The 56235-nt window shown below is 65.0% G+C and carries 49 protein-coding genes and 1 tRNA gene (1 of these 50 only partly in view); 26 read left to right on the forward strand and 24 right to left on the reverse strand.

Annotated elements, in window-relative coordinates; genetic code table 11:
- Positions 1–203: 203 nt before the first annotated feature.
- From ACMZ6R_RS01430 to ACMZ6R_RS01440, 3 genes are all read right to left on the reverse strand, one after another.
- Positions 204–602: a hypothetical protein gene (locus ACMZ6R_RS01430; RefSeq protein ID WP_416108941.1), complete on the reverse strand. Its 399-nt coding sequence runs from the start codon at positions 600–602 to the stop codon at positions 204–206.
- Positions 603–693: 91 nt separating this feature from the next.
- Positions 694–1428 (reverse strand): tetratricopeptide repeat protein, encoded by a 735-nt coding sequence (locus ACMZ6R_RS01435; protein WP_416108942.1) that lies wholly within the window; start codon positions 1426–1428, stop codon positions 694–696.
- Between the two features lie 19 nt (positions 1429–1447).
- Entirely contained in the window at positions 1448–2527 is a 1080-nt protein-coding gene (locus ACMZ6R_RS01440; protein WP_416108943.1) for a tetratricopeptide repeat protein, read from the reverse strand.
- An 808-nt stretch (positions 2528–3335) separates the two neighbouring features.
- On the opposite strand from ACMZ6R_RS01440, the gene ACMZ6R_RS01445 reads away from it, so the two are divergent.
- From ACMZ6R_RS01445 to ACMZ6R_RS01455, 3 genes are all read left to right on the forward strand, one after another.
- A complete protein-coding gene (locus ACMZ6R_RS01445) occupies positions 3336–5297 on the forward strand; it encodes a two-component system sensor histidine kinase NtrB (protein ID WP_416108945.1) in 1962 nt (653 codons plus the stop codon).
- A 90-nt stretch (positions 5298–5387) separates the two neighbouring features.
- Entirely contained in the window at positions 5388–7343 is a 1956-nt protein-coding gene (locus ACMZ6R_RS01450) for a molybdopterin-containing oxidoreductase family protein (protein WP_416108946.1), read from the forward strand.
- Positions 7343–7651, forward strand: a complete 309-nt coding sequence (locus tag ACMZ6R_RS01455; RefSeq protein ID WP_416109137.1) for an antibiotic biosynthesis monooxygenase family protein — start codon at positions 7343–7345, stop codon at positions 7649–7651. The genes ACMZ6R_RS01450 and ACMZ6R_RS01455 overlap by 1 nt, the downstream gene beginning before the upstream one ends.
- Before the next feature lie 104 nt (positions 7652–7755).
- On the opposite strand, the gene ACMZ6R_RS01460 is transcribed toward ACMZ6R_RS01455, so the two are convergent.
- The 8 genes from ACMZ6R_RS01460 to ACMZ6R_RS01495 all read right to left on the reverse strand — a co-directional run bounded on the left by ACMZ6R_RS01460 (position 7756) and on the right by ACMZ6R_RS01495 (position 14813).
- Positions 7756–8067 carry a (2Fe-2S) ferredoxin domain-containing protein gene (locus tag ACMZ6R_RS01460; protein WP_416108947.1) on the reverse strand — a complete coding sequence of 104 codons (312 nt, stop codon included), beginning with the start codon at positions 8065–8067 and terminating at the stop codon, positions 7756–7758.
- A gap of 36 nt (positions 8068–8103) precedes the next feature.
- On the reverse strand, positions 8104–9489 hold the full coding sequence (gene nifK, locus ACMZ6R_RS01465; RefSeq protein WP_416108948.1) for a nitrogenase molybdenum-iron protein subunit beta: 1386 nt from the start codon (positions 9487–9489) through the stop codon (positions 8104–8106).
- A gap of 31 nt (positions 9490–9520) precedes the next feature.
- A complete protein-coding gene (nifD, locus tag ACMZ6R_RS01470) occupies positions 9521–11146 on the reverse strand; it encodes a nitrogenase molybdenum-iron protein alpha chain (protein ID WP_416108950.1) in 1626 nt (541 codons plus the stop codon).
- Positions 11147–11200: 54 nt separating this feature from the next.
- Positions 11201–11575 carry a P-II family nitrogen regulator gene (locus tag ACMZ6R_RS01475; RefSeq protein WP_416108951.1) on the reverse strand — a complete coding sequence of 125 codons (375 nt, stop codon included), beginning with the start codon at positions 11573–11575 and terminating at the stop codon, positions 11201–11203.
- A gap of 11 nt (positions 11576–11586) precedes the next feature.
- Complete coding sequence (locus ACMZ6R_RS01480) at positions 11587–11916, reverse strand: P-II family nitrogen regulator (RefSeq protein ID WP_416108953.1); 330 nt, start codon at positions 11914–11916, stop codon at positions 11587–11589.
- 53 nt (positions 11917–11969) lie between these two features.
- Positions 11970–12794 (reverse strand): nitrogenase iron protein, encoded by an 825-nt coding sequence (nifH, locus tag ACMZ6R_RS01485; protein WP_416108954.1) that lies wholly within the window; start codon positions 12792–12794, stop codon positions 11970–11972.
- A 230-nt stretch (positions 12795–13024) separates the two neighbouring features.
- Positions 13025–14425, reverse strand: a complete 1401-nt coding sequence (locus ACMZ6R_RS01490) for an HD domain-containing phosphohydrolase (protein WP_416108955.1) — start codon at positions 14423–14425, stop codon at positions 13025–13027.
- Between the two features lie 22 nt (positions 14426–14447).
- Positions 14448–14813 carry a response regulator gene (locus tag ACMZ6R_RS01495; RefSeq protein ID WP_416108957.1) on the reverse strand — a complete coding sequence of 122 codons (366 nt, stop codon included), beginning with the start codon at positions 14811–14813 and terminating at the stop codon, positions 14448–14450.
- Between the two features lie 221 nt (positions 14814–15034).
- On the opposite strand from ACMZ6R_RS01495, the gene ftsH reads away from it, so the two are divergent.
- From ftsH to ACMZ6R_RS01535, 8 genes are all read left to right on the forward strand, one after another.
- The gene (gene ftsH / locus ACMZ6R_RS01500; RefSeq protein ID WP_416108959.1) at positions 15035–17125 is read left to right on the forward strand and encodes an ATP-dependent zinc metalloprotease FtsH; all 2091 of its coding nucleotides are present in this window, start codon (positions 15035–15037) and stop codon (positions 17123–17125) included.
- Positions 17109–17960 carry a dihydropteroate synthase gene (folP, locus tag ACMZ6R_RS01505; RefSeq protein ID WP_416108961.1) on the forward strand — a complete coding sequence of 284 codons (852 nt, stop codon included), beginning with the start codon at positions 17109–17111 and terminating at the stop codon, positions 17958–17960. The genes ftsH and folP overlap by 17 nt, the downstream gene beginning before the upstream one ends.
- Positions 17961–18004: 44 nt before the next feature.
- Complete coding sequence (cdaA, locus tag ACMZ6R_RS01510) at positions 18005–18775, forward strand: diadenylate cyclase CdaA (RefSeq protein WP_416108962.1); 771 nt, start codon at positions 18005–18007, stop codon at positions 18773–18775.
- The gene (locus ACMZ6R_RS01515) at positions 18772–19668 is read left to right on the forward strand and encodes a CdaR family protein (RefSeq protein WP_416108964.1); all 897 of its coding nucleotides are present in this window, start codon (positions 18772–18774) and stop codon (positions 19666–19668) included. Before cdaA ends, ACMZ6R_RS01515 begins: the two co-directional genes overlap by 4 nt.
- A 31-nt stretch (positions 19669–19699) precedes the next feature.
- Positions 19700–21052, forward strand: a complete 1353-nt coding sequence (glmM, locus tag ACMZ6R_RS01520) for a phosphoglucosamine mutase (protein WP_416108965.1) — start codon at positions 19700–19702, stop codon at positions 21050–21052.
- 199 nt (positions 21053–21251) lie between these two features.
- Positions 21252–22124 carry a UTP--glucose-1-phosphate uridylyltransferase GalU gene (galU, locus tag ACMZ6R_RS01525; RefSeq protein ID WP_416108966.1) on the forward strand — a complete coding sequence of 291 codons (873 nt, stop codon included), beginning with the start codon at positions 21252–21254 and terminating at the stop codon, positions 22122–22124.
- Between the two features lie 84 nt (positions 22125–22208).
- A complete protein-coding gene (gene priA, locus ACMZ6R_RS01530) occupies positions 22209–24608 on the forward strand; it encodes a replication restart helicase PriA (RefSeq protein WP_416108968.1) in 2400 nt (799 codons plus the stop codon).
- A 52-nt stretch (positions 24609–24660) separates the two neighbouring features.
- Entirely contained in the window at positions 24661–26703 is a 2043-nt protein-coding gene (locus ACMZ6R_RS01535) for a PAS domain S-box protein (protein ID WP_416108969.1), read from the forward strand.
- On the opposite strand, the gene ACMZ6R_RS01540 is transcribed toward ACMZ6R_RS01535, so the two are convergent.
- The 5 genes from ACMZ6R_RS01540 to ACMZ6R_RS01560 all read right to left on the reverse strand — a co-directional run bounded on the left by ACMZ6R_RS01540 (position 26700) and on the right by ACMZ6R_RS01560 (position 34736).
- Positions 26700–28361 (reverse strand): glycosyltransferase, encoded by a 1662-nt coding sequence (locus tag ACMZ6R_RS01540; RefSeq protein WP_416108971.1) that lies wholly within the window; start codon positions 28359–28361, stop codon positions 26700–26702. The genes ACMZ6R_RS01535 and ACMZ6R_RS01540 overlap by 4 nt on opposite strands.
- Positions 28358–29386, reverse strand: coding sequence for a glycosyltransferase family protein (locus ACMZ6R_RS01545; RefSeq protein WP_416108972.1), 1029 nt, complete (start codon positions 29384–29386; stop codon positions 28358–28360). Before ACMZ6R_RS01545 ends, ACMZ6R_RS01540 begins: the two co-directional genes overlap by 4 nt.
- Positions 29387–29509: 123 nt before the next feature.
- Positions 29510–31645, reverse strand: a complete 2136-nt coding sequence (locus ACMZ6R_RS01550; RefSeq protein ID WP_416108973.1) for a methyl-accepting chemotaxis protein — start codon at positions 31643–31645, stop codon at positions 29510–29512.
- 104 nt (positions 31646–31749) lie between these two features.
- On the reverse strand, positions 31750–33468 hold the full coding sequence (gene nagZ / locus ACMZ6R_RS01555) for a beta-N-acetylhexosaminidase (protein WP_416108975.1): 1719 nt from the start codon (positions 33466–33468) through the stop codon (positions 31750–31752).
- Positions 33469–33479: 11 nt separating this feature from the next.
- Positions 33480–34736, reverse strand: a complete 1257-nt coding sequence (locus tag ACMZ6R_RS01560) for a diguanylate cyclase domain-containing protein (protein ID WP_416108977.1) — start codon at positions 34734–34736, stop codon at positions 33480–33482.
- Positions 34737–34993: 257 nt separating this feature from the next.
- On the opposite strand from ACMZ6R_RS01560, the gene ACMZ6R_RS01565 reads away from it, so the two are divergent.
- The 7 genes from ACMZ6R_RS01565 to ACMZ6R_RS01595 all read left to right on the forward strand — a co-directional run bounded on the left by ACMZ6R_RS01565 (position 34994) and on the right by ACMZ6R_RS01595 (position 40172).
- A complete protein-coding gene (locus ACMZ6R_RS01565) occupies positions 34994–36553 on the forward strand; it encodes a glycosyltransferase family 9 protein (protein WP_416108978.1) in 1560 nt (519 codons plus the stop codon).
- Between the two features lie 83 nt (positions 36554–36636).
- Positions 36637–37242: a hypothetical protein gene (locus tag ACMZ6R_RS01570; protein WP_416108979.1), complete on the forward strand. Its 606-nt coding sequence runs from the start codon at positions 36637–36639 to the stop codon at positions 37240–37242.
- 4 nt (positions 37243–37246) lie between these two features.
- The gene (locus ACMZ6R_RS01575; protein WP_416108981.1) at positions 37247–37597 is read left to right on the forward strand and encodes a hypothetical protein; all 351 of its coding nucleotides are present in this window, start codon (positions 37247–37249) and stop codon (positions 37595–37597) included.
- A 209-nt stretch (positions 37598–37806) separates the two neighbouring features.
- A complete protein-coding gene (locus tag ACMZ6R_RS01580) occupies positions 37807–38196 on the forward strand; it encodes a hypothetical protein (protein WP_416108982.1) in 390 nt (129 codons plus the stop codon).
- A gap of 41 nt (positions 38197–38237) precedes the next feature.
- Positions 38238–38801: a hypothetical protein gene (locus tag ACMZ6R_RS01585; RefSeq protein ID WP_416108983.1), complete on the forward strand. Its 564-nt coding sequence runs from the start codon at positions 38238–38240 to the stop codon at positions 38799–38801.
- Between the two features lie 331 nt (positions 38802–39132).
- Complete coding sequence (locus ACMZ6R_RS01590) at positions 39133–39936, forward strand: glutaminyl-peptide cyclotransferase (RefSeq protein WP_416108985.1); 804 nt, start codon at positions 39133–39135, stop codon at positions 39934–39936.
- Positions 39933–40172, forward strand: a complete 240-nt coding sequence (locus tag ACMZ6R_RS01595) for a hypothetical protein (RefSeq protein WP_416108987.1) — start codon at positions 39933–39935, stop codon at positions 40170–40172. Before ACMZ6R_RS01590 ends, ACMZ6R_RS01595 begins: the two co-directional genes overlap by 4 nt.
- Before the next feature lie 186 nt (positions 40173–40358).
- Here ACMZ6R_RS01595 and lgt read toward each other — a convergent pair whose 3' ends face one another.
- The 3 genes from lgt to panB all read right to left on the reverse strand — a co-directional run bounded on the left by lgt (position 40359) and on the right by panB (position 43505).
- The gene (gene lgt, locus ACMZ6R_RS01600; protein ID WP_416109138.1) at positions 40359–41159 is read right to left on the reverse strand and encodes a prolipoprotein diacylglyceryl transferase; all 801 of its coding nucleotides are present in this window, start codon (positions 41157–41159) and stop codon (positions 40359–40361) included.
- A 68-nt stretch (positions 41160–41227) separates the two neighbouring features.
- Positions 41228–42571 (reverse strand): tetratricopeptide repeat protein, encoded by a 1344-nt coding sequence (locus ACMZ6R_RS01605; protein WP_416108989.1) that lies wholly within the window; start codon positions 42569–42571, stop codon positions 41228–41230.
- 34 nt (positions 42572–42605) lie between these two features.
- Positions 42606–43505 (reverse strand): 3-methyl-2-oxobutanoate hydroxymethyltransferase, encoded by a 900-nt coding sequence (gene panB / locus ACMZ6R_RS01610; protein ID WP_416108990.1) that lies wholly within the window; start codon positions 43503–43505, stop codon positions 42606–42608.
- 57 nt (positions 43506–43562) lie between these two features.
- Between panB and ACMZ6R_RS01615 the strand changes: the two genes are divergently transcribed.
- Entirely contained in the window at positions 43563–44153 is a 591-nt protein-coding gene (locus ACMZ6R_RS01615) for a TrmH family RNA methyltransferase (RefSeq protein WP_416108991.1), read from the forward strand.
- 51 nt (positions 44154–44204) lie between these two features.
- On the opposite strand, the gene ACMZ6R_RS01620 is transcribed toward ACMZ6R_RS01615, so the two are convergent.
- Positions 44205–45875, reverse strand: a complete 1671-nt coding sequence (locus ACMZ6R_RS01620) for a glycosyltransferase family 2 protein (protein WP_416108992.1) — start codon at positions 45873–45875, stop codon at positions 44205–44207.
- 111 nt (positions 45876–45986) lie between these two features.
- Between ACMZ6R_RS01620 and ACMZ6R_RS01625 the strand changes: the two genes are divergently transcribed.
- Entirely contained in the window at positions 45987–46625 is a 639-nt protein-coding gene (locus tag ACMZ6R_RS01625; RefSeq protein ID WP_416108994.1) for an L-threonylcarbamoyladenylate synthase, read from the forward strand.
- On the opposite strand, the gene ACMZ6R_RS01630 is transcribed toward ACMZ6R_RS01625, so the two are convergent.
- Positions 46590–47537, reverse strand: a complete 948-nt coding sequence (locus tag ACMZ6R_RS01630) for a glycosyltransferase family 9 protein (protein ID WP_416108996.1) — start codon at positions 47535–47537, stop codon at positions 46590–46592. The genes ACMZ6R_RS01625 and ACMZ6R_RS01630 overlap by 36 nt on opposite strands.
- A 111-nt stretch (positions 47538–47648) precedes the next feature.
- Here ACMZ6R_RS01630 and ACMZ6R_RS01635 point away from each other — a divergent pair, with 111 nt between their 5' ends.
- The 4 genes from ACMZ6R_RS01635 to pdxA all read left to right on the forward strand — a co-directional run bounded on the left by ACMZ6R_RS01635 (position 47649) and on the right by pdxA (position 53204).
- Positions 47649–48110 (forward strand): NUDIX domain-containing protein, encoded by a 462-nt coding sequence (locus tag ACMZ6R_RS01635; protein WP_416108998.1) that lies wholly within the window; start codon positions 47649–47651, stop codon positions 48108–48110.
- 181 nt (positions 48111–48291) lie between these two features.
- Positions 48292–49749, forward strand: a complete 1458-nt coding sequence (glgA, locus tag ACMZ6R_RS01640) for a glycogen synthase GlgA (RefSeq protein ID WP_416109000.1) — start codon at positions 48292–48294, stop codon at positions 49747–49749.
- A gap of 173 nt (positions 49750–49922) precedes the next feature.
- Entirely contained in the window at positions 49923–51854 is a 1932-nt protein-coding gene (glgB, locus tag ACMZ6R_RS01645) for a 1,4-alpha-glucan branching protein GlgB (RefSeq protein ID WP_416109001.1), read from the forward strand.
- 351 nt (positions 51855–52205) lie between these two features.
- Positions 52206–53204, forward strand: a complete 999-nt coding sequence (gene pdxA, locus ACMZ6R_RS01650) for a 4-hydroxythreonine-4-phosphate dehydrogenase PdxA (RefSeq protein ID WP_416109003.1) — start codon at positions 52206–52208, stop codon at positions 53202–53204.
- 187 nt (positions 53205–53391) lie between these two features.
- Here the strand turns inward: pdxA and ACMZ6R_RS01655 are convergent, their stop codons facing one another.
- The 3 genes from ACMZ6R_RS01655 to ACMZ6R_RS01665 form a co-directional block, all read right to left on the reverse strand.
- Entirely contained in the window at positions 53392–53880 is a 489-nt protein-coding gene (locus tag ACMZ6R_RS01655) for a universal stress protein (protein ID WP_416109004.1), read from the reverse strand.
- Between the two features lie 51 nt (positions 53881–53931).
- Positions 53932–54879, reverse strand: a complete 948-nt coding sequence (locus ACMZ6R_RS01660) for a serine/threonine protein kinase (RefSeq protein ID WP_416109005.1) — start codon at positions 54877–54879, stop codon at positions 53932–53934.
- 122 nt (positions 54880–55001) lie between these two features.
- Positions 55002–55077, reverse strand: a tRNA-Ala gene (locus ACMZ6R_RS01665).
- A 180-nt stretch (positions 55078–55257) separates the two neighbouring features.
- On the opposite strand from ACMZ6R_RS01665, the gene ACMZ6R_RS01670 reads away from it, so the two are divergent.
- Together ACMZ6R_RS01670 and ACMZ6R_RS01675 are read left to right on the forward strand one after the other, a co-directional pair.
- A complete protein-coding gene (locus ACMZ6R_RS01670; protein ID WP_416109007.1) occupies positions 55258–55704 on the forward strand; it encodes a 4Fe-4S dicluster domain-containing protein in 447 nt (148 codons plus the stop codon).
- Positions 55691–56235 carry the 5' portion of an aldehyde ferredoxin oxidoreductase N-terminal domain-containing protein gene (locus ACMZ6R_RS01675; RefSeq protein WP_416109009.1) on the forward strand. Its footprint extends 1225 nt past the window's final position, so the window shows 545 of its 1770 coding nt (coding positions 1–545); the start codon lies at positions 55691–55693; its stop codon lies beyond the right edge, outside the window. The genes ACMZ6R_RS01670 and ACMZ6R_RS01675 overlap by 14 nt, the downstream gene beginning before the upstream one ends.

A 56235-nucleotide genomic window follows, 5' to 3' on the forward strand; every position in this document is an offset into this window, starting at 1 on the left:
CCACAAACGCCTGAAGTTGGGATAACTCTTGTCTTGCCATGTTGGTCTCCTCGCCTCGTTTGTGCCCTTGGAGCACGTTCACTGGCACTATCAGCCAGTTTGAGGGTCGAGGCCAACATGGTATTTGGAAAGGGGGCCCGGGGGGATAACCTTTCTTCAGAAAGGTTTCCCCCCGGTCGCATTTTCCCAAGCTCTTACACTTCCTACCGCGCGGCGCGGCCGGTGCCGTGGTACATCTTGGCTTCGGTCTTTTCGGGTTTCTGGGCCAGATACTGGTAGCGCTTGACGCCCACGGCCGCGAATCGGGCCAGGATGGACGACAGGTCCGAGCCGGCGAGGTGCTCGGCCAGGGCTTCGTTTCCGGCCAGACGCGGCGAAAGGGCGTAGCCTGGCCCAGCCTCCTCGTCCGGGGTCAGCCAGATGTCCTCGTAGTGCAGCTCGAAGCCGCCGTCGGGTTCGGCCAGGACGCTATTGAGCAGATCCAGCATGCTGTAGACGAAAAACTTTTGCACGTCGGCCGTGGATTGCGCCCGGGACATGCTTTCCCGGAAACGGGGGACCAGGGTGTTTTCCAGTTTGGTAAACGATGCGATCTTGGTCATGGCGCCTCCTGTGTTCGCGGGTCGTCACTCGTATGTAACACAGGCCCGGCTGCGGCGGTAGGCCGGCACGACGCTTTTCACGGCCGGGCTTTCAAATATCCGGCAGGGGCTTTTCGCGCGGCGGGCCATCCCAGATGCGGTTGAGCAGCCGGCGGGCCTCGACGAGGTCGGGGTTTATGGCCAGGGCTTCGCGGGCGGCGGCTTCAGCCTCGGACAGGCGGTTTTGCTCGTAGTGGACGCGGGCGATGTTGAGCAGCAGATGGTCGTCGTTGGGGGAGAGTTCACGCGCCCTGAAGTAGTACTTGAGAGCTTCCTCGTGGAGGCCTTTCTTGCGCAGGCTGATGCCGAATTCGTTGAAGAGGTGCTTGTGTTTGGGTTCGAAGGCCTCCTCCAACCGCACCAGCCGGTCGAAGATGTAGGTGGCCTTGTCGGTCTTCTCGAGCGACAGATAGACCAGCCCCAGTCCGAAATTGGCCCGGATGTTGTCCTCGTCGATACGCTTGATTTTGAGGTATTCCTGCTCGGCGTTGCCGTATTTGGCCGTGGACCGGTAATGGTCGCCCACGAGCAGCGGCTGGCTGAGGAGCCGGTAGCTCAGGTCCGGTTCCAGATGGTAATCCTCGAAGAGTTTGTTCCGGGATATGGTGAAGGGCTGGCCCTGGGGCTTGAAGTCCATGTCCAGGCTTTGCACCTGGAACTGCCCGGACTCCAGTTCCTTGACGAACCAGTAGGTTTCCGAAAGGGCGGCATGCTTTGTCGTGCCGAAACCGACCTTGATGGTGGTTTTGCGGGAAAAGATGCCGTTTATGCGGTTTTCTTGCTCCATGTCGCGCCGCGGGAACCGGTCAGGAGTCCATGGCCAAGCCGTCCCGTCCGGAAGGGCCCCGGGCCGCGCCGTTTGATCCGCCGAGGGAATCGTATTGCTTGGCCCGAAGCTTGGCAAGCAGGCGCTTGGCTTCCTCGAAATTCTGGCGCAGGGCGGCCGCCTGTTCCAGATGTCCTATGGCCGCGTCGTAGTCCTTGGAGAAAATGCAGGCCTTGGCGATGTTGTAGTGCAGGTTCTCGTCGTTGGGCGTCAGCGTCAGGGCCTGGGTGTAGGCATGGAGCGCGCCCACGTAGTCACCCTTTTTGCGTAGGTCGATGCCCATGGTGTTGTAGGGATTGACCGCGTCGGGGTTGGCTTGGAGTATTTCGGCGAAAAGCTCCTTGAGTTCGTCGAGGCGGTCCTGCATGGCCAGTATGGCTGCCGATTTGTCCAGGCAGGCCCGAAAATCCGCCTCGTCGCCCTTGCCCTTGTAGGCGTAGGCCATGCCCTTGTAGGCTTCGGCGTACATGGAATTGAGGGCAACGGCCTTGTTGAAGGCCAGTATGGCTTTGCCGAATTTCTGGCGATGCAGGTAGTCCATACCCTTGTTGAAGTAGATCGTGGCTTCGTTTTCCTCTTCCACCAATTCGTTGTATTCGCTGATGGCCTCGTCGAAACGGCCTTGCGCGACCAGCTCGTTGGCTGTTTCGAGCTGGGCCGATTCGATGCTGTCGCCGTGCATGGAATCGAAGGCCATGCGCAGATGCCGCTCGAAGGTTTGCAGGGAATAGGGACGAATGACGTAGCCGTTGCAACCGGCGGCGATGGCGTCGATCACGCTTTGCAACTGGCTTTCGGGTGTGACCATGACCGCCGGCAAAAGCGTGGTGCGCGCCGCCTTGCGCAGGGTCCGCAGACAGGCGCTGCCGGTCATGCTCCTGACGGTCGCGTCGATGAGCAAAAGCTGCACGTCCTGCCGCCGTATCGACTCCAGAACGTCCTCCGGATCGTCGAACACCTGGATGCTTTTGACGTTGAGCTTGACCAGGCATTGCTTGTCCCGCGCCGCATGATGCTGGTTGTTGGTCAGTATGGCGACGGATATTTCGCTTTTATCCATGGTGGCTCACGGGGACAAGCTGGAAACGTTGCAACGTTTACGGGCAAGGCGGCGATCGGGGACGGTCATCAAACGCGCTTGCACCGGATGCAAACGGAACATGGCGGAAACGCAAAAGCCTGTCAGCGCGATGTCGCACGCACCGGGAACGGGACGGCATCCGGAAATATTGCCATGCAGGGCAGGGGATGCGGTCATGCGGTCCGGCTGCTTCAAGGGGAACGCCACACTGCGGCGCTTTCGCCTGGGAAAACAGGGCTGCCCGAAAAGCCTGCGGTTGCCTACCATGCCTCGGTCTTGAAACCAAGGGCCATGACGGGTTCATGGTTGCGGGACAGCGGTTTTTTTGCTTGGTTGCCGCGACCAGCCCCCGCCCCCGCCGCCACCCCCACCTCCGCCGTCGCCGGAGCTTCCCGAACGCGACCCCGGGGCCTTGGCCGCGTCGTTGTAATAGCGGCGGGCAAGCTGTATCTCGTTTCCAATGGCCCTCTCCAAAATGCCGCGTTCGTGGTCCAAAGAGCCTTGGACCGTGGAGACGAGATCGGGAATCGGGCCCGCGCGGCGTTGCAGCGGCGCGTCCATGCCGCTTTGGGCCCTGCGGCCAAGTTGCGGCCGTGCGCCGGGCCGTTGTAGAGGACGACGAGCCAGGCGCCGGCCAAATCGAGGATCGCTGCCGGAATGGCCCAATACGGTTCTCCTCGAAACGGGGCTGGCGAGCGGGGCGGTCTTTTATCGTATACAGGAATCACGTGGTGTTGGGCAACGGCCCAGGCACGCGGACAAGGGCGCACGCGCCGGCGAGGTGGAAATGAGCGTGATCGGCTTATGGCGTGACGGGAAGGCGGGCGGCGCTCTTGCCGCCGGTTTGGAGGCGGCGGGTTTTTCCGTGCGGTCGGTGACCAATGCGGCCTCCCTGCCCGGGGACTGCCAGGGATTGGTGGCCGATCTGGCGCTCCTTGACCGGCATGGCGACACCGTGAGGAGCCTTCGCGCCGCCGATTCGGACGGTTTTCCGGTCGTGGCCGTGCTGCCGGACGGGGGCGACGAGGCAACGGTCGTCCGGGCGCTTACCGTCGCCGACGAGGTCGTGCGCGAGCCGGTCGGGTCGGCCGAGCTGGCCGCACGGCTGCGCCTGCTTTCGGCCTTGCGCCGTTGCCGCGTCGAGGCGCGCGAGGAAAAGGCCGTGCTGGCCTGGAAGGTCAAGACGCTTGGCTGCCTGGCCGATGTCCATGCCGTGATCCAGCGCTTCGACCAACCTCGGGAAGCGCTTTTTCGCGGCATCGCGGCCTTGATCCCCCCGGCCATGACGCGGCCGCTGGCCGCCGGGGCGCGCGTTCTGGCCGATGGTCAGGCCTTTGCCTCCCCGGGATTTACGCCGGGGCCGTACAGACTGTCGTTTCCTCTGGCCCGGTCCGGGCAGCCGGACGCCGCCCTGGAAATCCATTACGCCGACGCCGCTTTTTCGCCCGAGGAGACGGCACTTGCGCGGGTTGTGGCCGAACGGCTTGAACGCACCCTGATGCGTCTTCGCAGCGACGAAGCCTTGCGCCGGGAGCGGGAATATTCCGCCCTGCTCGTGGATACGCTGCCGGGCGGAGTGGTCCGGCTGGACAGGAAGGGGGCCATTGTCTTTTGCAACCCCCGGGCCGAGGCTATCCTGGAGTTGACGGCGCGCGGTCCGGGCGCGCTGGCCTACGACGCGCCGGATTTCGCCCCCGAAACCCTCGATGGGCATATCCTGCCGCCGGGCGGGCATCCCTTTGACCGGGTCATGGCCACGGGAAAGCCCGTCTACGACATGGTGCTTTCCATCGCCCGCCCGACGGCCGGGCGGCTATTCGTGTCCGTCAGCGCCGCGCCCCTGACCGGCCCGGACGGGGGCCTCGACGGGGTGGTGGCGAGCGTGGTCGACGTCACCGCCCAAAAGGACATGGAACGCCAATTGGCCCATGCGCTCAAGATGGAATCCCTGGGGCAGCTTGCGGCCGGCATCGCCCACGAGATCAATACCCCGGTGCAGTATATCAGCGGCAATCTGGAATTTCTGGCCAAGGCCCTGAGCCGGCTCGTGGAATTGCTCGATGCGCAAAGCGCCCTGGTCCTGGCCTCCCGGGCCGGCGCGCAAGACCTGCCGGAGCGGCTTGCCGCCATGCTGGCCGACGAGGACCTGCGTTTCGTGCTCGAGGAAACGCCGGCGGCCATCCGTGAATCCCGCGAGGGCCTCGACCGGGTGGCGGCCATCGTCGGCTCCATGAAGCGTTTCGCCCACCCGGATATGGAGGGCGCACGGCCGCTCGATGTGGGCGAGGCCATCGACGACGCCCTGGCCGTTTCCCGCAGCGCCTGGAAATACGTGGCCGACGTGGAAACGGACATCGAGGAAGGCCTGCCCCTGGTGCCGTTCGTGCCTGGCGAATTCAACCAAGTGCTTTTGAACATTATCGTCAATGCGGCCCAGGCCCTCGAAGAAAAAAGCGCCGGTTCCGGGGACAAAGGCTCCATTCGCGTCAGTGCCGCCCGCCACGGCGACGCCGTGCGCATCGCCATCAGCGATACCGGGGGCGGCATCCCGGAAACGGCGCGCCCCCGCGTGTTCGACCCCTTTTTCACCACCAAGCCGGTGGGCAAGGGCACGGGCCAGGGGCTGGCCATCGTCCACGCCATCATGATGCGCAACAAGGCGTCTGTGGATTTCATCAGCCGCCCCGGCCAGGGCACGACCTTTTTCCTGACCCTGCCGCTGACCGGGACCGCGCCGATCCAGGCGTGACCCGATGCGGCTTGCACCGCCGGTCTTCTCCCGGTATTGACGCCGGTTGGCGGGGTGACGGCAACGGTCACGCTCGCATCCGGAGGAGACATGAAAGACGGCGCGAGAACCTTCGTCGCCACCTGCACCCGGGATTGCCCCAGCGCCTGCGGCCTGCTGGCCCATGTGGAAGGGGACCGGGTGGTGCGATTGACCGGCAACCCCGACCACCCCGTCAACCGCGGGACGCTCTGCCGCAAGGCCCCGGCCTTTTTGCGCCGGTTTTACAGCCCCGAACGCGTGCTGACGCCGCTTCGTCGGCGGGACGGCTCCTTTGCCCCTGTCACCTGGGACGAGGCCCTGGACGAGATGGCCGACCGGCTGAAGGCCTGCGTGGCCACGTACGGCCCGGAGTCCATCCTTTATTATATGGGCTTTGGCGAGCGCACGGCGCTCAAAATTGTCAATGCGCGTTTCTTTGCGCACCTCGGCGGCGTGACCACCCTGGCCGGCACCTTGTGCGGCGGCACGGGCTACGCCGCCCAAAGCCTCGATTACGGGCCGCGCGTTTCCCACGATCCCCTGGATATCCTAAACGCCCGCACCATTGTCCTTTGGGGCCGCAATCCCGTGGCCACCCAGCCCGGGATCATGGCGCATCTGCGCGAGGCCAAAAAACGCGGCGCGCGCATCCTGCTTATCGATCCGCGTCCGAGTGAATCGGTTTCCCTGGCCCACGAACATATCGCGCCCCGGCCCGGTCGCGACGCCTTTCTGGCCCTGGCCGTGGCCCGGCGCATCGTGGAGACCGGCCGGGAGGACCGGGAATTCCTTGCCCGCCATTGCGATCATCCGGACGCCTACCTGGCGCTTTTGCATCGCTATTCCCTGGAGCAGTTGTGCCGGGCCTGCGACGTGGACGAACGCGTCGTCGACGAGCTGGCCGAGGCCTACGTGGCCGGTCGGCCCACGGCCACGCTTTTAGGCTGGGGCCTGCACCGCTTCACGCTTGGCCACGAGTTGGTGCGGGCTGTCGATGCGCTGGGGGCCGTTTCCGGCAACATCGGCATCCCCGGCGGCGGGGTGTCCCAGGGCTTCGAGGAGTGGGGGCCGTACGACCAGGCAATGTGGGGGGAGGAGCTGCATCCGCCGCGCCGCAAACTCCTTATGCCGCAGATCGGCCGGGAGATTCTGGCGGCCAAGGACCCGCCCATCGAAATGGCGGTCATAAGCGCCGCCAATCCGGTGTGCATGGCCCCCAATTCCAAGCTGGTGGCCAAGGCGCTCGACGCCGTGCCCTTTGTCGTGGACATGAATCTTTTTCTCGACGACACGGCCGACCACTGCGACCTGTTTCTGCCCTGCGCCGCCTTTTTCGAGCAGCGCGACATCGTGGCCAGCTTCGGCCACAACCATGTGGGGCCGCTGGTGCCGGCCGCGCCGCCACCCGGGCAGTGCCGGTCCCAGTTTAACATCTTCATGGACCTGGCCAGGCGCTTTCCCTTTGCCGACGCGTTCGTCAAAACCGACGAGCAGTGGCTGCGGCTGATCCTGCGACCGCTGCTTGCGCAGGGCGTGGCCTGGGATGATTTGTGGAAAGGGCCGGTGCGCATTCCGGATGCCCCCATGGTGCCCTGGGCGGACGGGAAGTTCGCGACTCCGAGCGGCCGGTTCCAGCTTTTGACGGACGTTACGGGCTGCGACGACTGTCGGGAGGCCACACGCTATCCGTACCGGCTCCTCACCCCGGGCATGGCGAAGCATCTGTGTTCCGAGCGGGTGCCGGGCGACCATGGCCGCCCCATTGTGCTGGCCATGGCCGCCTCGGAGGCGACGCGGTGCGGCATTGCCGACGGCGGACCGGCCAGACTGGTCGGGGAGCTCGGGGAGCTTCCCGTGACCGTGCGCCATGATCCGGCCCTGCGCCCGGACGTGGTTTTCTGTGAACGGGGCGGCTGGATCAAGGCCGGGCAGGGGATCAACACGATCATCCCGGATATGGTCAGCGCCGTGGGGCAGGGGACACCCTACTATGAAGCGGTCGTCGACGTGGAGAGGTTGCCGTGATGGTTGCCAGGGAATGGAAATGTCTGTGTCCGCCGGTCCATCGGGACGGTTTTTTGGCCCATCTGGCCGCCACGGGAGTGGCCGAGACGTCGGCGACGCCGGGCTACCGGGGCCATCAGATTCTGACACGCGAGGTCGACGCCATGGTCGAGGTGACGTTCGTCAGCTACTGGGAATCCCTGGCCGCCATCGAGGCGTTTGCCGGCGCGGACATCGGCCGGGCGGTGCTCTATCCCGGGGATGACGCCTACGAAATCGTGCCCGAGACGGTGGTGCGGCACTACGAGGTTGTGGCAGCGACGCTTTAATAAGGTGAAGTCGCGCAAAATGAAGCCGCCCCGCTGGTCCGTGACAGCAGGGCGGCTTTTTCTATGGGAAGTCCAATCCGAGCGGTTGGCAAACCGGCTTTCGGTTAGGGGAGCAAGTGTTCCTCGCAGGCTTCGCCGTTTTCCAGGGCGTCCAGAATCTCGTCCACCTTGTCCTCGCTGTCGATGCCCCGGTACCACCAGTTTGTGGGCATCACGACAACGATCGGCCCGTCTTCGCACTGCTTCATGCAGCCCGTGCTCACGACCCGGGCGTCGATGTCCCGGTCGAGAATGCCCTCTTCAAAGTACCCCAGCAGGTCGTGCGAGCCTTTTTTGTGGCAGATGCCCTTGGCCTCGCCTTTGACGCGAAAGCTTGCGCAGACGTTGATCAAGTATTGCGGCTTTTCGATGGCCATGCGTCTCGTCTCCTCTCCCTTGAAGTTTCGGTTCCGTTACATTTGCAGTTCGAAGCGGGTCTCAGGGGCGTCGCGGTCCTGGCGATCCATGATGGCGGCCAGGATTTTTTCCAGAAGGCGCATGCCGCCGGAGTAGCCGAAGGTCGGGAAGTACTGGTGTCCCACCCGGTCGAGGATCGGGAAGCCGTGACGCAGAAGCGGGATGTCCTCGTCGCGGGCGATGTACTTGAGGTAGGTGTTGCCGATGAGCAGGTCGACCGGATCGTTCTTGATCCACTGGTGCAGCAGGTACATGTCGGCCTGGGGACCGCACTTGTACTTGCAGTCGTAGGGCACGTCCTTGGTCAGCTCGGCCATGCGGTCCTCGAAGTACTTGCCGGCCGTGCCGGACACGACGTAGGCCGGAATCATGCCCAGCGTGACGAGCAGCTCGACCAGGGGCAGCAGCTGGTCCGGATCGCCGGCCAGGGCCACCTTCTTGCCGTAGAGGTACTGGTCGTAGTCGGAGATGATGTCCACGAGCTGGCCGCGTTCGAAGGTGATGGCGTCGGGCACCGCTTTGCCGGTCAGCTTGTGCAGGGTCTCGATGAACCGGTCCGTCGCCTGGAGGCCGATGGGCATGCCGAGGATGGTGCCCGGCACCTTGAAATCGGCGTCGAGGTAATTGACGGCGTCGGTGGTGGCCCAGCGGCCAAGACCGATGGTGCCCATGGAGTCGCCCATGGTAGCGATTTCTTCCTTGGTGGCGCCGCCCTTGGGGAACATCTCGTACTTGCCGGTCATCGGGCCGTTGACCACGCCGTTGGTGTCCGGGACCATGATGATCTCGATGCCCATCATCCCGCACAGGCGACGGAGTTCGGCCATGTCCGACGGCTCGCAGAACCCGGGGATGATGTTCATCTTCCCGTTGGGGGTCCCGGTCTTGGCGACGAAGCCCTTGAGGATGCCCTTGACCATGTTGGAGTAGCCCGTGATGTGGGTGCCGACATAGCTCGGGGTGCTGGCGTAGATGAGGACCTTGCCCTCGGGCACCTTGCCGTCGTCCATGGCCTTCTTGGAGATCTGCCGCAGGTCGTCGCCGATGGTCTCGGACAGGCAGGTGGTGTGGACCGCGATGATCTCGGGGTCGTAGAGAGTGAAGATGTTGTCGATGGCCGCGATCAGGTTCGACTGACCGCCGAAGACCGAGGAGCCTTCGGTGAACGACGAGGTGCCGGCGACGATGGGCTCCTTGTAATGGCGCGTCAGGGTGGAGCGGTGGTAGGCGCAGCAGCCCTGGGACCCATGGCTGTGGGGGAAGCAGTTGTGCACCCCGAGCGCGGCGTACATGGCGCCGATGGGCTGACAGGTCTTGGCCGGGTTGACGGTGAGCGCCTTGCGTTCCTTGATCTCGCCGGTGGTGTGTCTGAGGAGAGCCATAAATACGTTCCTTCTCTAGCGAAAAGCTTGTTTATTCCGCCACGTAGCTGGCTTCGAGTTCAGGCCCTTCGGACTGCCAGGGCGCTTTGGTCAGCGACCAGATCTTGGAATTCACCATGCGGTCGATGTCCCGGTACCAGTTGATGGCTCCGACAAACCCGGCGTAGGGACCGCCGATGTCATAGTTGTGCAGTTGCTTCATGGGCATGCCCATCTTCTGGATGATGTATTTTTCCTTGATGCCGGCGCAGAAGATGTCGGGCTTCATGATCTCGATGATCTTTTCGGTCTCGTACTGGCTGATGTCGTCGATGATCAGCGAGTCCTTGGACATCTGGCCGATCATGCCGTCGTAGTCCTTGACCTCGACGCCCTTGGCCTTGAGCGCCTCGAGCTGCTCGGGCGTCTTGCGGGGCTTGTAGCGGGTCGCGTCCTGCACGACTTCCAGTTCCTCGATATTGCGCGAGTCGGCGTCGACCTTGATCTTGGACATCACTTGGCGGCCTTCGTAGTCGTCGCGGTGGGCGAACTCGTAGCCGGCGCACAGGACCTTCATGCCCAGTTCCCCGAACAGCTCCTGGTAATGGTGCGCCCGGGAACCGCCCACGAACATCATGGCCGTCTTGCCTTCCGTGCGGGGGCGGATGTCCTTGATCGCCGTTTCGATCGCGGGCATCTCCTCGGCGATGACCTGCTCGACCCGGTCCATGAGCTCCTGATCCTCGAAGTAGGTGGCGATGCGGCGCAACGACTTGGCCGTGGCATGGGCGCCGATGAAGTTCACCTTGATCCAGGGAATCCCGAATTTGGTTTCCATCATTTCGGCCACGTAGTTGAGGGAGCGGTGGCACATGACGGTGTTGAGGTCGGCGAAATGGGCCTCGCGGAAGGATTCCACCGTGGAGTTGCCGGAGAAGGTGGCGATCAGCGTGATGCCGCACTTTTTAAGGATGCGCTCGATCTCGAAAGCGTCGCCGCCGATGTTGTACTCGCCGAGGAGGTTGATCTTGTATTTGCCCTCCACCGGCGTCTCGCCCGTGCCGATGATGTGCTTCATGATCTGGTTGTTGGCGATGTGGTGGCCGGCGGACTGGGACACGCCGCGGTAGCCCTCGCAGGAGTTGGCGAACACGGTGATGCCGAGCTTTTCCTGCATCTGCCTGGCCACGGAGTGGATGTCGTCGCCGATGAGGCCGACCGGGCAGGTGGAGAAGACGGAAATCGCCTTGGGATGGAAATTGTCGTAGGCTTCCTGGATGGCCGCGGACAGCTTCTTCATGCCGCCGAACACGATGTCATGCTCGGTTAAGTCCGTGGAGAAGCAGTAGGGGATGAAGTTGTCCCCGTCGGGGCCGGCGTCGGTCTCGTTGCGGCGGGTCAGCCAGGAGTAGAAGCCGCAGCCGATGGGGCCGTGGGTCAGGTTGACGATGTCGCGGGAGGGACCCAGCACGACGCCTTTGCAGCCGGCATAGGTGCAGCCGCGCTGGGTGATGATGCCCGGAACTGTGCGGACGTTGGCCTGGATTTCGGGAATTGCCTCGCCACTGCCGCCCGCGCCCGGGACAATGGCCTTGGCCCGCTTGCGCGCGACCTTGGTCGGCATCTTGGCGATCAATTCCTGCTTGATCTCTTCGACGTTTATGGGCTTGCTGCTCATTTGGATGCTTCCTCGTTAGCTCGGTATTGGTCCGGGGACGTCCGCAGGGGCCGCCTAGACGATGGCCGCGTCTCCGTCCTCGCCGGTACGGACCCGGATGGAATCGGAGACGGGCATTACGAATATCTTGCCGTCGCCGGCCTGGCCGGTCTTGTTGACGGATATGATGGCGTCCACGACTTTTTTGACCTCGGCGTCGGGAACGATGACGGACAGGATGCGTTTGGGGTACAGCCGGCCCTTGGTGCCGAGGAGCGCGATGGCCTCCTCGTTGCCGGCGGCGGCGCCTTCGAGCACCGCCTGGTTGACCAGGCCCTTGCCTCGGCCATAGCCCTCGCGGGCCACGAAAGCCGGGATTCCGGAATCGGCCAGGGTTTTCTTGGTCTGGTTCATCTTGTTCATGCGGATAACCGCCATGATTTCCTTCATGACGCCCCTCCTTATGATTCCTTCACACCGGACGAAATGGTGTACATTTCCTCAACGGGGCTCACGAAGATTTTACCGTCGCCAAAGGCTCCCTTGGTTCCGGTGCGGGCGCTTTCCATGATGGTCTTGACCATGAACTCCTTGTCCTTGTCGTCCACGACGCAGATCAGCATCACTTTGGGGATCTCGTCGTACTGGATCTCGCCGATCTTGATGCCGCGCTGTTTGCCGCGTCCGGCCACGTTGAATTTGGTCACGGCCGGGAAACCGGCGTCCATCAGGGCCGCCAGGACTTCATCGCATTTCTCGGGACGAACGATGGCTCTCACCATGGTCTGCATGACTGTGCTCCTTGCGTGCGTGTGTGTAGTGTTCGCTGGATGCGGCGCGGTGACTAGTTGGCGATGCCGAAGTCGATGAGCAGCTTTTCCAGTTCGTTGATGGAAATGGGGTTGGGGATGACGAAATTTTTGTTGCAGTCGATCTTTTTCGCCAGGGCCCGGTACTCGTCGGCCTGGGGATGCTCGGGCGAGAAGTCGATGACGGTTTTGCGGTTGATCTCGGCGCGCTGCACCTGGTTTTCACGGGGCATGAAGTGGATCATCTGGGTGCCCAGGCGCTTGCAGAATTCCTCGATCATCTCTTGTTCCTGGTCGACCTTGCGGCTGTTGCAGACGATGCCGCCCAGGCGCACGCCGCCGGTGTCGGCATACTTCACGATGCCCTTGCAGATGTTGTTGGCCGCGTACATGGCCATCATCTCGCCGGAGCACACGATGTAGATTTCCTCGGCCTTGCCGTCGCGGATCGGCATGGCGAAACCGCCGCACACGACGTCGCCGAGGACGTCGTAGAAGGCGTAGTCGAGGTGCTTGTCTTCCTCGTAGGCGCCGAGCTGTTCGAGCAGGTTGATGGAGGTGATGATGCCGCGACCGGCGCAACCGACGCCGGGCTCGGGGCCGCCGGACTCGGTGCACATGATGCCGCCGTAGCCTTCCTTGAGGATATCGTCGAGATCGACGTCCTCGCCTTCCTCACGCAGGGTGTCGAGGACGGTCTTCTGGGCTAGGCCGTGCAGCAGGAGCCGGGTGGAGTCGGCCTTGGGGTCGCAGCCGACCACCATGACCTTTTTGCCCATTTCCGCCAGACCGGCGACCGTGTTCTGCGTGGTGGTGGACTTGCCGATGCCGCCCTTGCCGTAAATAGCGATCTTGCGCATTTTGTAAAGCCTCCTGCTCCAGAGTGTGATGGAGGCCTTTATGGCAAGAGTCATGCCAGCAAGGGAAAGCCGTGATGCCTTTGATGTAATATACTAATTTTGAATAGCTTATTGGAACATGGCAGGTGGGCGAAAACCGGAGGGGCGGTGTCGGAGACAAAAATGTCGCAAGAAATGCGACAAAAATGTTGTGGTATCGGAGGGCCCGACAGGATTGCCGGCCGGGAGGGTCAGTACCGGACCACGCCGTCGCGGATCACGGCCCGGGCGGCGTCCACGGCGTCCGGGTCGAAGGTCGCGCCCCGGTGTCGGACCAGCTCCGCAAGCGCCGCCTCCACGCCGAGGGCCGGCCGATAGGGACGGTTGGAAGCCATGGCGTCCAGCACGTCGGCCACGGCCAGGATGCGCGCCTCGATGCCGATGGCCGCGCCCGAAAGCCCGCGCGGATAGCCCGAACCGTCCAGGCGTTCGTGGTGGGCCCAGACGATTTCCGCCACCGGCCAGGGAAAATCGATGTCCTTGAGGATCTCGTAGCCGGTCTGGGCATGCTGCTTCATGAATTCCCATTCCAGCCCCACCAGCCGGCCCGGCTTGCTCAAGTAGCGCACCGGCACGTTGATCTTGCCGATGTCGTGCAGTTGCCCGGCCACCCGGATGCCGGCCGTCATGTCTTTGCACAGTCCCATGGTCCGGGCTATGGCCGAGGCCAGGCGGGCCACGTTGTCCTGGTGGCTGGCGGTGTAGGGGTCGCGGAAGCGCACGGTTGTGGCCAGGGATTTGACGGTTTGGTGAAAAAGGGCCCGGGTGTGCGCCAGGTTTTGGCGCAGTTGCTCCTGGGACTGGCGGCGTTCCGTCACATCTTCCATGGAGCCTTCGAACAGCACGATGCCGCCGTCGACGTCGCGTACGGCCCTGGCATGGATCGAGGCGAAGATGCGCGCCCCGTCGGCCCGGAGAAGCTCCACCTCGTGTCCCCGCACCATGCCCGCGGCGTCGAGGGCGGTCCCCAGCCGGCTCCAGTCCGCCGGGGAGGCGAAAACGTGCGCGGCGGCGTTGGACATGGCGGTCAGATCTTCGGGGGCCGGATAGGCGAGCATGCGGGTCAAGGCGATGTTGACCGTGACGAAGCGGCCGCCGGGCGTCATCTGGAAAAGGCCTTCCACGGCGTTTTCGAAAATGCCCCGGTACTTCTCCTCGATTTCGGTCAGCGCCCAGCGCGAGCTTTTCTCGGCCGTGATGTCGTGGATGTAGCCGAAGTAGAAGGTCTCGCCGGCCGGGGACACGATCCGCCGGGCCGATTCCTCGACCCAGATGACGAAGCCGTCCCGGCCGAGCGCCTGGAACTGCCGGCCGGTCAGGTGCCCGTCGCGGGCCAGGATGGAAAGCACCGAGGCGCGGGTGTCCGGGTCCAGGTAGTACTGGTCCGGGGTCGCGGCCATGGCCTCCAGGAACTGCGCCGGGCCGTCGAAGCCGAACAGCACGGCCATGGCCATGTTGGCGTCGAGCAGGTCGCCGTCCGTGCCGCGCAGATACACCGCCAGCGGGGCGTCGTGGAAGAGCAGGGCGCCGCTGTCCATGCCGGCGGCGTCGAGGTCGGGCAATGTATGGTGATCCTGGGGCACTTCTGCCATTTTTGGCTTTTCCGGCTGCGGCTCAGCACAGGAAGCGGCGCACCAGGGCCAGCAGCACTTCCGGGGCGAAGGGCTTGACGATCCAGCCCGTGGCGCCGGCCGAAACGGCCTGTCGTCGCATGTCCGTCTGGGATTCGGTGGTCAGGACCAGGATCGGGGTGAAGCGGGTGTCCTCGCGTTCCCGCAGCCGGGTGATGAGTTCCAGGCCGCCCATTCCCGGCATGTTGATGTCGGTAATGACAAGATCGATTCCGTCGGCGGTTTTTTCCAAGGCGTCGGCTCCGTCCACGGCTTCGGCAATGTCATAGCCGGCTTGGCGCAGCGTCCGGGAGACGAGTCCGCGCACGCTTTTTGCGTCGTCCACCGTCAAAATACGTTTATAAGGCATCGCCGCTCCTTGCCGGACTCGTCCTGGACGCTTATTATGCAATACAATATGGAGCAACGAAGGCCTTGGCAAGCCTTGCCCGGGCATTTCCGACTCTTGGCCGGCGGCGAAGGAAAACCGGTTTTGCCGCGTGGACAGCCCGGATGCGGCTGTGCTATGGCCATCACCTTTACAACTCGCGGGCCCCATCCTTCCTTGCCCGACTCCTGGAGGACTCCAGTTTGAACAGCTTTGCGAAAAATCTCATGCTTTGGGCGGCCATCTCACTGGTCATGGTCGTCCTGTTTAACTTGTTCAACCAACCGCAGCCCCAAAGCGCCAAGCTTTCCTATTCCGATTTCATTCAGAAAGTGAACGCCGGGGACGTGGTTTCCGTCAAGATCCAGGGATCGAAAATCTCGGGCGTCACCACCGGCGGCGGCAAGTTTCTGACCTATTCGCCCGAGGATCCCACCCTCGTTTCCACACTGATGCAAAAAAAAGTCGAGGTCATGGCCGAACCCGACGAGGAGTCGCCCTGGTACATGACCCTGCTCGTCTCCTGGTTCCCCATGATCCTGCTTCTCGGCGTGTGGATCTTTTTCATGCGCCAGATGCAGAACGGCGGCGGCCGGGCCATGAATTTCGGCCGCTCCCGGGCGCGCATGATCACCCAGGAGTCGACGCGGGTGACCTTCGATGACGTGGCCGGCGTGGACGAGGCCAAGGAGGAGCTGACCGAGGTGGTGCAGTTCCTCTCGGACCCCAAGAAATTCACCCGCCTTGGCGGGCGCATTCCCAAGGGCGTGCTCCTGGTCGGCTCGCCGGGCACGGGCAAGACCCTGCTCGCCAGGGCCGTGGCCGGCGAGGCCGGAGTGCCCTTTTTCTCCATCTCCGGTTCCGACTTCGTGGAGATGTTCGTGGGCGTGGGCGCGGCCCGGGTGCGCGACCTCTTTTTGCAGGGCAAGAAAAGTGCGCCGTGCCTCATTTTCATCGACGAGATCGACGCCGTGGGCCGCCAGCGCGGCGCGGGACTCGGCGGCGGCCATGACGAGCGCGAGCAGACCCTGAACCAGTTGCTCGTCGAAATGGACGGCTTCGAATCCAACGAGGGCGTCATCCTCATTGCCGCCACCAACCGTCCGGACGTCCTGGACCCGGCGCTGTTGCGCCCCGGTCGTTTCGACCGGCAGGTGGTGGTGCCCACCCCCGATGTGCGCGGCCGCCGGCGCATCCTGGAAGTCCATTCGAGGCGTTCGCCGCTGTCCCCGGACGTCAACCTCGATGTGCTGGCCCGGGGCACGCCCGGCTTTTCCGGCGCGGACCTGGAAAACCTGGTCAACGAGGCGGCGCTGCAGGCGGCCAAGGTCAACAAGAACCAGGTGGACATGGCCGATTTCGAGCAGGCCAAGGACAAGGTGCTCATGGGCAAGGAGCGCCGCAGCCTCATCCTCAGCGATGAGGAAAAGCGCACCACCGCCTACCACGAGGCCGGCCACGCCCTCGTCGCCAGGAAGCTCCCGGGTACCGACCCCGTGCACAAGGTGTCCATCATTCCGCGCGGCATGGCCCTTGGCATCACCATGCAGCTGCCGACCGACGACCGGCACAACTATTCCCGGGATTTCCTGCAAAACAATCTGGCCGTGCTCATGGGCGGCCGGGTGGCCGAAGAGCTTGTCCTCGACCAGATGACCACCGGGGCCGGCAACGATATCGAACGGGCCACCACCATGGCCCGCAAGATGGTCTGCTCCTGGGGCATGAGCGAGGTGCTCGGGCCGCTTTCCTACGGCGAGCACGACAACGAGATTTTCCTCGGCAAGGACCTCGTGCACCACAAGAACTTCAGCGAGGAGACCTCGCGCCAGATCGACGCCGAGGTGCGCAAGATCGTGGAATCGGCCTACCGCCGGGCCCGCGCCATTCTGGAGGGCGAGCGCGATGCCCTCGCGGCCGTGGCCAAGGCCCTGCTCGAGCGCGAGACCATCACCGGCGATGATATCGACCGCCTCATGCGGGGCGAGACCCTCCCCCCGCCCGAGACCCCGGCCGGGACGGCGGGCCCGGCGGCCGGGGGCAACGCCTCTCCCGGGCAGGAAGCCGCGCCAGACAGCGCCGCTGGGACGCCGGCCGCCGCCGCTTCGGCGCAGCAGGCCGCGCCCGCCCAGGCGGCTCCGGCGGCTCCCCAGGCAGCCGCACCTGAGACTGCCGCGCCCGAGGCGACCATCGCCGAACCCCACGCCGGCGGCGAGGAATTCACCCTGGAGCCCGACGAGTCCGCGCATCCGGAAAAAAAGCCGGGCGGCGAAGGCCATGGAAACGAACGCTAACACGCTTTGGCGGCTGGGCCGGGGGCTTGCCCTCGACTGCGCGGCCAACCGTATCGCCGGCATTATAAACGTTACCCCGGACTCCTTTTCCGACGGCGGCCGCCACGACACCGCGGCCGCCGCCGTGGCCCACGGCCTGGCCCTGGCCGCCGAGGGCGCGGACATCCTCGACGTCGGCGGGGAATCCACCCGGCCCGGCGCGGCCCAGGTGCCCCTGGAAGAGGAAATCCGCCGGGTGGTGCCCGTGGTGTCCGGGATCTTGCGCGGGCTTCCCGGCGCGCTGGTGTCCGTGGACACCTTCAAGGCCGGCTGCGCCGCCGCCGCCATCGAGGCCGGGGCGGTCATCGTCAACGACATCTCGGCCTGCGCCTTTGACCCGGAACTCACGGACGTGCTGGTCGCCGGCAAGCCCGGCTATGTGCTCATGCACTGCCAGGGCCGGCCCCGAAGCATGCAGGACGATCCGCGCTACGACGACGTGGTCGAGGATATCCTGGCCTTTTTCGAGGCGCATCTTTCCCGGCTCGTGCGGGCCGGCCTGCCCGAGGACCATGTCGTCCTCGATCCGGGCATCGGCTTCGGCAAGCGCCTGGAACACAATCTGGCCATCCTGCGCCGGCTGGACCGCTTCCTCGTCCTGGGCCGGCCCCTGTACATGGGCCTGTCCAACAAGGCTTTCTTCGGGGCGTTCCTCGGCCTGCCGGTGGAAAACCGCGGGCCGGCCACGGCCGTGGCCTCAGCCCTGTGCGCCGCCCGTGGCGCGCGTATCCATCGCGTTCATGATGTGGCCGGGGTCGCCCAGGCCCTGCGTCTGGCCGCGGCCATGGCCGCCTGACGCGACCTCCCCCGGCAATCACCCTCCAGCCGCGGACTGTGGCCATGTCCCTCGCCTTTCTCGAAAATCTGCACCTGTCCTGGACCGAGGTCCTGGATATCGGGCTCGTCACCTACATCTTCTACCGTGGGCTCATCCTCATTCACGGCACCAGGGCCGTGTCCGTGCTCCACGGTTTCCTGTTCATCTGTATTCTCTATTACCTGTCCGGGGAGTTCGGGCTCAATACCCTGCATTGGCTCCTTACCAACTTCCTGGGCTCGATTTTCCTGGTCATCATCATTTTGTTTCAGGCCGACATCCGCAAGGCGCTCTCGAGCGTCGGGGCCTGGGGGTTTTTCCGTCCCCGGCGGCGCGAGGCCATGACCGAGGCGGCCCTCGACGCCTGCGTCCTGGCCGTTTTCCAGATGGCCCGCACCAAGACCGGGGCGCTGATCGTCTTCGAGCGCCGGGTGCCCCTTGGCGACTGGATCGAGCGCGGGGTGGAGGTTTATGCCCGCATGAGCCGGGAACTGCTCGGCACCATCTTTTTCCCGGATACGCCCCTGCACGACGGTGCGGTCATCGTCCAGGGCGAGACCATCGCCGCCGCCGGCTGCATCCTGCCGCTCATTGCCGGCGTGCCGCTCGACGCCTCGCTCGGCACGCGGCACCGGGCGGCGCTCGGCATCACCGAGGAGACCGACTCCCTGGCCGTGGTCGTGTCCGAGGAGCGCGGGGTGGTGTCCGTGGCCGAGGGCGGCAAGCTCATTTCCCCGGTGGATGAACGCACGCTCAAAAACATGTTGTGGAATCTTTTCAACAAACGCGTATGAAACCGAACTGGCAATACCTGCTTTTGGCCTTCGCCATGGCCGTTTTCTGCTGGTACCTCGTAACCGGCCGGGAGAAGGTCGATACCTGGATGGCCATGCGGGTGGAGATGACCGGCGCGCCCGAGGGGCTTTACATCAAAAGCGGCATGGTCGGCTCGGTGGACGTGCTGGTGCGCGGCCCCCGGGGCGTGGCCCGCCGCATCGAGGACAGCCAGCTCGTCTACAACCTGAACCTCGGCAGGATCGCCCCCGGCAAGAATCTCATCGTTTTCGACGCCAAGAACATCCCGTTGCCCAAGGTCTACGAGGTGGTGGAAATCAGGCCGTCGCGCCTGGAACTCGAGGTGGAAAAGCGGACGGTCAAGACGGTGCCGGTCAAAGTGGTGCTGCGTTCGCCCGTGCCCGAGGGCTACTCCATGACCGGGGTCAGGGTGACGCCGGAGAGCGTGCGCCTGACCGGCCCGTCCTCGAAGCTCGACGGCATGACCCAGGTGCGCACCCAGCCGGTGACCGTGCCGAGCCCGCCGCCGGGACGTTTCGAGGAGCGGGTGGCCCTGGACGCTCCCGATGACGTGGACGCGTCGCCCGTGGCCGTGGATGTGTCCATGGGCTTCGCCGGCAGGGAGTCGGAGGTGACGCTGCGGGCGCCGCTGACCCTCGTGCCGCCCAAGGGGCGCGAGATCACGGCCAGCCCGGCCGCGGTGACGTTGCGCATCAAGGGGCCGGCGGCGCTTTTGTCCGATAAGGCCTTTGCCGGCCTGGTCGAGGCCTCGCTGGAGTTGAAACCGGAAATCGAACCGGGTAAATATGTTGCCTCGTACCGGGTCAAGATGCCTCAGGGGTGTGAACTGATCGAGGCCAAGCCCGAAAAGGTGACGCTGACCGTGAAATAAGGGGTCGGAGGCATCCGGCCTGGGAGACTGCATGGAAAAGAAGCTCTTCGGAACGGACGGACTGCGCGGCAGGGTCAACACCTACCCCATGACCCCGGACGTCGTCATGCGGCTGGGGCTGGCCGTGGGGCAGGTGCTGCGCAACGGCGGCCGGCGACACAAGGTTCTTATCGGCAAGGACACCCGTCTTTCCGGCTATGTCTACGAATACGCCCTGGCCTCGGGCTTTTGCGCCGCCGGCATGGACGTGATCCTGGTCGGGCCGCTGCCCACGCCCGCCATCTCCTTTCTGACGCGTGACATGCGCGTGGACGTCGGCGTCGTCATCTCGGCCTCCCACAATCCCTACACCGACAACGGCATCAAATTTTTCGACCATATGGGGTTCAAGCTCCCCGACGCCGTGGAGGACAGGATCGCGGGACTGGTCGAGGGCTACGGCCAGAACTGGGAACTGCCGGACCCGGAAGCGGTGGGCCGCGCCTCCAAGATCCATGACAGCATCGGCCGCTACAACGTGTTTCTCAAAAATACCGTGCCCCTCGACGTCTCCTTCGACAACATGAAGATCGTGCTCGACTGCGCCAACGGCGCGGCCTACCGGGTGGCGCCCGAGGTGTTCGAGGAGCTCGGGGCCGAAGTGGTGAAAATCGGCGTCGAGCCCGACGGCACCAACATCAACCGGGGCGTGGGTTCGCTGCATCCGGAAGGCGTGGCCCGGGCCGTGGTTGCGCACGGGGCCGACATCGGCATCGCGCTCGACGGCGACGCCGACCGGGTCATCGTATCCGACGAAAAGGGCCGCATCCTCGACGGCGACCAGATCATGGCCATCTGCGCCCTGGACTTCATGGAGCGGGGCAAGCTTTCCGGCAATCTGCTGGTGGCCACGGTCATGAGCAACATGGCGCTCGAGTTGTTCATGAAGTCCCATGGCGGGCGGCTGTTGCGCACCCCGGTCGGCGACCGCTATGTGGTCGAGGCCATGCGGGAACAGGGCGCGGTGCTCGGCGGCGAACAGTCCGGCCACCTGATTTTCCTCAACCACAGCACCACCGGCGACGGCACCCTGGCCGCGCTCCAGCTGATGCGGATCATGGTGCAGCGGGGCAGGCCGCTCTCCGAGCTGGCCACGCTGTTGTCCCCCTTTCCCCAGGAACTGGTGAACGTGCCCGTGGCGCGAAAGATCCCTTTCTGCGATGTGCCGACCATCGAGTTGGCCACGGCCGACGCCGAGCGCCAACTGGCCGGGCGGGGCAGGGTGCTGTTGCGCTACTCCGGCACCGAATCCCTGGCCCGGGTCATGGTCGAGGCCGAGGACCCGGAACTGGTCTTGCGTTTGAGCCAGGGGCTGGCCGAAGTCGTGGCCATGGCCTTGCGCTGAGCGACGGGGTCGTCGGAAACGCCTTTTGGGGCTGGACTTGTTCGTGCAAAGCCTTTAACGTCGGTTGGTGATGCGTGGTACCGTCCGGCAGGGCGGATCGGCGTCGCGGGATAGGTCAAAATCGGCCGGCTGGACGCACGGGCGCGGTCCGCCACAGCCGCAATCATACCGGGCAGTGCGCGCTTTCAAGGAGAAGAGCATGGAAATCAAGAAGGTGGTCATTCCCGTTGCCGGATGGGGTACGCGGTCCTTGCCGGCCACGAAGAACATCCCCAAGGAGATGCTGCCCGTTTATAACAAGCCCATCGTGCAGTACGTCGTCGAGGAAGCCCAGGCTTCTGGACTGCAGGATGTCGTTTTCGTCACCAACCGGAACAAGACCATTATCGAGGACCACTTCGACTATAATCTGGCCCTCGAGGACCTGCTTTCGCGCACGGGCAAGACCGAGATGCTCAAGATGGTGCGCGAGGTGGCGGAGATGGCCAACATCATCTCCGTGCGCCAGAAAAAGCAGCTGGGACTGGGCCACGCCGTTTTGTGCGCCCGCGAGGTCTGCAAAAACGATCCTTTCTGCGTCATGGTCGGCGATGACCTGATGTTCAGCATGGAGCCCGGCATCAAGCAGCTCTTGACCGTGGCCCAGGCCGAGCACATGCCCGTCATCGGCGTCATGGAAGTGCCGGCGAACATGGTTTCCCGCTACGGCATCATCGACGGCGAGGAATTTGCCCCAGGCATGTTCCGGGTGCGCAATCTGGTGGAGAAGCCCAAGGTCAACGAAGCGCCGTCCAGGCTCGCCATTGTCGGTCGCTACGTGCTGTTCCCGGACATCTTCTACCATTTGGAGAAGGTGACGCCGGGGCATGGCGGCGAAATCCAGCTTACCGACGGATTGAAAGGCCTTGCCGGCAACAATCGCCTGCTGGCGGTCAAGATCCAGGGCCAGCGTTTCGACGCCGGCGACTGGGTGGACTACCTGACGGCGAATATTTACTTTGCCCTGCATGACGAGGCGCTGCGTGAATCCCTGGTGCCGCGCCTGCGTGAGCTTTTGCCTTTTGCGGATTAGTCCGTCCGAACGGGCCGCCGTGCCTGAATTTTCTTGTCCTTATCGCCCGGGAGGCGTGCCTCCCGGGCGATTTGCGTGTGTCCCATGACTGCCGCCACCTTGGCCGTCGCCCTGACGGCCCCGCCCTATGCCATCCTGACCTATACCGTGCCGGACGGCTTCGCCCCGGAGGATTTCCCCGTGGGGCTATGCTTGCTTGTGCCGGTGGCCGGCATGCTGCGGGCCGGCGTGGTCTGGGAGGTCGGGGTCACGCCGCCCGAAGGCGTGCGCCTGCGGCCGGTGCTGTGGCCTTTGGAGCGCCGCCCCGCCTGCGACGCCGGCTATCTGGAGCTGGTGAAAAACCTGGCCAGCCGGCACATGGCCGAGCCCGGCCGCATTCTGGGCACGCTGCTGCCGCGCGGCATGCGCACGGCCCAGGTGGTCTTCGAGGTGACTGAATCCGGCCTGCCCCGGCGCATGGCGGCCAAGGCTCTTTCCCGGCTTGCCCCGGCGGCCCGGGCCGGACTGGTCGCGGCTTGGCGGAAGGGGGCCATGGGCTGCCGGTTGGCCGAGGAAGCGGCCGACCCGCTGTGCGCGCTTTCCGCTGATCCGCCCTGGCCGGTGCGTCCCGGCGCGGCCAGACAGATCGCGGTCCTTGACGCGCTTTGCGATGCCGGCCCCATGCCACTTTCCGACCTCAAAAAAAAAATCGGCCCGGATACCCTCACCGTCCTGCGCCGGCTGGTGGGCCTGGATTTGGTGCGCCTCGACGATGGGGCCGCCCCTGCGGACTGCGTGGTCAGGCCGACCGAGCCCGGGGGCAGGGATACGTCCCTGGCCGCCATGCCGCCGCTGACCGCCGCCCAGGCGGCCGCCCTCGAAAGCCTGGCCCCGGTGTTCGATGCTCCGGACGGCGCGGCGCGGCTGGTGTTCGGCGTGACCGGCAGCGGCAAAACGCGCCTGTACATGGAGCTTGCCGCCAAGGCGCTGGCCCGGGGGCGGCGGGTGCTGCTTCTGGCCCCGGAAGTAGCCTTGGCCGCCCGGCTGCACCGTGCCGCGGCCGGAGCCTTTCCGGGCTGTCCACCCCTGCTCTACCATGGCTACCAGCCGCCGGCCGCGCGCGAGCACGCCTTTCGCCGTTGCGGCGGAGACGATGCGCCGCTGCTTGTTGTCGGCACGCGCTCGGCGCTTTTTCTGCCGCTTCGCGACATCGGGCTGATCGTCCTCGACGAGGAACATGACGGCGCGTTCAAGCAGGAGGACCGGCTGCCGTACCAGGCCAAGGAAGTGGCCTTTTTCCGGGCCGGCCGGGCCGGGGCGCTTTTGGTGCTTGGCTCGGCCACGCCGGACGTCAAGACCTTCCACGCCGCCCGGGAGGGCCATGTGCCCATGGTGCGCCTGCCCTCCCGTATTGGCGGCGGCGGCATGCCGGCCATTGAGTTGGTGGACATGCGCGGGGCGCCGAAGCTCACGTCCGTGGCCGGGCAGCGCGAAACCGGCGACCGGGTGGGCGTCTTGACCGACAGCGCCGCCGCCGCCCTGGCCGAAACTGTGGCCGATGGCGACCAGGCCATGATTCTCCTCAATCGCCGGGGCTATGCGCCACTTTTATTCTGCCTCGACTGCGAGGCCCCGGTGCGCTGTCCCCACTGCGATCTGTCGCTCACCTACCACAAGGATCGGGAGCGGCTGGTGTGCCACTATTGCGGTCACAGCCGGCCCCATCCCGCGCCGTGCCCTGTTTGCGGCGGGGCCAGCTTTCTGCCCATGGGCGTCGGCGCGGAGATGCTCGAGGAACAGCTGGCCGGCGTCCTGCCGGCCGGAACCGAGGTGGCCCGGCTCGACAAGGACATCGCCCGACGGCCCGAGCGGGCCGAGGCCATTCTGGCCGATTTCGCCTCGGGCCGGGCCCAGGTGCTGGTCGGCACCCAGATGCTTTCCAAGGGGCACCATTTTCCGGACGTGACCTTGGTGATCGCGGCCGATGCCGATCTCGGGCGCAACCTGCCCGATTACCGCGCTTCGGAGCGGACCTTCCAACTGCTGACCCAGTTGGCCGGCCGGGCGGGCCGGGGAGACCGGCCGGGACGCGTGCTCATCCAGACGCGCATGCCCGACGACCCCTTTTTCCAGTTCGTGGTTCGCGGTGATTTCGAAGGTTTTTTCGAGCTGGAGCTTTCCCGGCGCAAGCGCCTGTGCTATCCTCCATTCACCCGGTTGGGACTCGCGCGCCTGAGCTTTCCCCGGGAGTGGGAGGCAGGTTTTGCCGCCGTCGCCGCCGTGGGCGAGGCCATGCGCCAGGCCGCCACGCCGCTCGGGGTCCGGGTGCTGGGACCGGCTCCGGCGCCGCTGGCCTTGGTTGCCGGGCGCAGGCGCTTTCACTGCCTGCTCAAATCTCCGGACTGGCCGTGTGTGCGCCGCGTATTTGCCGCCGGTCGGAAGGTCCTTGCCGGCGCGGTCAAGATGCGGTTCACCCTGGATCTCGACCCGGTGGACATGCTGTAACCGACGATGCAGAGGGGCGGTTTCAACGCGCTTTCGTCAACAAGGTGGGCGGATGGGCACGACGCGACGAAACGATCGGGACGACCCGGGAGGGCTGGTCAGCCTGAGACCCGCCCGGATCGCCCTGGTCTATTTGCTGATCAGTCTCCTGTGGGTCGTTTTCTCCAACCGTCTGGCCTCCATGTTTTTCCGTGACGATCCGGACCTGTTGCAGCGGGTGACGTCGTTTAACGGGCCGGCCATTGTCCTTGTCACCTCGTTTCTTCTGTTTCTCCTCCTGCATCGCCATGTGGTCGCCTACCGGCGCAAGGAACACGAACTGCGCGAAAGCCGGGAGCAGTACCGGCTGGTGGTGGAGAGCGCGCCGGATGCCATTCTCATCCACGACGGCGAGCGTTTCGTTTTCGCCAATCCGGAAGCCGCCAAACTCTTCGGCGCGGCAAGCCCCGAGGAGATCGTGGGACGGGACGTCCTGGCCTTCGTGCACGAGGATTCCCAGGATGCCGCCGCCGGGCGCATGCGGCAAAATGTGCTGCTTCAGGCGCCGGCCCGGCTTCGGGAACAGCGCTATCTGCGGCTGGACGGCACCCCCATCGAGGTGGAGGTGGCCGCCGTGCCGTTCGCGCTCGAGACCACGGCCGGGGCGTTGGTGTTCGTGCGCGATATCTCGCGCCGCAAAAGCATGGAGCGCGCTCTGCGGGAGCGCGACCTCACCTACCGTCTGCTGGCCGAAAATTCCCACGACGTCATTTTCACCTTGGACCCGCATCAACGCCCGACCTACGTCAGTCCTTCGATTCGGCGGCTTCGGGGAATAAGCGTCCAGGAGGCCATGGCCGAAACCATCGAGCAGATGATGACGCCCGCATCGGCCGCCCGGGTCCGCCAGGCGGCGGAACAACTCTTGAACGGCGATACGGTCGACCCTAACTTTGTCAGCCGGTTGGAACTGGAGCTTCGTCGCAAGGACGGCGGGACGGTCTGGGCGGAAGCGGTGGTGCGGCCCTATTTCGATGCCGGGGGCGTTTTCCTGGGGCTGGTGGGGGTGTTGCGCGACCTCACCGAGCGCCGGGCCGTGGAAGCCGAGCTGCGCCATTCCCGCGAGTTTTTGGGGATGCTCGTGGAAGCCATTCCCGACCCTGTCTTCGTCAAGGACAAGGAACACCGGTTCGTGCTGGTCAACGGGGCGCTTTGCGCCATGCTCGGCCAGTCGTCGGATGTGATCGTCGGCGCGACGGACCACGATTTCGTGGCCCGGGAAGAGGCGGATGTATTTATTGCCCGCGACAACATGGTCTTGGAGTCGGGTGGCGAGGACCTTTTCGAGGAGCAGTTCACCGACAAGGAGGGGCATTCGCATACCCTGGTCACGCGCAAGGGTCTTTTTGTCGATGCCTCGGGGGGGCGCTTTATCGTCGGCGTCATCCGCGACGTGACCCGGGACAAGATCCGGGAGCGGCAGTTGCGCGATTCGCTTCTGGAAAAGGAAGTGCTGCTCAAGGAAGTGCACCACCGGGTCAAGAACAACCTGCAAATCATTTCCAGCCTGCTCTTTCTGCAGAAAGACGCCATCGAGGACCCGGCCGTACAGGATATTTTCGAGGAAAGCCGCAACCGCATCGCCACCATGGCGCTCATTCACGAGGAACTCTACCGTTCCGGCGATCTGGCCCGGGTGGACCTCAAGGAGTATCTGGAGCGTCTGGTGCCCAAGGTTGTCCAGTCGCTGCGCGGGCAAAAAAGCATCGGCTTCGCCCTGAACCTGGCCGAATGCCGTGTCACCTTGGACAAGGCCATCCCGTTCGGGCTCATCATCAACGAGTTGGTGACCAACGCCGTCAAACACGCCTTTGCCGATCGCACGGAGGGGAACATCCGTCTGACGGTGGCCCGGGAGGGTGATCAGGTACAGGCCGTGGTGGAGGACGATGGCGTGGGCCTGCCGCCCAATTTCCATCCCGACGCGGTCAAATCCCTTGGCATGCAGCTCGTCGTGCAACTCACGCGCCAGCTGCGCGGGGTGCTGACCTTTGGTCCCGCCTCCCCCGGCTCGGTCTTCCGACTGGGCTTTTCCCTGGGCGACAACCTCGGCTAAGGCCGCGCCATCCCGGCCACATCGGGCAGTTCCCGCCATTTGGCGATCAGGTCCTCGCGCGCGCTTTGCCGCATGATGTCCGCGAGCCTGGCAAACTGCTCCCGATGCTTGGCCAGAAGCTTGTGCCGGTTGGCCTCGCCGCCGGCGAGTTGGTCCGGCCGGGGCGGGGCGAATACCGGAGCCGGGCGCCTGTGGCCGACGACCAGATGGCCTTGATAGACCGGCGGTCGTCCGGACAGGGCCAGGCGCAGGTCATGGTCCACGTCGTCATACTGGGACGGGGAATAACGGATGTCGAAGCCGCCGGCCGCGCGCAGCCGCTCGCCGCGAAAGAGATGGCAGCAGCCCATGACCGACAGGCACGGCCGCAGATGGGAAAAGGCCCCGAAATCGAAGCTTTCGGCATGGGGATCGCCAAACCAGGGCAGGGCCGTCTCGCCGGCGTGCGTTTCTCCCGCAACGAGCATGGCCCCGATGCCCTGGGCTACGGCCGGATTGCCCGCGTCGGCCACCCGGCAGCCCCAGACGCCGGCCTCGGGGTAGGCCCGGGCGGCGGCGAAAAGCCGTGGCAGCCAGTCCTCCGGCAGGTCCACGTCGTCGTCGAGATAGGCGACGAAATCCGCTTCCCCGACGCGCGCATCGGCGGCCAGCCAGTTGCGGGCGGCCGGCGCGCCGATATTGACCGGCAGCCGGATGGTCGAGAAGCGCTCGTCTCCGATCCTGTCCGCCCAGGCGGCGAGCACGTCGGAGGTTTGGTCGGACGAGGCGTTGTCGAGCACGACCACCCGGGCCTGCCCGATGGCCGAGGCGAAAAGCGAGGTCAGGGTGGCGTCCAGATCGACGGCCTTGTTGTAGGTGTAAAGCGCGATGGCCACGGAGGGCGGGACGGGGGCCGTGGCCTTGTCCCGGCCCGTCACCAGATCAAAAAGGGCCAGTGCGGCGGACACGTGTTCGGGCAGGGCCGCAAGCGTCGCCGCGAAATGCGCCTTGGCCGCCTCCCTCTCGCCCGCCGCCCAGGCGGCTAGGCCGGCCCGAAAGCGCCCGAGCGGCCGGGGAGCCTGGGCCAGGGAGCGTTCGTAGAGGCCAAGCGCCGTATCCGGCCGGCCGGCGAGCAGGGCCAGATCGGCCCGCAGCTTGTCGGCAAGCGGCGCAAGCGCTTCGGGCATCGCCAAGGCGATGCGCGCCAATCCCCGGTCGAAATCCCTCGTTAAAATGTCCCGCCGCAGGGCCACGTGCAGCCAGAAAAGACCAAAACGGCCCCGGCATTCGTTTTCCAGGTAGGCCTCGATGCGCCGGGCGTCGCCGGCGGCCGAAAGGCGCTGGTAATAGGCCGTGTTCTCCGGAATCCGGAACTCGCGCGCCAGGGTCTCAAGCACGGCGGCGAAAGCCGGCTCGGCCGGGGTGTCGGCCTCGGCAAGGGCCTGGGCCAGGGCGGCGGCCGTCAGGCCGTGCAGGCTGTCTTCCTCGAACGCGGCGGCCAGAAGCCCCAGGCGGCGGCGCAGCCACGCTTCCCGCGCCGGGCCTTGGGCCTGCCCGGCCACGGCCCCGGCCAGGGCTGCGGCGCGCAGCAGATGGTCGCGGCCGACGGTTCCGGCCAACAGCATATCCGCAAAAGGGGCGGGAAATTCCGCCGCAAGCCAGTCGGGCAGGGGCTTCATGGCGTCTCCGTGACGGCCCGGGTCCAGGCGCGCAGGAAGGCGGCGGCATTGCCGGCAAGCATGTGCCGGGCCATGACGGTTTCCTGGGCGTTTGCGGCCAGAGCCCGGCGCAGGGGGGCATCGAGGACCAGCCGGCGCACGGCCTTGCCCCAGTCTGCCGGGTCCGGGCCGACGAGCAGGCCGGTTTTTTCCTGTTCCACCACGTCGCGATACGGCGGCAGGTCGGCGAAAATCCCGGCCATGCCGCACAGGGCGTATTCCATCCACTTGATCGGGCTTTTGGCCCGGTTAAAGGCCGTGTCGGCAAGCGGGGCCAGACCGATGCCGCAGCCAAGTCGCGGCAGCCGGTTCGCGTAGGCCGCGTAGTCCGGATGCAACGGCAGCGTGGTCGCGCCGGGGAAACGGGCGGCGTCCGGGGCGCAGCCGAAGAAGACGAATCGGAGCTTTCCGGCCAGTTCCCCGGCGAGGGCGGCCAAAACCGGCAGCAGGGGGGCGATGTCCGGTTCGTGGGAGGCTGTTGCCGCAAGGCCCACGGCGACAACCGGCCGGTCCGGCGGGGCGGTCGGCCGCCACAGGGTGTCGGGCAGGAAGTTGGGCACGATCGTTACCCGGGGATTGATGGCGGCGAAGACCTCCGCCAGCCGCGCCGTCGTGACCGTGATCCGTCGGGCCCGGCGGGCCGTTTCCAGGATGTGGGGCAGACGTTTCGCCATGGCCGGGGCAAAAGGGTGTTCGGCCCCGAGCGCGGTCCAGTCGTCGTCGGTGTCGTAGACGACCGGCTTGCCCGAGGCGAAAAGGGCTTCCAGGATGCCGGCCGTGTCCGGGCTCGGGAAATAGCGCTGGATCAGGATGACGTCCGCCTGGGGGAGGATATCCAGGCGCAGATGGTGGCCGGGGCCGTCGGGGATGGCTCCGGGCAGCAGGCGCACGGCGCAGCCCAGTGTCGCCGCCGGGTCATACAGCCGCAGCCGGGCGCAGGCCGAGGCCGGGTCGTCGAAGCTGTAGGCGGCGAGGGTCAGGGACATGGCGGCTTGGACCATATGGAAAACATGACAGGATTCCTATGCCATGGGCACCACTTTTGGAAGGGAAACGCGGGGACGGGACGCCGGCGGAGGCGTGCAGCCATCCGCCGGCGCCTGGGAGGTTCAGGAAGCCAGGGCCTTGCGGGCGCCGCCGGCGGGCAGGGAGGCAAAGGCGATCTCGGCCCGCACCGTATGCTTGTCGCCGGTCGAAACGGTGATGGTGACCGGCTCCTTGAAGTACTCGGCCGCGCCGCGCAGGATGCCCTCGTAGTATTCCGGGTAGCCGCGCCGCGAGTGGTAGGTCATGACAAGCGTCGCGCCCTTTTCCTCGTAGGTGAACTTCGGCGGCTCCAGTCCGGGCATGTCCTTGGTCAGCCGGGTGTGGGTGTCGTTCATGGTCAGGTAGAAGTCCTTGAGGTTCCGGGCCTTGAAATACCGGGGGTACATGCGGTGGAAACCTTTTATGGTGTAGCGGCCCATGGCGAGGAAGAGGTCCTTGACCGAGACGCCGGCTTTGGCGGACACGAATTCCGCCATCTGGCGCAGGACCTGGTCGGGATAGTTCTGGGTCGGCAGGAAGGTGGGATGCCCCATATCTTCCTGCATGGCGCCGTACACCGCCTCGCCGTACTGCTCGGTGATGAATTCCTGCATGAGCTTGGGCAGGATGCCCTTCATGTTGCCCGCGGAAGCCCGCAACCGCAGGTCCTCTTCGTGGCGGTCGGCGAAGGTGCCGGCCAGGGTCAGGAGGGATTGGGCCAGTTCGGCCAGCTCGCGGGTGGCCTGGGCGGTCTGGGACGCGCCCTCGTCGGCCTCGGCCGCCACATGGGCGATGACTTCGATATTGTGGTTGATCTCTTCGGCGGCGGCGGACTGCTGCTCGGCCGCCGTGGCGATCTGGCTCACCTGCCCGGTCACTTCGTGGATGCGCTCCATGATGCGCTCCAGCGCCTGGCCGGCCTTGTGGGTGGCGTCGGTGCTCGTGGCCACGCGCGCGTCGGTCTCCTGCATGGAGTCCACGGCATGGCGCGAGCCTTCCTGGATCTGGTGGATGGACTTTTCCACTTCCTTGGTGGCGGTCATGGTTTTTTCGGCCAGCTTTCGGACCTCGTCGGCCACAACCGCGAATCCCCGTCCGGCCTCGCCGGCCCGGGCCGCTTCGATAGCGGCGTTTAAGGCCAGCAGGTTCGTCTGGTCGGCAATGTCGTTGATGACGCCGATGATGCGGCCGATCTCGGCGGCCTGGCCGTCCAGGGCCGTCACCACTTGGCCGAGCTTGCCGGCGGACTCGGCCACGGCCTTGATGCCGGTCACGGCCTCGCGCACCTCGACGGCGCCGGTTTCCGCCGCCTCGTTGGCGCTGTCGGCGGCTTCCGAGGTCTTGGACGCATTCTTGGCCACTTCCATGACCGTGGCCGTCATTTCCTCCATGGCCGTGGCCACGGCGTCGGACTGGCCTTTTTGCTGTTGCGCGCCCCGGGCCTGTTCGTCGGAGGAGGCGGAAAGCTCTTCCGAGGCCGAGGCCACGCGCTGGGCCAGCTCGTTGATGTCGCCGCCGAGGTTGTGCAAATCGGCTTGCGAGCGTTCGAGTTCCTGCTGCTTGGTGTGCAGGATGGACTGGTCGGTGATGCAGGTCACCGCGCCGAGAAGGTCGTTGCGCACGCCGTGAAAGCAGTCGACGGAAAGCTGGCAGGCGATCACGCGGCCGTCCCACAGGGTGAGGTCGCGCTCGGCATGTTCGGATTTGCCCGTCTGGAGAGCTTTTTCCGTCAGCGACACACCGTCCTTGTTGTAAAAGGACTGGCTGACGGTCTTGCCGATGATGGCCTCGTGTTTTTTGTGGAGCAGGTCGGCCAGGGTATTGCTGGCGTGGGTGATGCGGCCTTCCTTGTTGCAGATGAAAAAGGGCGTGCCGACGCCGGTGATGGCGCCGCGGTAGTATTCCCGGCGCAGCATGTTGAACGCGAGCGCCTTGCTTATCTCCTCGCCAATGGGACCTAACTTTTCCCAGGAGAGCACTTCGTCCAGGAAAAATGTCCTGGGGTCGTTATTGACCCGGAACAGGCCGTCATGCAGCTTGCCGAGGGGACCATTGATGCGGCTTGTCGCGAGCCATGCGACGATCAGGCCGACAATGGCCAGGACGACGGCGACGATGAGGTTGCCGAGCAGGGTGGACCCGATGACGCAGACGGCGAAGAGAGCGCCCAGGGGGAGGCAAAGGAAACCTGGGTTGTATGGGCGGTTGCTGTTGCTCATAATGACGCTCCAAAACCTTTTTACGGGATCAAAAACCATTCCCCGGGAAAGGTCAACGTTATGGGTGTGATATGTATAGATTTAACCTTATGAAAATAAAGGTTTTATTTTGTAGATACTAACATCGGCCCGGCCGGCGCTACGGAGGCCGGACAGCGTCCGCCGAAGAGTTGCGTCGTGAAAAGCGCTTCTCCCAAGGCGGCCATGCCGGCCGGCGTCTCGCCGTAAATGGCCAGTCGGGCCGCGGCCCGGGGCAGCAGGGGCAGATCGTAGGGCGATTCGGCGGCGACGAGGACCAGCCGTCCGGGAGCGGCCTGGGCGAGACTTTCGGCCAGCCGCCGCTGGCCCGGATATTTGCGGGCGTTCGTGGCGAGCAGGATCACCTTGCCGGCCTGTTTCGCCGCCGCTTCGGCCTGGGCGATGGCGGTCGCGTCCGGATCGGGCGCCAAAAAAAGCGCGCGCGGGCCGCTCCAGGCGTCGATGCCGGCTTCGGCCAGGGCATCGATGGCCTCGCGGCCAAGACGCGGTCGTACGATGAGGGTCGAGGCGTTGCGCGTCGCCGGCAGGGCCGGTTTGGTCGGGCCGAACGCTGTCAGGGCGCGCACGGCGATGCACTTGGCCAGGGCGATGTTTTGCGGCGTGTCGGTGCGCCGGGCCGCTTCCGGCCGGGGCTCGGCCAGCCGGGAGGCGGCCAGCAGGCCGTAGCGTTCCTTGAGGCGCAGCACGCGGGCAACCGCCGCGTCCAGGCGTTTGGCCGGCACCCGGCCCGAACGTATGGCCTGGATCACGGCGTCCATGGCCAGCAAGCGCTCGGAGGCCGGGCGTCCCGCGTCCGCGCCGACAAGCAGGATGTCGGCTCCGGCCTCGAGGGCCAAAACGGCGGCCTCGGCCGTGCCCCAGGTGTCGGCCACCGCTCCCATGCCCAGGGAATCGGTGAAGATCACTCCCGAAAAACCCATGCGGCCGCGAAGCCAGCCCCCGAGTACCCGCCGGGACAGCGTGGCGGGCAGTCCCTGGGGCTCCAGGGCCGGAGCCAGGACATGGGCCGTCATCACGGCCGGGGCTCCGGCGGCCAGCGCCGCCCGAAACGGCGGGAAATCCACCCGGTCGAGCGTCCTTAGGTCGTGATCCACCCGGGGCAGGCCGACATGGGAATCCACGGAGGTGTCGCCGTGGCCGGGAAAGTGTTTGGGCGTGCAGATGACCCCGGCGTTGCGGTAGCCGGTCGTGGCTGCGGCCGCGAACCGGGCCGCCGTGGCCGGGTCGGAGCCGAAGGAGCGGATGCCGATGACCGGGTTGGCGGGATTGATGTTGACGTCGGCCACGGGCGCGAAATCGACGTTTATGCCGACGGCCGCAAGCTCCCGGGCCGTGGCCGCGGCGGCCCGCCGGGCCAGGTCGGCCCGGCCCGTTGCCGCCTGGGCCATCTGGCTCGGAAAGACGGTGAATCCCTGGCGCAGGCGCGCCACCGGCCCGCCCTCCTGGTCCACGCCCACAAGCACCCCCACGCCATGGCCCGAGGCGGCAGCCGCCGCCTGCATGTCGGCTGTCAGACGCGCCACTTGGTCCGGGGATTCGATGTTGCCCGCCGTGGCGTAGAGGATCAGCCCGCCGACATGGTGGTCGCGGATGAGCGTGGCGGCGTCCTCGGAAGCGACCGGCCCCTTGAACCAGAGCATGAAGATCTGGCCGACCTTTTCCTCCAGGCTCATGGCGGCCAGGAGCCGGGACGTTTCGGACGCGGCCCGCGCCTCGCGGCAAGGAAGCGTCAGGGCCAGGAGGATGAAACAAACGGTGATGCGGCGGCGGGAGAGGATTGGCATGGGGAGGTGGATTATTCCGTTTTTTTGATGTTGGCGTCAGCGCGCTTGTCCGCGTACATGGCCGCGTCGGCCTGGCGCACGAGGTCGTCGATGGTCAGGCCCGGGGCGAGAAGGGCCACGCCGATGGAGACCGAAAGGCCGGGTACCCCGGAAAGCCCCCGGTCCCGGGCCACCTGGGCCACGCAGGCCCGCAGGCGTTTGGCCATGATCGTCGCTTCCTGGGGGCCGGCGTCCGGCATGAGCACCACGAATTCGTCGCCGCCAAGTCTGGCCAGCAGGTCGTAGGCCCGCACCCGGCCGGCCATGCCCCGGGCCACGTCGCGCAGCACCGCGTCGCCGGTTTCGTGGCCATGGAGGTCGTTGACCGCCTTGAAGCGGTCGAGGTCGCAAAAAAGCAGCGCCGCCGGCGATCCCTTGCGTTCGGCCAGACTGAGGAGCGCCGGGGCGTTGCGGCGCAGGGAGGCCCGGTTGGGGATGCCGGTCAACTCGTCGATGTCGCGCTGGCGCGTGAGTTCCTCGTGGATCTTGACGTGCAACAGATCGCCGGCCAAAACTTCGCAGAAATGCTCCAGGAAATCGGTGCCTTTTTCGGGTGTGTACCGGTCGGGGGCCGCATCGGCCAGGGAGAGCGCGCCGATGACGCGGCCGCAATGGTATTTGTCATGGAGCGCCGCGATGAAGCACGAGCCGGCAAGCAGTTCCGGGCAGGCGTCCAAATCGGCCGGGGCGAAGAAAAAGTCCGGCCGGACGAGATCCTTGACCGCGCCCACATGGATGCGCCTGTCCCGGGAAGCCTCGGGCAGGCAGGCCAGCGCCTCGCCAAGGGCCTGCCGGGACGGGCAGGGATAGCCCGGGGGCACGTAGGTCTCGAAGTCTTCGCCGACCAGCAGGCAGGAAAGCGCCCGCACCCCCATGACCCGGCCGAGTTCGGCCACGACATCCGGCAGGTCGGCCAGCCGGCGCAACTGCCGGGACAGGGTCAGGGCGGCGCGGAAAGTGGAAAACGCCTGGTCGTTGACGCGGAAGATGTCCTGGAGCAGCCCCAGATGGGCTTCCATGCGGCGCAGCCGTTCCCGCAGCCGGTCCCTTTCCTGTCCGACCTGGCCAAGGGCGGCGGCCAAGTCGGCTTTTTCCCGATCAAGGGCCAGCCGGGAGGCGGCGAGGGCCTCCAGCAGGCAGCGCAAATCCTCTTGCTTGCCTTCCGGAAGAAAACGCTGCAACTCCAGGATGCCGGAGGTGGGGTCGTCGTCTGCGAGAGAATTGTTCATAGGCTAGGGGCCGCAGCGGCCGGTAATTACCTTGATGTTGCCCGGAATACCATCTTCACGAGGGGCCAACAAGCCGTGTGAGGACCCCGAAACCACTATTTCCAAAGACGGTTTTATGAAAGGTATGACTCTAACATCCTTACATGGAAAAGGTTGGGAAGGGGCGTGCGGAAAAGGAGGGGGGCCGGTCTCAAGGGGGTTCCCCGCGCGCATGGCTTCTGCATACCGCTGGCCTATTGCCATATCGTGGAGCTATTATGAGGATTTTGTTGCTGAATCTGACGCGTTTCGGCGATTTGCTCCAATCCCAGCCCGCCCTGGCCGAACTGGCCGGCCAGGGCCACGAGATCGGGGTGGCCTGCCTGGAAAACTTTGCCGGGGCGGCGGCGCTGTTGCCCCAGGCCGCGACGATTCTGCCCCTGCCCGGCGGCCGCATTCTGGCCGGGCTTGACGGGGACTGGCACAAGGCCCTGGCCGCCGTGGCCGAATTCACCGACCGGGCGGTCCGGGAGTTCGCTCCCGAGGTGGTTGTCAACCTGACCCCGGCCCTGGCCGCGCGGCTGCTCGCCAGGCGGCTTTGCGGCGACGCCGTGCGGGGATTTGGCCTCGATCCCCTGGGGTATCGCCACGAATCCTCGCCCTGGGCCACCTTTCTGGAAGCATCTTCGGCCAGCCGGGGTGTGAGTCCTTTTAATGTCGTGGACCTGTTCCGCAAGGCCGCCGGAGTGGGCATCGGTCCGGGCCGGTTTGCCCTGGCCCGGCCGTCGCGGCAGGCCCTGGACGCGGCCGGGGAGCGGCTGGCCGGGGCCGCGCCGGAGGAGGCGGCTTTTTTCGTGGGCTTCCAGCTCGGGGCCAGCGCCGTCGCCCGACAGTGGCCCGTGGCCGCTTTCGCCGGGGTGGGGGACCGGTTGTGGGAGCGGTTTCGGGCCGTGCCGGTCCTCCTCGGCGCGTCCGGGGAACGCGAACTCGGGGTGCGCTACGGGGAGCTTGCCGGCAGTCCCTTCGTGAATCTGATCGGGGCCACCGACCTGCCGACCCTGGCCGCCGTCGTTTGCCGCCTCCGGCTGCTCGTTTCCAACGACACCGGCACCTTGCATCTGGCTGCCGGCTGCGACGTGCCCTCGGTCGCCATTTTCCTGGCCACGGCCCAACCCTTCGATACCGGCCCCTACCGGGAAGGCTGCCTGTGTCTGGAACCCGACATGCCCTGCCATCCCTGCCCGTTCGGCCGGCCCTGCCCGAGCGCCAACGCCTGCCTGACAGCCATCGGTTCGCAAACGGTGTTTGCTGCCGTAGCCGCCTTTCTGGAGCAGGGGGCTTTTCCGGCCGGAGCCTATCCCGGGGCCAGGGCCTGGCTGTCGGCCCTCGATGCCCAGGGATTCATGGACATGCGTTCCCTGTCCGGCCATGACGCCGAGCCCCGGGCGGTGTGGCTGCGGCTGTTGCGGCGGGTGTTGCGCCAATTCCTTGACGAAGAGGCGTTTGCCGGGCCGGGACCGGAGCCGGAGTTTTTTTCCCTGCCCACGGCACGGCGCGAGGGGGTGCTGACACTGCTTGGGCAATCCGCCGACCTGCTGCGGCTGCTGGAAGGACAGGCCGGGCTGTCGGCCCGAAACCAGGCCATGAAGTCCCGCTTTCTGGCCGGCTGGGACCGCTTAAGCGGCCTGTGGACGGCATCGCCGGAGCTTGGCGTGCTCGGCCGGCTGTGGATGCAGGAGGCCCAGCAGGCCCCGCCGGACCTGCCCGGACTGCTGGCCCGCATCCGGCGCTACGGCGACTGTATCGCGGCCATGGCCGCCTGCCTCGGGAGCGCCTGATCCCTCTGGCATGGTTGTTGTAAGAGAAGCAGCGGGAATGGAAATCCTTTCCCTCAGACAACAACTCCAGAGGGAGGCACGACATGATAAGCGTTGATGGCCGGACGACCAGCATGGAGATCAAAGAGTTCCACAACCTCGAGGAAATTCTGCTCCAGATCATGGATGGCGGCGAACTGGAAGGGCGCGTCGTCACGGACGTTCTCGTCAACAATGAAAGCTTTTCCGAAATTTATCCCCATCAGGCCGAGGACATCGAGGCCGAGGAGATCACTTCGGTCGAGGTCAAGAGCGTGCCCGTGGTCAGCATGGCCCTGGATATCGCCACCGAGCTCGACAAGGTGGTGGTGCTCATGGACCGCGGCGCCCGGCGCGTGGCCGACCTGTTCCGCCAGGCCGAGGATGCCGAGGCCCTGGAGGTCTATCAGGATCTGATGGATGTCACCCGCGATTTTCTCAACATGATAGGGGTGTTGCGCGGCGAGTCCCTGGCCAAGGGCTCCGGTTCGTTCGAAGCGTCCGCCGACGAGATTTCCAACCTGTTCTCCGAGATGATGGAAGTGCTCGAGAACGAGGACTGGATTTTGCTCGCCGACCTGCTTGAATACGAATTCATCCCGGCCATGACCCGCTGGAAGGCCGTCACCGCAGAATTGCAGGAGAACTTCCGGGGGCTCCGCGAGGAATAACGCCATGTCCGACAAGCTTGAATATCTCGAAGCGGCATTGGTTGCCGGCGAACGCGAGCTGCATTGCCTTCTTGCCGGCGAAATCGAGGAGGCGGAGGCGCTGGCCAAAGATCGTGGCCAGTTGCTGGAAATGGCTTGGCGTTCCACCGACCCGGATGGCATTGCCCAGCTTCGGGACAAGCTGCTGAAGCTCAAGAACCTGCAAGGCCAGCTGACCGTCGAAGCCAGGCGCCTGCACGCCGAACTCCAGACCGACCTGCAACGGGCCAAGCAGGAAAACCAGCGCCTCTCCGGCTACCGCTCCAGCGTGCGCCCCAATCCGGCCGTGCGGCGATATCTGGACAAGGCTGGTTGATCGTGCCCCCTCTGGCACTTTTTGAGCCGGGCCTTCGGGTCCGGCTTTTTTTTGCGCATGATGGCGTCAGAACTTTGACAAATCGGTTATTATCCTTTTGAATGTTCTGGAATGATTTAATAAAATTATTGGCAAGCTCCTTGCTAGAGAAACGGAAAGCGGGAAATGCCCGGCCAATTCGGCCGGGCGCGCGCGCAAAGGAGGACGGCATGCTTTCACTTTTCGGCGGCGACAAAAAGAGCCGTGGGGGGCGTCACGAGGAACTCAAGAAGGGCGCGCGACTCAAGAATGCCAAGGAGATGTTTTTCTCCGGCAAGTTTCCCGTCGTGACCACGCCGGGCATGGAAGGCCGCAAGGTCCGCAAGGTGCTGGGGCTCGTCAGCGGCCGCGGCTTCGACTCCGAGTGCGCCTTTTACGGCCTGACTGCCAGCGCCATCGACATCGGCGCCGACGCCATCATCGGCTATCAGGAGAACGTGGCCTTCCACCCCGACGGCTCGCGCTATTTCTCCTGCTACGGCACGGCCGTCATCCTGGAGCGGGAACAGCCTATCTCGTCCGCGCGCAAGTCGATCGGCGTCAAGTCCCTGATGCATTGATTCCCGGTCGCAGCGACCGGGGAAAGACAAGGAGGAGCGCCATGAAGCGCCACGTCATAACCCTTGCCGCCTGTGTCCTGCTGTTTGGGGCCGGGACCGCCCCGGCCCGGGAATATACCCAGGGCACCACCTATGTTGAACCCCGTGGCGGCGTCTACGGAACCACCAATCCCAACGTCAACACGGTCGGCACCTACGGCGGCGCGGCCGGCCACTACGTCATGGATGGCGTGGCCCTGGAGGCCGAGGGACAGGGCTATGCGGTGGACCAGCAGAAAAAGACCCGGACCGTGCTGGGCGAAGCCACCACGAACGAAACCGCCAATGCCACGAGCGTGGCGGCCATGGCCCGCTGGGACTTCATGCGCACGAACAAGGGAACGCTGTTCGTCGGCGGCGGCGGCGGCGGTGTTTTTTCCGACAAGCCACTGCCCTACAACGGCGACACGCAAAACGGCATGGGCCAGGCCGACCTCGGCGGCTCCGTGGCGCTCGGCAAGGATGTGAGCCTCAAGGCGGCCGGCCGCTTCCAGCACATGGGATCGTTTTCGGGCAATGGGCTCGACAGCCTGGGCGGCAATGTCGGCCTCAAGATCAGTTTTTAGGCGATCCGGCGTCCTTGTCCGGATTGTCCGGCTTGCGCGGGGGCTTGGGGCGCGAACCGCACCCCGTGTCGATGCCTCACCCCCGTATGCCGAGCTTGGGGAAGACGACCCGGACGATCAGGAACCAGACAACCATGACGCCGATGAAAAGCAGGGTATCGTTCATGGGGTGAACTATGTCTGGAAATTTCCGCCATGTAAAGCCCTTTGTGTCGCCCGGGCCATTCTTGCCAGCCCCGACCGGGGATGCTAACTTCCTTGCATGATAAGAAAAGACGGCAATTGCCGCAAACGTGATCCGGTTGCGGCCCCATCCCCTCGGCCGGCCAGGATGCCGACCGCGATCCGCGTGGCGCTTCTGTTGCTTTGGGCCGTGCTGTCGGCCGGTCCGGCCCTGGCCGGCGCGCCGGTTTTTCCCGCTCAAATCGTGGCGGCTGTGCCCCACGATCCGGGCGCGTTCACCCAGGGGCTGCTTTTTCACGGCGGCGCGCTTTACGAAAGCACCGGGCTCTACGGCCAGTCGTCCCTGCGGCGGCTCGATCCGGCCACGGGCAGGGTGCTGTCCCGACGCGCCTTGTCCGCGCCCTATTTCGGCGAGGGACTGGCCCTTGTCGGCGATCATCTGTACCAGCTGACCTGGCGGGAGGGGCGGGTGTTCGTGTCCCGGCTGTCCGATCTTGCGCCCCTGCGCGAACTGCCGCTAGCCACCGAAGGCTGGGGGGCCTGCCTGCTGGGGCAGGACTTGGTCGTCAGCGACGGGTCGGACAAGCTCTTTTTTTACGATCCCGAAACCATGGCCCTGCGCCGGACCGTGTCCGTGACCGACGACGGTGATCCCGTCCTGCGTTTAAACGAGCTGGAGGCCATTGGCGGCATGGTGTGGGCCAATGTCTGGGGCGATACGCGCATCGCGGTGGTCGACCCGGCTTCGGGCAAGGTGCTTGCCTGGGTGGACTGCGCCGCCCTGGCCGCTGGTGTAACCGGAACCAGCCCTGACGACGTCCTCAATGGCATAGCCTGCGATCCGGCCACGGGGCGGATTTGGGTGACGGGCAAGCATTGGCCCAAAATATTTGAAATCAAGGTCCCGGGGCTGCCGTTCGGACAACCCGGCGGGACCGGGCGACAACCATGAAGCAGAAGTGCCGGATGTGCCGGTTTTGGAAAGGGCCCATTCCCCCCGAACACCGTTATTGTCCCCCCGAGGAGATGACTTCCGGGGAATGGGGCTATTGCAAACGCCACGCGCCCGCGCCGGCCAGCGTGCCGGTGGAACAGGCCCGGGGCAAAACCTACGTGGCTATCTGGCCGGAAACCCTGGCCGACGACCTGTGCGGCGAATTCGTGCTTATCCCGTTGAACAGAGAGTAGGAAGAGGGGAGAAGAACGTGCGAGAGGGGAAACCCTTTTGCAAAGGGTTCTCCCCTCTCGCGCTCTCCCCTTCCTAAACTTTTTCACTGTATCGATCCGTTATCGATAACAAGCTGTTATTGATAAAAGTCTTTGGAAAGGGGGCCTGGGGGGAGAACCTTTCTTCAGAAAGGTTTCCCCCCAGGTTCATTTTTCAACGCTCTTTTTCGGCACCGGGCGCAGCCAGAGCAGCCAGATGCCGCAGGCGATGACCGGGATGCTGAGTATCTGGCCCATGGTCAGCCAGCCGAAGGCCAGGTAGCCGAGCTGCGGGTCAGGCACCCGCACGAACTCCACGGCGAAGCGGAAGATGCCGTACCACAGGCAGAAGGCGCCGGACACCGCGCCGGTCTTGCGTTTTTTGGCCGAGTAGAACCATACGATGCAAAAAAGCGCCAGCCCTTCCAGGCTGGCCTCGTAGAGTTGGGAGGGATGGCGTGGCAGGTCTCCGGCCCGGGGGTCGAGAAAGACCATGCCCCAGGGCAGGTCCGTGACCTTGCCCCACAGCTCGCCGTTGATGAAATTGCCGATGCGTCCGGCCAGGATGCCGAGCGGGATCAGCGGCGCGGTGAAATCGGCCACGCCCCAGAAGCCCTTGCCGGTTTTCTTGCCCAAAAACCAGATGACCACGGCCATGCCCAGAAAACCGCCGTGGAAGGACATCCCCCCTTCCCAGACCTTGAACAGGTTCAGCGGGTTGGCCAGGAAATCGGGCAGGTCGTAGAAAAGCTCGTAGCCCACCCGGCCGCCGATGACCACGCCGAGCACCGAATAGGTGATCAGGTCGTCGACCATGATCCCCGTCCAGCCCGAATCGGGCCGCTTGGCCCGGTAGCGGCCGAGCAGCCAGGCGGCGCAGAAGCCGATGAGATACATGAGCCCGTACCAGCGGATGCTTAAGGGCCCAAGCTGCAGGGCAACGGGATCGAAGTGGGGATAGGCGAGCATGGCGAAAGGTGCCTTGGCGGGAACGCCGGTTGCGGTGCGGGGATGGAGCGCCTGCCCGGGGGGCGGCGTCAAATGGCGGAGCCGATTTCCTGGAGCAGGGTTTGGGCCTTGGCGTAATTCGGATTGATGCCCAGGGCCTTTTTCAGATAGCCGACCGCCTGGTCCTTTTTGCCGTAGCGCCGGTAGACCGTGGCGATATTGTAGCAGATTGCTTCGTTGGTGCGCCACAGGTCGGCATTGAGCGAAAGCGCCCGATCCAGGTGCTGGTAGGCCTCGATGTATTGCTTGCCTTCGGTGAAGGCCATGGAAATGTTGTAAAAGAGCCCGGCGTCTTCCGGAGAAATCTTGAGCGCCCGGCGGTACTCGGCGATGGCCTCCTGCCATTTGCCCTGGCGTCGCAGCATGAGCCCGAGGCGGTTGAACGTCTCGATGTCCGAGCGGTCGAGCATGTTCTTGCGCGTGTTGAGCGTCTGGCGCAGATACTGCTCGGAGAGTTCCGGCGCGGCGTCCATGCAACGCGCGGCGATGAGCTGCGTGACGCGGCTTAACCCATCCAGGGCTTCCTTGGTGGCGATGCGCACGGCCTGGTCGAAGGCGGCCTTGGCCTTGTCGTTGTCGCCGAGCTTCACGTAGCCCGCGCCGATGTCCACCTTGCGGTCGACATTGAGCGGTGAGAGCTTGTCCAGGCGTTCCAGGAACTTGAGTTCCTCGACCGTGTTGCCTTCCTCGTGGTGCAGGGCGGCGATTTTCTTAAGCGGGTCCAGGAACAGGCGGGCGCCTTTTTCCGCCTGGGTATAGGCTCGAAGCGCCTCGTCGCGCTTGCCCATTTCGCGCAACGCGTCGCCCATGAGCAGCAGCCCCGACGGGCTGTTGGCCTTTATTTCCAGGACCTGCTTGGCGATCTTGGCGGCTTCCAGGGGATTGCCCATCTCCAGGCTTTGCCGTCCCTGGTCCATGAGCTCGCCGAGTTGGCCGCGCGGCTTGACCGTGAAGGCGATCTTTTCCACCAGGGTGTCCGGGGAAATGGGCTTGGTGATGATGTTGTCCGCGCCAAGTTCGTGGAGCAGGACCAGCTTGTCCCGTTCCACTTCCGTGGTCAGGACAACGACATAAATTTCGTTGTTGTAGTCCGTCTTGATGTAGCGGATAAGGTCCGCCATGTTGCGGCCGTTGAGCTCCCGCTCGATAAAAAGCAGAACCTTGTTGCTCTTTGAACGGAGCGCCTTGACCTCTTTGTGGAGCGATTCAACTGTCGCGGCGTTGTAGACGCATTCTTGCTTGATGCTGAGATGACGCAGAAGCGTGGCGCGAAGATTTTTATTGAAGAGTGCATCGTTGCTGACGATAAGGAATACGCCATTGAATAAAAGGACGAATTCCCTGACGTCATCATCGAACTGGTTGTTTTTCATGTACTGCTCATGCAAAAAAGTCCGCGCGAGGCGATCACGGGTTGCTTGCGGGTTGCTTTGGATCGCTTTGGTCCGTGGTTTCCTCGGACGCCGCGGCGGCAATCATGGAAAGGAAGGCGTCACACGCCTCCGGAGCCATGGAAAAAACATGCTCCGGTCCCGGAAAAGTCCCCTTGGTAACCGCTTGGGCGTACTGCGTCAACGCATCCACGGCTGACTTCCCTAACGCGGCATATTGCTTGACGAATTTTGGATGTATCCGATCGTAGAGGCCCAGGACGTCATGGAAGACCAACACCTGGCCGTCACAGTCCGGCCCGGCCCCGATGCCGATGGTCGGCACGGGCAAGGCCTTGGTCACGGCGGCAGCCACCGGCGCGGGAATGCACTCCAGCACCACTCCGGAACAACCGGCCTCGGCCAAGGCCATGGCGTCGGCAAACAGTTCGGCGGCGTCCTTGGCCGTTTTCGACTGCACCTTGAAACCGCCAAGTGCCGCCACATGTTGCGGCGTGAGCCCCACATGCCCGAACACCGGAATGCCGGCGGCCACCATGGCCCGTACCTGCGGCGCCACCTCGCGCCCGCCCTCGAGTTTGACCGCCCCGGCGCGCCCCTCTTTGAGGAAACGCCCGGCATTGGTCACGGCCTCGGAAACCGAGGTCTGATAGGACATGAACGGCATGTCGGCGATGACCAGCGCCTTTTGCGCGCCGCGCGACACGGCTCGTACATGGTGGAGCATCTCCTCCATGGTCACGGACAAGGTGTCTTCGTGGCCGAGCACCACCATGGCCAGCGAATCGCCGACCAAAAGAAGATCGATGCCGGCAGCCTCGGCCAGCCGGGCGGCGGCATAGTCATACGCGGTCAACATCGGCAGCTTGCGCACGCCCTTGGCGGCGACAACAGCCGGAGCAGTCATCCTGGTCATAGCAGCAAAAGCCTCCGTTCTTGCGCCGGCGCGATCTTTAGCCTATGTGGCACGGCCATGCGAACCTGCATCACCGAACGCCGGGCCGAACGCATCAGGGACGTTCTGGCCAGACGGCAGACCGACCTGACCCTGGTCATAAACAACATCCACGATCCGCACAACGTGTCGGCCATATTACGAAGTTGCGACGCCTTCGGCATCCATCGCGTGCATCTGCTCTATACCGATACGGCCTTCCCGGCGCTGGGGAAAAAATCGTCCGGATCAGCCAAGAAATGGGTGGAAACCATACGCCATCCCGACGCCGCATCCCTGGCCTCCTCCCTCAAAGGCCAAGGATTCGTCCTGCTGGCCACCAGTTTTTCCGAGACGGCCCGGCCGCTTCAGGAATGGGACCTGACAGGCAAGGTCGCCATCATCCTCGGCAACGAGCACCGGGGCGTGGACGAAGAACTCGCCCCCTACGTGGACGGAGCGCTTTATATCCCGATGCAGGGCATGGTGCAAAGTCTCAATGTGTCCGTGGCCGCCGCCGTCATCCTCTACGAAGGCTTCCGCCAGCGCCTTGCCGCCGGCTGCTATGACGCGCCCTGTCTGCCGCCCGACGAATTCGACCGTCTCGCCGCCGCCTGGGAGCAGAAGTAAGGCGACCGGACTCTCTGGGGCTCCGCCCCTGTCTCTCAAGCCTCGCCTCGCCTAGCCTGATGCCAGGGCCGCGTCCTTCTTGTCCAGATCCCGCATCAATCCCTGCAAATTCTCGCGACAAAGGCGGTCGGCGTCGGGGTCGGACACGGTGTATTCGAGTTTGATCTTGTTGCCGACGATATGCGCCACCTGGGCTTGCGTCTTGGCCAGGGCGAGGCTGGAGCCTTGTTTGTGCCCCACGCGGACGGCCCCGGTGTAGAGCGCGGGATGGTTGGCCAGGAAGCAGCGGATATCGCGGTCGAGGTCGTCGAACTGGGTGGGGTTGTAGCCGATGTCGAAGCCGCCTACCGCGTCGAGGGCCGGGCGGGGGAGCAGGTGGCAGCAGCCGGACACGGACAGGCAGGGCCGGGTGTAGGCGAAAAGGCTTATGTCCGGCGCGCCCCGGCAGGGCTCGCACACGAACAGGCGTTCGTTGGTCTCGGGCAGGCTTTGCGCGCCCATCTCCGGGGGAAAGAGATTGAAGTCGGCGGACTGGTGGTCGTTTGGCGCGTCCGTATCCACGATGGCGCAGCCGATGGCTCCGGCGTCGGGGACTTCGCGGGCTTTTTCGAGGAGCCGGGATAGCCAGTCGGCTTCGGGGAAGGCGTCGTCGTCGAGGAAGGCCACGTTGCGGCAGGCGGCGACTTCGGGCAGGGCGAGCAGCCAGTTGCGGGCTCCGGGCGCACCGATGTTGACCGGCAGGCGCACGGAGACGAAGCGGCCTTCGGGGAAAAGGGGGGCCACGGCGGCCAGAACCTCGGGGGTATGGTCGTTCGATCCGTTGTCCAGCACGGCCACGAGGCTGCCGCCGAGGTCGGTCGTGGCCAGATGCGTCAGGCATTCGCGCAACAGCTCCGCCTTGTTCATGGAGTAGAGGCACACGGCCGCTTCGTTTGGTTCCGGGACGGGCGGCGTGGTGTGGGGAAGGCTTAACTCGTAGGCCCGTAGTGTCAGGTTGACGTGCTGGGGCAGGCGGCTTCGCGCGGCCAGACAGGCGTCACGCGCCTTGTCGCGTTCGCCGAGGCGCGAAAGGCAGTGCGAGGCGGCAACCGTGGCGTAGAGGCCCCAGGTCTCGCGGTCGAGGGCCATAAGGAGCGGCAGGGCGTCTTCGGGTGGCCGGCGCAGGCAGGCCAGTTCGGCGGCGAGCCGGGCGAAAAGCGCGGGCGGCAGGTTCGGGGCGAAGCCGGCAAGCAGGGACGCGGCCGCGTTGGCGTCGGGCAGGCGGCACAGGGTGGCAAAGGCCGGGGCCAGGCGGGAAAGGGCCTGCGCCTTGTCCCTGGCCGCCAGTTCCAGGTAGCGGAGGATAAGCTCCGTGTCGCCGCCGGCGCGCAGTTCGTCGAAGTGGATATCGTCCGGAGGCGAGGCCGTGGCGGCGCGCGTCAGGCGCAGCAGGGCGGCTGTCCTGGGCGGCAAAAACGGGTGCGCGTCCTGAAGCGATTCCAGAAAGGCGGCGGTTGCGGCGTCGAAGGGGTTTTCCTGAAAGGCCCAGGCGAGCATGCCCTGGGCGGCGGCCAGGCAATCGGGATTTGGCTGGCCAGCCAGGATGCGGCACAGTGACAGGCGCAGTTCCGGCTGTTGCGAGGTGAGACCCCAGACGGGCATGGCCCGGCGGATGCCGGCCGGAAATCCCGGGCCGGGGGTCGGCAGCGACGGCAGGTCCCAATCGTGAAAATCGGTCGACATGGCGGTTCTTTTCCCCTGGCGGCAATGGTGCTAGCTTTTCCCGGGAAGTACGGAACCGGGGGATAAATGTCCATTCCAGCATCGGATCAGACAACGGAGGGGGCGGGCGGCATGCCCCTCCTGGATATTGCGGCGGCGGCGCGCGGGCTTATGGCCGGGGGCTGTCTGGTCTATCCGACCGAGACGTTTTTCGCGCTCGGCGCGCTGGCCACCGAGGTGGCGGCCCTGGCGCGCATCGTGGCCATCAAGGCCCGGCCGGCGACCAAGCCCCTGCCGCTTCTCGTGGGGGAGATGGGGCAATTCGCGGCCATCTTGCCGGAAGGATTCGCCTCCGGTCCCCTGGCGGCGGATTTCGACGATCTGGCCCGCCGGTTCTGGCCGGGACCGCTGTCGCTCGTGGTGCCGTGCCGGGAGGAACTGCCGGCGCTGGTCAAGGACGCCGCGGGCCGGGTGTCGGTGCGGTTCACGCCGCATCCCACGGCGGCGGCGCTGTGCCGGCTGGCCGGTGGGGCGCTGGTCGCCACCAGCGCCAATGTGAGCGGCAATCCGCCGGCGGCTTCTCCCGAAGCCCTCGATGCGGCGGTGGTGGCGGCGGCGGATGGCGTCGTGACCGAGGGACCGGCTCCCGGGGGTGGGGTTGCTTCCACCGTGGCCGGACTTTTGGGCGGCCGCCGGCTGCGGATATTCCGGGAAGGCGCGACGCCGCTCAGTGCGCTACGGGCGGCGGGGTACGCGCTCGAGCCGTGTTAGGCGATTGAGGACCATTTCGGGGGTGATGCCGGCCAGACACGGCAGCGGCCGGGGGCACTGCGGCGCGAAATCCCCGGACGTCATGGCCGCGCAGGGCGCGCAGGGCAACCCCGCCGTGACGATCGCCATCCCCAAAGGTCCCCACTGGGCCGGCGACGTCGGCCCGAAAAGCGCCACCCCCGGCACGCCGTGCATCCCGGCCAGATGCATGGGGCCGCAGTCCGGCCCGACCACGCACCGGGCCGCGCAAAGCGCTCGGGACAGCTCGGCCATGTTGTCGGGCAGGAAAATCTCGCCCCCGGCCGGGACAATGCCGCGTTCGCGCTCGACCGGCCCCAGGACAAAGACCGGCCGCATGCCATGGTCCCGTAACATTTCCGCCAGATACTTCAGGTGGGGCAGCGGCCAGGCCTTGTCCTGGCTGCCGGCTCCGGCAAAAAGCAGCGCCGTGTCACTTGTCGGGGCATGGCGGCCGAAATGCGCTCGAAACGTTTCGGCCCAGTCCGCGGCAAAGGCGATGCCGTGCTTCGTGAGCGCCTCGCGGTAGAGCTTCGTCGGGGAAACGTCCCGGCCGGCGGCCATGCCCTGCAGAAAGAGGAATTCCTTCCAATCCGGGAGCCTCGGACGCCTGCCCAGGCCGAGGCGCACGACCAGCGTGCCATCAAGTGCCTGTGGCCAGGTCTCCCCGGCGAAGCGGGCGTCGAGCCCCCGGCGCAGTTCGGGCGGGCAGGGCGCGGCAAAGGGGGCCAGCCAGGGCGCGTGGGCGGACGGCACGGCATAATGGACCGGGCGGTCGGCGAAGTGCCGGGCCAGGGATAGGAACGCGGGCCAGGCCAGAAGGAAATCTCCAAAAGCTCCGGCATGTTCCAGAACGACCTTGTCAGGGAAGTGCATTTCGCGTACTTTGAACATGTTGGAAAAACGTATTTTTATAAACGCTTGAGACCGTTTTTTCCGGTTGCGCGGTATTTCGTTTAGAAGGCGGGAAAAAGCGTCCCAGGCCCCTTCAGGAGCCGCTGCCTCATGGCCCTTACCAAGCCTTGCCCCCATTGCGGTCAGCCCGTGGAGCATTACCGCAATCCCGTCCCCACCGTGGACGCCCTCATTCATCTTCCGGGGCGCGGAATCGTGCTCGTCAAACGCTTGAACGAACCTTTCGGCTGGGCTCTGCCCGGCGGATTCATCGATTACGGCGAGCCGGCGGAAGTCGCCTGCGTGCGCGAGGCCAAGGAGGAAACCGGACTCACTGTCGAGCTGACCGGGCTGCTCGGCGTCTACTCCGATCCGTCCAGGGACCCAAGACAACATACCATGAGCGTTGTCTACACGGCCCAGGCCCTCGACCCGGACGAACTGGCCGCCGGCGACGACGCCAAGGAGGTCGGGGTGTTTCCCGTCGGCCAGTGGCCAAGCCCCTTGTGCTTCGACCACGCGCGGATTCTAAGTGATTACGTCGCGCTGTTCAAAAGGGTCAATCCGCGTTAGACTGAAGCATTCTGGGGAATTCTCGGCGGAGGCGAACCGTTCTAGCACGGGACTCCGCCGGGTCAGCCATGATTTGACAGCCGCCAAGCCGGAATACGGCGGCGGGAGGGGCGAAGGCCATGCATGCGGCAGACGCGGCGGCTTTCGTCCGTGAACGCAACCGGCCAGGCCGAGGAGTGCGATGAAGTTTCATCACAAGGTCCTCTTTGTCGCTTCGGAGATGTACCCCTTTTCCAAAACCGGCGGGCTTGGGGACGTCATGGGCGCACTGCCCAAGGAACTCAAGCGCCAGGGGGTCAACGTCGCCCTGATCACGCCGTATTACGGCCGGCTCAATACCGCCGACCACCAGTTGCGGCTGATCTATTCCCAATGCCGCGTCGGCTATCCCTGGGCGCCCATCACCGCCGACATCTACACCGCCACCTGCGACGACGTTCCGGTCTATTTCGTCTCGCGGGGCGAATACTTCGACCGCCGCTTCTACTACAACACCCACGATGGCGATTATTTCGACAACTGCGAGCGCTTCATCTTTTTCTGCCGGGCCACCATGGCCTGGGCCAGCCGCCTCGACGGCGCGCCGGCCATTGTCCATGCCCACGACTGGCAGACCGCCCTGGTCCCGGCCTATTTGCGCTATTTGCGCCCGGAAGCGCCGTTTTGGCGCAACACCAAAACCATCATGACCATCCACAACCTGGCTTTCCAGGGCCGGTTCGCCTCGCGGCTGTTCTGGAACTCGGGCCTGCCGCGCGAGGCCTGGAACATGGACGGCGCGGAATTTTGGGGCGATTTCAACCTGCTCAAAGCCGGCATCGCCTATTCCGACATCGTGACCACGGTCAGCCCCACCTACGCCCTGGAAATCCTCTATCCCCAGTTCGGCTGCGGCCTGGAGGGCATTCTGTCCAGCCGTTCCTCGAACCTGCGCGGCATCTTGAACGGCGCGGACTACACCGTCTGGGACCCCATAAACGACCGCTATCTGCCAAGCGCCTACAGTCCCGACGATCTGGCCGGGAAGAAGACCTGCAAGCGCAACCTCGTGGCCGAGCTCGGGATCGACCGCCGGTTCCTCAAGCGGCCCATCCTCGGCTTTATCGGCCGCATCCGCGACCAGAAGGGCGTCGATCTCCTGATCGACATCATGGGACGGCTCATGGAGCAGGACGTGGCCGTGGTGGTCCTTGGCGAAGGAAGCCTGGACTACGAGGCCGTGCTGCTCGACATGATGGAGAGCTATCCCGGGAAACTGGTGGTGCGCATCGGCTACACCGAGGATTTGGCCCACCGCATCCAGGCCGGGTCGGACATCTTCCTTATGCCCTCGCGCTACGAGCCCTGCGGCCTGACCCAGATGTATGCCCTGCGTTTCGGCACGCCACCCGTGGCCACGGCCGTGGGCGGGCTGCGCGACACCATCGTGCCCTGGCCCGATCCCGAGGCCACGGGATTCACCTTCCACGAGCCCGACCCGGAGCTCTTTTTCCAGGCCGTGCGCGACGCCCTGGAACTGTGGGCTCAGCCCGAGGCCTGGCGGGGCATGGTGGTGCGGGCCATGCGGTCGGACTATTCCTGGGAAAAGGCGGCCAAGAACTACATCAGCCTGTACCGGGAACTCGGCGCGGATATTTAAGAGGCGTTGGGAGAGCGCCTCCGGCGTCCTCCTCCTGCCGGGGCCTCGGCGAAGGCGTTGCCACCGCGAGGTCCGTGCACCATATCGCGCCGGATCGCTCCCGGTTCGTCGCCGTCGGCCCCGCATGTACGCCTTGCCGGCCGCCTTGGGCGGGAGAAAAAAGGAGCCCTTGCATGAAAGCCTCCGCCAAGAAGAAGACCAACACGCCGTGCCTGCCCGTGGATATCGGCGAACTCGATATCTACCTCTTCGGCCAGGGCAAGCACTGGGACCTGTACCGCGTGCTCGGCGCCCATGCCCAGGAAGGGCCAAAGGGCCCGGGCTACCGTTTCGCCGTCTGGGCGCCCAATGCCAAGGCCGTGTCCGTGGTCGGGGATTTCAACGACTGGAAGGCCGGCGAACATACGCTGTTTCCGGTTGCGGCCTCGGGCGTCTGGGCCGGTTACATCCCTGGCTTTTCCCACGGGGATCTCTACAAGTTCGCGGTTACCGGGAAATACGGCGACACCGTCTTCAAGACCGATCCCTTCGCCTTTTTTGCCGAGGTGCGCCCCGGCGTGGCCGCTCGGGCCTGGGGCCTGGACGAGTACTCCTGGAACGACGCAGCCTGGATGGACGCCCGGCGGGCCAAGGGACTGCCCATAAACGACGCCATTTCCGTCTATGAAGTCCACCCCGGCTCCTGGCGCTGGAACACGAAGGAATACGGTTCGTTCTACTCCTACCGCGAACTGGCCGAAACCCTCGTGCCCTACGTGCGCGACCTGGGATTTACCCATATCGAGTTCATGCCCCTGGCCGAACATCCCCTGGACGAATCCTGGGGCTACCAGACCGGGCATTATTTCGCCCCGACCTCGCGCTTCGGTACGCCCGAGGACCTGCGCTTTCTGATCGACGCCTGCCATCAGGCCGGCATCGGCGTCATCCTCGATTGGGTTCCCGGCCATTTTCCCAAGGATGCATGGTGCCTGGGCCGCTTCGACGGCACCGGGCTCTACGAGCACGAGGACCCGCGGCAGGGCGAGCATCCGGACTGGGGCACCTACGTCTTCAATTACGGCCGCCACGAGGTGCGCAATTTTCTTTTCTCCAATGCGCTTTACTGGTTCAAGGAATTTCACATCGACGGCCTGCGCCTCGACGCCGTGGCCAGCATGCTCTACCTCGATTACTCCCGGAAGGAAGGGCAGTGGATTCCCAACAAGTTCGGCGGCAAGGAGAACATCGACGCCATCGATTTCCTGCGTGACCTCAATGTCGTGGTCCACGATCATTTTCCCGGCGCGGCCATGATCGCCGAGGAGTCCACCTCCTGGGCCGGCGTGTCCCGGCCGGTCTACACCGGGGGCCTGGGCTTCACCTTCAAGTGGAACATGGGCTGGATGAACGATACGCTCGATTATTTTACCAAGGACCCGGTCTATCGCTCCTACCACCAGAACCAGCTCACCTTCTCCATGCTCTACGCCTTTCACGAGAATTTCATCCTGCCGCTGTCCCACGACGAGGTGACCCACGGAAAGGGGTCGCTCATTGGCAAGATGCCCGGGGATCAATGGCAGCAGATGGCCAACCTGCGCCTTTTCCTCTCGTATATGTGGGCACATCCCGGCAAGAAGCTCCTTTTCATGGGCTGCGAGTTCGGACAGTGGAAAGAGTGGACTTCCCGCGAGGAGCTCGACTGGGTGCTGACCCGGTTTCCCCCGCACCAGGGGGCCATGAACCTCGTGCGGGCGCTCAATACCCTGCATAAGGCCTATCCGGCCATGTACAGCCAGGATAACGACTGGACCGGCTTCGAATGGGTGGACCTGTCCGATTATGCCTCCTCGGTCATCACCTTCCTGCGCAAGGCCCCGGACGGCTCGCAAATCCTGTGGGCCTTCAACTTCACCCCCATCGTGCGCGAGGCCTATACCGTGGGCTGCCGCGTGCCGGGATTCTGGCGCGAAATCTACAACTCCGATTCCACCTACTTCGGGGGCACCGACGCCGGCAACGACGGCGGCGTCACGGCCCGGCCCACCACCTACGGCGGCTGGCCTTACTTCCTGTCCCTCAAACTTCCCCCCCTGGCCGCCGTCGCCTTTACGCCGGAGTAGGGAAGCACTGGGAGGAGGCTTTGCCTCCTCCCAGACCCTCCACCACCGGGGGGAATTTCCCCCGGCCCCCTTTAAGGGGCAACAGGTTTTCGCAGCTTCCTTATTCCTGCATCCTTCATCTTGTCGTGCCCTCGCTATTTCCTTACGTTTCCGTCAGGACAACGGGTCTTCCTCATTTTGCGGAATGGGCCGCATGGGCTGGGCCTGGGAGGGGGGTGGCCGAGGCGAAGGCGTATTCTTCAAATATGCGCCGCCCGCCTCGGGCACACCCCTCCCAGGCCTCCATCTCCATCACCATCACCATCCATTCCGTCATCCCCCCGTCGTTCAAAAGAAAAAATACGGTATACCATGTACAAAACACTCCCCCCCATCCTCATGACCCTGGGCGACGTAAACGGCATCGGGCCGGAACTGATCTGCCGGCTTCTCGCCGCCAAGGCCTACCCGGATCTCCGGCTGGCCCTGATCGGCCCGGAAGCGCCCCTCGTCCACCACTGCCGGCATTTTTCCATCACCCCGTTCTGGACACCCCTGGACCCGGCCAACCCGAGCGCCCTGGCCGATCGCGCGCCCGGCATTTATCTCCTGACGCCGCCGCGTCTGGCCGGGCTTCCGGCCACCCCGGGGAAGGAGACGCCGGCCGGCGGGCTGGCCGCGGGCGAATCCCTGGAATACGCCGTGCCCATCCTGGCCAAGCATCCCGATTGGGGACTCGTTACCGGGCCGCTGTCCAAGGCGGCGCTCAACGAAGCCGGATTCGCCTTTCCGGGGCACACGGAATTTCTGGCCGAGCGTTCGGGCGTGGGGCGCGAGGGCGTGTGCATGCACCTGTGCGGCCCGGTACTGCGGGTCAGCCTCGTCACCACCCATCCGCCCCTGGCCAAAGTGCCGTCCCTGGTCACCTACGACCGGGTGGTGCGCTGTCTGGAACTGACCTGGGACTATGTGAGGCGCCTTGGCGTGGCGGACAAACCCATTGCGGTCTGCGGGCTCAATCCTCATGCCGGGGAGGGGGGACTCCTCGGCCGCGAGGACGAGGACGTGGTGCGTCCCGCCATCATGGCGGCCGTGGCCAAGGGCGTGGGGGCGGTCGGACCGCTGCCGGCGGACACGGTTTTTCACCGGGCGGTCGGCGGGGAATTTTCCGCCATCCTGGCCATGTATCATGACCAGGGGCTGCCGCCGCTCAAGATGCTCCACTTTAGCGAAACGGTGAACGTGACGCTCGGGCTTCCCTTTGTGCGCACCTCGGTCGGGCACGGCACGGCCTTCGATCTGGTGGGCACCGGCCGGGCCGACACCGGTAGCCTGGAAGCCGCCCTCGACCTGGCGATGCGTTTGGTTTGAGAAGAGCTGGGGGAGAACCTTTTTGAAAAAAGGTTCTCCCCCAGACCCCCTCACCAAAAACTTTTCACGGTGACGGTGCGTTTTTCGTCAGCCATTCGTATCATTATAAACTTTAGGAAGGGGAGAGCGCGAGAGGGGAGAACCCTTTCTTGAAAGGGTTTCCCCTCTCGCACCTTCTTCACTTTTCCTATGCTACCACCCATACAGCCAGCCCTTTGGCCGCGTGGATGATCTTGGTCGACACGGAGCCGAAGAGGAATTCTTCCTGTTTGGACACGCCGCGCCGGCCGACCACCACCGTACCGAAGCCGCCTTCCTCGGCCAGGCGCAGGATTTCGAGGGCGATGCTCGTGCCGATGCTGCATTCCATGGATTCCCGCAGCGGCGAGCGGCAGCTTTCCACGAACCGCGTCTCCACCCAGTCGTCGGGGATGCCGACCGCCACCAGCATGGCCTTGGCGTCGAGCAGCGAGGCGCGCATGGCGTCCACACGACGGGCGCATTCCGCCTTCCAGGAGAGGTCGTCCGGGAACAGGTCGCGATCCGGCGGCCGTTCGATGGCCGCCACGGTGACCAGGCGTTTCTGGCCGCCGCCGATCATGGCGGCGGTGTAGGAAACGGCCCGGAGCGAATTGTCCGAGCCGTCGAAGGCGATCAGGATTTTCGTGTCGCGCATGGTGCCTCCGGGAGGTGTTTCCGGCCGTATCGTGGCGGGATGGATTGGGGCTTACGCGTCGAGGGCGTCATGCGCCTTGGTCAGGTCGCGGATGAGGTCCCTGGTCGCGTCGTAAAAGACGTTCGCTCCGAGCGAAAACCGCAGCAGGACGTTGTTGAGCGCATCCGGTATGTACGGAAAGAGCTTTTTAAGGTTCACGATGCGGTTGGCGAACATGATGGAGCAGTCCTCGGGTTCGATCAGTTCGCGCTGGGCCGGGGTGATGGACTGGGTGGTGTGCTGGCCCATGCCCACCAAAAACTGGATGATGTTGCCGAGGCCGAACAGGTCCAGGCCGAAGGGGCTTTCCTGGAAATCGAAGGTGTAGTCGAAGTCGATCCAGACATAGCGGCCCGTGTCGTAGCTGACGTAAAGGTGGTCGCGGCGCACGTCGCCGTGCTTTTCGTTGCGCTCGTGGAGCCAGGCGATGGCCTCGCAGGCCTCGATGAACCGGGCCAGCACGTCGGGGAAAAGGGTGTGGAAATAGTCCCGGTGGGGCATTTCCAGGGCTTCGATCTTTTCGTCCAGGCGTTTGCCGGCCACGACCTCCAGGATGCGCACCGGATTTCCGGCCGTATCCAGGACCGTTTCGCCCTGCATGAAGCGGGGATCGCCGCGCACGAGATCGAGTATGCGCGATTCCTTGCGGGGGCTCCTGGTGCAGGTGACGACCATGGTGCCGATGGTCATGGGAAAGCTCTCGTTGAAAACGAGCTTGAGCAGGTTGCGGTTGCCGGTTTCCAGGTTGCGGCAGCGCTTGACCCAGAATTTGGGGTCTTCCAGGCCGAAGCGGCGTTCGGCCTCGTCGCGCAGGACCAGGAAATGGCGCTCGCCGAGCTTGATCACGTCGCCGGCGCTGATGTTCATGAATTCGGTGGTGTCGGTATAGATCTCGCCGACGTGGCGGGCGGGGAAATCCGGAGCCAGCCTGGCCAGGAGCTCTCGGGCGGATGGGGGCAAGGCGACCTCCCATGGGTGTCGGATCATGGTAATATGCAACAATTTCGGGTGGGGGGCAATGGCCGGGAGAAAGGGCAAAGAAAATGGGCCCTGCGACGTCAGCCGCAAGGCCCTTATTTTCTTGGTGGAGGCGATGGGACTTGAACCCACTACCTACGCGTTGCGAACGCGTCGCTCTCCCAGATGAGCTACGCCCCCATTGGGAAGAAGGTCTATAGGCGCAATCGGGCGGCTGGTCAAGAAATCCTTCCGGGCCCCCGTAAAAATTCAAACCGTCACGCCGCGACTGTTGACCTGTTTTGACGGGTTTGCCACTATGGCTATCTGGAATCCCCCGGAACGATTATGCCTTTTTAGGCCAAGGGGCCGGAGTTTAACATGAAGATCCATCGCGCCGTGCGCATGGAACGCTGTATTGGTTGCCATTCCTGCTCGCTGGCCTGCGCCCGGTTGGTCTACAAGAACCTGTCCTGGAACACCGCCGGCATCCGCATCCGTTCCACGGGCGGCGTGTCCAGCGGCTTCCAGGCCATCCTGTGCCTGGCCTGCGATCCCGCCCCCTGCGCCGCCGCCTGTCCCACCGGAGCCATGGTCCAGCGCAAATCCGGCGGCGGCGTGCTGCTCAAAAAAAACCTGTGCATCCGCTGCGGCGAGTGCGCCAAGGCCTGCCCGGTCGATGCCATCAATATCGACGCCGCCGGCAACCCCAGCGTGTGCATCCACTGCGGCCAGTGCATACCGTATTGTCCCCATGGCTGCCTGGAGCTCGTCGATGCCGAGGCTTCTGCCGCGCCCTGTATGGAGAGCTGCGATGTCGCCAAATGACAACGACAAGGACCTCTTCCGCGTACTCGTCTACGACCTGTCCCAGGGGCGGGGCGATCTGGTCATGGTGCCCGGGCGCGGCTTGTGGATCGGCGGTTCGGGGCTGGCGGCGCTGCTCTATTCCAAATACGGCCTGCCCGGGGAGGCCCCGTTCGATCCGCGCCAGCCGCTCATTTTCGCCATCGGCCCGGCAACAGGCTATTTTCCGCTCATGAGCAAGACCGTGTGCGGCTTCAAATCGCCCTACAATAACAATTACGCCGAGTCCCACGCCGGCGGTCGCTCGGCCCTGGCCTTGCGGTTCGCCGGCCTTGACGCGCTGGTCGTGACGGGCCGGGCTCCGCGCCTGTCGGTGCTGGTGGTCGGCTCGCGGCGCATCGAACTGATCGACGTCCATTTCCTGCGCGGGGCCGACGTCTTCACCACGGGCAAGCTCCTGCGCAAGATCGCCGCCGGTGCCTCCGGCCACCGCTCCATCATGCGCATCGGCCCGGCCGGGGAAAACGGCAGCGCCTACGCCTGCATCAACGT

The organism is Solidesulfovibrio sp. C21 (assembly GCF_047785625.1).
GTDB lineage: Bacteria > Desulfobacterota > Desulfovibrionia > Desulfovibrionales > Desulfovibrionaceae > Solidesulfovibrio.

Excerpts from the sequence above, each read along its gene's own strand:
- ACMZ6R_RS01430 (WP_416108941.1), bottom strand. The coding sequence starts at position 602 with ATGACCAAGATCGCATCGTTTACCAAACTGGAAAACACCCTGGTCCCC.
- ACMZ6R_RS01435 (WP_416108942.1), bottom strand. The coding sequence starts at position 1,428 with ATGGAGCAAGAAAACCGCATAAACGGCATCTTTTCCCGCAAAACCACC.
- ACMZ6R_RS01440 (WP_416108943.1), bottom strand. The coding sequence starts at position 2,527 with ATGGATAAAAGCGAAATATCCGTCGCCATACTGACCAACAACCAGCAT.
- ACMZ6R_RS01445 (WP_416108945.1), top strand. The coding sequence starts at position 3,336 with ATGAGCGTGATCGGCTTATGGCGTGACGGGAAGGCGGGCGGCGCTCTT.
- ACMZ6R_RS01450 (WP_416108946.1), top strand. The coding sequence starts at position 5,388 with ATGAAAGACGGCGCGAGAACCTTCGTCGCCACCTGCACCCGGGATTGC.
- ACMZ6R_RS01455 (WP_416109137.1), top strand. The coding sequence starts at position 7,343 with ATGGTTGCCAGGGAATGGAAATGTCTGTGTCCGCCGGTCCATCGGGAC.
- ACMZ6R_RS01460 (WP_416108947.1), bottom strand. The coding sequence starts at position 8,067 with ATGGCCATCGAAAAGCCGCAATACTTGATCAACGTCTGCGCAAGCTTT.
- nifK (WP_416108948.1), bottom strand. The coding sequence starts at position 9,489 with ATGGCTCTCCTCAGACACACCACCGGCGAGATCAAGGAACGCAAGGCG.
- nifD (WP_416108950.1), bottom strand. The coding sequence starts at position 11,146 with ATGAGCAGCAAGCCCATAAACGTCGAAGAGATCAAGCAGGAATTGATC.
- ACMZ6R_RS01475 (WP_416108951.1), bottom strand. The coding sequence starts at position 11,575 with ATGAAGGAAATCATGGCGGTTATCCGCATGAACAAGATGAACCAGACC.
- ACMZ6R_RS01480 (WP_416108953.1), bottom strand. The coding sequence starts at position 11,916 with ATGCAGACCATGGTGAGAGCCATCGTTCGTCCCGAGAAATGCGATGAA.
- nifH (WP_416108954.1), bottom strand. The coding sequence starts at position 12,794 with ATGCGCAAGATCGCTATTTACGGCAAGGGCGGCATCGGCAAGTCCACC.
- ACMZ6R_RS01490 (WP_416108955.1), bottom strand. The coding sequence starts at position 14,425 with ATGGCAGAAGTGCCCCAGGATCACCATACATTGCCCGACCTCGACGCC.
- ACMZ6R_RS01495 (WP_416108957.1), bottom strand. The coding sequence starts at position 14,813 with ATGCCTTATAAACGTATTTTGACGGTGGACGACGCAAAAAGCGTGCGC.
- folP (WP_416108961.1), top strand. The coding sequence starts at position 17,109 with ATGGAAACGAACGCTAACACGCTTTGGCGGCTGGGCCGGGGGCTTGCC.
- cdaA (WP_416108962.1), top strand. The coding sequence starts at position 18,005 with ATGTCCCTCGCCTTTCTCGAAAATCTGCACCTGTCCTGGACCGAGGTC.
- ACMZ6R_RS01515 (WP_416108964.1), top strand. The coding sequence starts at position 18,772 with ATGAAACCGAACTGGCAATACCTGCTTTTGGCCTTCGCCATGGCCGTT.
- glmM (WP_416108965.1), top strand. The coding sequence starts at position 19,700 with ATGGAAAAGAAGCTCTTCGGAACGGACGGACTGCGCGGCAGGGTCAAC.
- galU (WP_416108966.1), top strand. The coding sequence starts at position 21,252 with ATGGAAATCAAGAAGGTGGTCATTCCCGTTGCCGGATGGGGTACGCGG.
- priA (WP_416108968.1), top strand. The coding sequence starts at position 22,209 with ATGACTGCCGCCACCTTGGCCGTCGCCCTGACGGCCCCGCCCTATGCC.
- ACMZ6R_RS01535 (WP_416108969.1), top strand. The coding sequence starts at position 24,661 with ATGGGCACGACGCGACGAAACGATCGGGACGACCCGGGAGGGCTGGTC.
- ACMZ6R_RS01540 (WP_416108971.1), bottom strand. The coding sequence starts at position 28,361 with ATGAAGCCCCTGCCCGACTGGCTTGCGGCGGAATTTCCCGCCCCTTTT.
- ACMZ6R_RS01545 (WP_416108972.1), bottom strand. The coding sequence starts at position 29,386 with ATGTCCCTGACCCTCGCCGCCTACAGCTTCGACGACCCGGCCTCGGCC.
- ACMZ6R_RS01550 (WP_416108973.1), bottom strand. The coding sequence starts at position 31,645 with ATGAGCAACAGCAACCGCCCATACAACCCAGGTTTCCTTTGCCTCCCC.
- nagZ (WP_416108975.1), bottom strand. The coding sequence starts at position 33,468 with ATGCCAATCCTCTCCCGCCGCCGCATCACCGTTTGTTTCATCCTCCTG.
- ACMZ6R_RS01560 (WP_416108977.1), bottom strand. The coding sequence starts at position 34,736 with ATGAACAATTCTCTCGCAGACGACGACCCCACCTCCGGCATCCTGGAG.
- ACMZ6R_RS01565 (WP_416108978.1), top strand. The coding sequence starts at position 34,994 with ATGAGGATTTTGTTGCTGAATCTGACGCGTTTCGGCGATTTGCTCCAA.
- ACMZ6R_RS01570 (WP_416108979.1), top strand. The coding sequence starts at position 36,637 with ATGATAAGCGTTGATGGCCGGACGACCAGCATGGAGATCAAAGAGTTC.
- ACMZ6R_RS01575 (WP_416108981.1), top strand. The coding sequence starts at position 37,247 with ATGTCCGACAAGCTTGAATATCTCGAAGCGGCATTGGTTGCCGGCGAA.
- ACMZ6R_RS01580 (WP_416108982.1), top strand. The coding sequence starts at position 37,807 with ATGCTTTCACTTTTCGGCGGCGACAAAAAGAGCCGTGGGGGGCGTCAC.
- ACMZ6R_RS01585 (WP_416108983.1), top strand. The coding sequence starts at position 38,238 with ATGAAGCGCCACGTCATAACCCTTGCCGCCTGTGTCCTGCTGTTTGGG.
- ACMZ6R_RS01590 (WP_416108985.1), top strand. The coding sequence starts at position 39,133 with ATGCCGACCGCGATCCGCGTGGCGCTTCTGTTGCTTTGGGCCGTGCTG.
- ACMZ6R_RS01595 (WP_416108987.1), top strand. The coding sequence starts at position 39,933 with ATGAAGCAGAAGTGCCGGATGTGCCGGTTTTGGAAAGGGCCCATTCCC.
- lgt (WP_416109138.1), bottom strand. The coding sequence starts at position 41,159 with ATGCTCGCCTATCCCCACTTCGATCCCGTTGCCCTGCAGCTTGGGCCC.
- ACMZ6R_RS01605 (WP_416108989.1), bottom strand. The coding sequence starts at position 42,571 with ATGAAAAACAACCAGTTCGATGATGACGTCAGGGAATTCGTCCTTTTA.
- panB (WP_416108990.1), bottom strand. The coding sequence starts at position 43,505 with ATGACCAGGATGACTGCTCCGGCTGTTGTCGCCGCCAAGGGCGTGCGC.
- ACMZ6R_RS01615 (WP_416108991.1), top strand. The coding sequence starts at position 43,563 with ATGCGAACCTGCATCACCGAACGCCGGGCCGAACGCATCAGGGACGTT.
- ACMZ6R_RS01620 (WP_416108992.1), bottom strand. The coding sequence starts at position 45,875 with ATGTCGACCGATTTTCACGATTGGGACCTGCCGTCGCTGCCGACCCCC.
- ACMZ6R_RS01625 (WP_416108994.1), top strand. The coding sequence starts at position 45,987 with ATGCCCCTCCTGGATATTGCGGCGGCGGCGCGCGGGCTTATGGCCGGG.
- ACMZ6R_RS01630 (WP_416108996.1), bottom strand. The coding sequence starts at position 47,537 with ATGTTCAAAGTACGCGAAATGCACTTCCCTGACAAGGTCGTTCTGGAA.
- ACMZ6R_RS01635 (WP_416108998.1), top strand. The coding sequence starts at position 47,649 with ATGGCCCTTACCAAGCCTTGCCCCCATTGCGGTCAGCCCGTGGAGCAT.
- glgA (WP_416109000.1), top strand. The coding sequence starts at position 48,292 with ATGAAGTTTCATCACAAGGTCCTCTTTGTCGCTTCGGAGATGTACCCC.
- glgB (WP_416109001.1), top strand. The coding sequence starts at position 49,923 with ATGAAAGCCTCCGCCAAGAAGAAGACCAACACGCCGTGCCTGCCCGTG.
- pdxA (WP_416109003.1), top strand. The coding sequence starts at position 52,206 with ATGTACAAAACACTCCCCCCCATCCTCATGACCCTGGGCGACGTAAAC.
- ACMZ6R_RS01655 (WP_416109004.1), bottom strand. The coding sequence starts at position 53,880 with ATGCGCGACACGAAAATCCTGATCGCCTTCGACGGCTCGGACAATTCG.
- ACMZ6R_RS01670 (WP_416109007.1), top strand. The coding sequence starts at position 55,258 with ATGAAGATCCATCGCGCCGTGCGCATGGAACGCTGTATTGGTTGCCAT.